Annotated in this window: 53 protein-coding genes, 2 tRNA genes and 2 pseudogenes (2 of these 57 running past the window's edge); 27 read left to right on the plus strand and 30 right to left on the minus strand. The window is 66.7% G+C overall.

What is annotated here, in order from left to right:
• Positions 1-1319, minus strand: the 5' portion of a protein-coding gene (locus AB0M74_RS14190; protein WP_364906347.1) for an FAD-linked oxidase C-terminal domain-containing protein. Its footprint begins 40 nt before the window's first position; the window shows 1319 of its 1359 coding nt (coding positions 1-1319); it begins with the start codon at positions 1317-1319; the stop codon falls past the left edge of the window.
• Positions 1320-1547: 228 nt separating this feature from the next.
• Here AB0M74_RS14190 and AB0M74_RS14195 point away from each other — a divergent pair, with 228 nt between their 5' ends.
• A complete protein-coding gene (locus tag AB0M74_RS14195; RefSeq protein ID WP_364906350.1) occupies positions 1548-1859 on the plus strand; it encodes a hypothetical protein in 312 nt (103 codons plus the stop codon).
• Positions 1860-1930: 71 nt separating this feature from the next.
• Positions 1931-2422, plus strand: coding sequence for a GtrA family protein (locus tag AB0M74_RS14200; RefSeq protein WP_364906353.1), 492 nt, complete (start codon positions 1931-1933; stop codon positions 2420-2422).
• Here AB0M74_RS14200 and AB0M74_RS14205 read toward each other — a convergent pair.
• Genes AB0M74_RS14205 through AB0M74_RS14215 form a run of 3 tightly spaced genes read right to left on the minus strand, consistent with a single transcriptional unit; the run spans position 2419 to position 4391 of the window.
• The gene (locus AB0M74_RS14205; RefSeq protein ID WP_364906563.1) at positions 2419-3057 is read right to left on the minus strand and encodes a Type 1 glutamine amidotransferase-like domain-containing protein; all 639 of its coding nucleotides are present in this window, start codon (positions 3055-3057) and stop codon (positions 2419-2421) included. The two genes, AB0M74_RS14200 and AB0M74_RS14205, sit on opposite strands and share 4 nt — an antisense overlap.
• Positions 3058-3063: 6 nt before the next feature.
• Complete coding sequence (locus AB0M74_RS14210) at positions 3064-3903, minus strand: maleylpyruvate isomerase family mycothiol-dependent enzyme (RefSeq protein ID WP_364906355.1); 840 nt, start codon at positions 3901-3903, stop codon at positions 3064-3066.
• The gene (locus AB0M74_RS14215; protein WP_364906566.1) at positions 3900-4391 is read right to left on the minus strand and encodes an HIT family protein; all 492 of its coding nucleotides are present in this window, start codon (positions 4389-4391) and stop codon (positions 3900-3902) included. The genes AB0M74_RS14210 and AB0M74_RS14215 overlap by 4 nt, the downstream gene beginning before the upstream one ends.
• Positions 4392-4797: 406 nt before the next feature.
• On the opposite strand from AB0M74_RS14215, the gene AB0M74_RS14220 reads away from it, so the two are divergent.
• The 3 genes and pseudogenes from AB0M74_RS14220 (at position 4798) to AB0M74_RS14230 (ending at position 7798) form a co-directional block, all read left to right on the plus strand.
• Positions 4798-5916 carry a Re/Si-specific NAD(P)(+) transhydrogenase subunit alpha gene (locus AB0M74_RS14220; protein ID WP_364906356.1) on the plus strand — a complete coding sequence of 373 codons (1119 nt, stop codon included), beginning with the start codon at positions 4798-4800 and terminating at the stop codon, positions 5914-5916.
• Positions 5916-6227: pseudogene (locus AB0M74_RS14225) on the plus strand (NAD(P) transhydrogenase subunit alpha); the annotation flags it as partial. The gene AB0M74_RS14220 and the pseudogene AB0M74_RS14225, both read left to right, overlap by 1 nt.
• 137 nt (positions 6228-6364) lie before the next feature.
• Positions 6365-7798 carry an NAD(P)(+) transhydrogenase (Re/Si-specific) subunit beta gene (locus tag AB0M74_RS14230; protein ID WP_364906571.1) on the plus strand — a complete coding sequence of 478 codons (1434 nt, stop codon included), beginning with the start codon at positions 6365-6367 and terminating at the stop codon, positions 7796-7798.
• Positions 7799-7932: 134 nt separating this feature from the next.
• Here AB0M74_RS14230 and AB0M74_RS14235 read toward each other — a convergent pair whose 3' ends face one another.
• The 4 genes from AB0M74_RS14235 to AB0M74_RS14250 all read right to left on the minus strand — a co-directional run bounded on the left by AB0M74_RS14235 (position 7933) and on the right by AB0M74_RS14250 (position 11054).
• Positions 7933-8178: a ribosomal protein L7/L12 gene (locus tag AB0M74_RS14235; RefSeq protein ID WP_364906358.1), complete on the minus strand. Its 246-nt coding sequence runs from the start codon at positions 8176-8178 to the stop codon at positions 7933-7935.
• A 42-nt stretch (positions 8179-8220) separates the two neighbouring features.
• On the minus strand, positions 8221-8820 hold the full coding sequence (locus AB0M74_RS14240; protein WP_364906361.1) for a TetR/AcrR family transcriptional regulator: 600 nt from the start codon (positions 8818-8820) through the stop codon (positions 8221-8223).
• Positions 8789-10054, minus strand: coding sequence for an MFS transporter (locus AB0M74_RS14245; RefSeq protein ID WP_364906573.1), 1266 nt, complete (start codon positions 10052-10054; stop codon positions 8789-8791). The genes AB0M74_RS14240 and AB0M74_RS14245 overlap by 32 nt, the downstream gene beginning before the upstream one ends.
• Before the next feature lie 124 nt (positions 10055-10178).
• Positions 10179-11054, minus strand: a complete 876-nt coding sequence (locus AB0M74_RS14250; protein WP_364906364.1) for an NAD(P)H-binding protein — start codon at positions 11052-11054, stop codon at positions 10179-10181.
• 80 nt (positions 11055-11134) lie between these two features.
• Here AB0M74_RS14250 and AB0M74_RS14255 point away from each other — a divergent pair, with 80 nt between their 5' ends.
• Together AB0M74_RS14255 and AB0M74_RS14260 are read left to right on the plus strand one after the other, a co-directional pair.
• Complete coding sequence (locus tag AB0M74_RS14255; protein ID WP_364906367.1) at positions 11135-12100, plus strand: AraC family transcriptional regulator; 966 nt, start codon at positions 11135-11137, stop codon at positions 12098-12100.
• Complete coding sequence (locus AB0M74_RS14260) at positions 12097-12519, plus strand: thioesterase family protein (protein WP_364906370.1); 423 nt, start codon at positions 12097-12099, stop codon at positions 12517-12519. Before AB0M74_RS14255 ends, AB0M74_RS14260 begins: the two co-directional genes overlap by 4 nt.
• 124 nt (positions 12520-12643) lie before the next feature.
• On the opposite strand, the gene AB0M74_RS14265 is transcribed toward AB0M74_RS14260, so the two are convergent.
• Both AB0M74_RS14265 and AB0M74_RS14270 read right to left on the minus strand, forming a co-directional pair.
• Complete coding sequence (locus AB0M74_RS14265) at positions 12644-13447, minus strand: SDR family oxidoreductase (RefSeq protein ID WP_364906373.1); 804 nt, start codon at positions 13445-13447, stop codon at positions 12644-12646.
• 240 nt (positions 13448-13687) lie between these two features.
• Positions 13688-14221, minus strand: a complete 534-nt coding sequence (locus AB0M74_RS14270; RefSeq protein ID WP_364906376.1) for an Lrp/AsnC family transcriptional regulator — start codon at positions 14219-14221, stop codon at positions 13688-13690.
• A 145-nt stretch (positions 14222-14366) separates the two neighbouring features.
• On the opposite strand from AB0M74_RS14270, the gene pdhA reads away from it, so the two are divergent.
• The 4 genes from pdhA (at position 14367) to AB0M74_RS14290 (ending at position 18490) form a co-directional block, all read left to right on the plus strand.
• Entirely contained in the window at positions 14367-15479 is a 1113-nt protein-coding gene (gene pdhA / locus AB0M74_RS14275; RefSeq protein WP_364906379.1) for a pyruvate dehydrogenase (acetyl-transferring) E1 component subunit alpha, read from the plus strand.
• Positions 15476-16450, plus strand: a complete 975-nt coding sequence (locus AB0M74_RS14280) for an alpha-ketoacid dehydrogenase subunit beta (protein WP_364906382.1) — start codon at positions 15476-15478, stop codon at positions 16448-16450. The genes pdhA and AB0M74_RS14280 overlap by 4 nt, the downstream gene beginning before the upstream one ends.
• Positions 16451-16478: 28 nt before the next feature.
• Positions 16479-17843 (plus strand): dihydrolipoamide acetyltransferase family protein, encoded by a 1365-nt coding sequence (locus AB0M74_RS14285; RefSeq protein WP_364906385.1) that lies wholly within the window; start codon positions 16479-16481, stop codon positions 17841-17843.
• A gap of 152 nt (positions 17844-17995) precedes the next feature.
• Complete coding sequence (locus AB0M74_RS14290) at positions 17996-18490, plus strand: nucleoside 2-deoxyribosyltransferase domain-containing protein (protein ID WP_364906387.1); 495 nt, start codon at positions 17996-17998, stop codon at positions 18488-18490.
• A 4-nt stretch (positions 18491-18494) separates the two neighbouring features.
• Here AB0M74_RS14290 and AB0M74_RS14295 read toward each other — a convergent pair whose 3' ends face one another.
• The gene (locus AB0M74_RS14295) at positions 18495-19892 is read right to left on the minus strand and encodes a benzoate/H(+) symporter BenE family transporter (RefSeq protein ID WP_364906390.1); all 1398 of its coding nucleotides are present in this window, start codon (positions 19890-19892) and stop codon (positions 18495-18497) included.
• Positions 19893-20106: 214 nt separating this feature from the next.
• Between AB0M74_RS14295 and AB0M74_RS14300 the strand changes: the two genes are divergently transcribed.
• Positions 20107-20925, plus strand: a complete 819-nt coding sequence (locus tag AB0M74_RS14300) for a sulfurtransferase (protein WP_364906393.1) — start codon at positions 20107-20109, stop codon at positions 20923-20925.
• A gap of 237 nt (positions 20926-21162) precedes the next feature.
• Here AB0M74_RS14300 and AB0M74_RS14305 read toward each other — a convergent pair whose 3' ends face one another.
• Positions 21163-21525, minus strand: coding sequence for a hypothetical protein (locus AB0M74_RS14305; RefSeq protein ID WP_364906396.1), 363 nt, complete (start codon positions 21523-21525; stop codon positions 21163-21165).
• Positions 21526-21717: 192 nt separating this feature from the next.
• Here AB0M74_RS14305 and AB0M74_RS14310 point away from each other — a divergent pair, with 192 nt between their 5' ends.
• Both AB0M74_RS14310 and AB0M74_RS14315 read left to right on the plus strand, forming a co-directional pair.
• On the plus strand, positions 21718-24645 hold the full coding sequence (locus AB0M74_RS14310) for a DEAD/DEAH box helicase (protein WP_364906399.1): 2928 nt from the start codon (positions 21718-21720) through the stop codon (positions 24643-24645).
• Positions 24642-25400 carry a hypothetical protein gene (locus tag AB0M74_RS14315; protein WP_364906402.1) on the plus strand — a complete coding sequence of 253 codons (759 nt, stop codon included), beginning with the start codon at positions 24642-24644 and terminating at the stop codon, positions 25398-25400. Before AB0M74_RS14310 ends, AB0M74_RS14315 begins: the two co-directional genes overlap by 4 nt.
• Positions 25401-25405: 5 nt before the next feature.
• On the opposite strand, the gene AB0M74_RS14320 is transcribed toward AB0M74_RS14315, so the two are convergent.
• Positions 25406-25894, minus strand: coding sequence for a hypothetical protein (locus AB0M74_RS14320; RefSeq protein ID WP_364906404.1), 489 nt, complete (start codon positions 25892-25894; stop codon positions 25406-25408).
• Between the two features lie 73 nt (positions 25895-25967).
• Here AB0M74_RS14320 and AB0M74_RS14325 point away from each other — a divergent pair, with 73 nt between their 5' ends.
• Together AB0M74_RS14325 and AB0M74_RS14330 are read left to right on the plus strand one after the other, a co-directional pair.
• The gene (locus AB0M74_RS14325; RefSeq protein ID WP_364906407.1) at positions 25968-26498 is read left to right on the plus strand and encodes a TetR/AcrR family transcriptional regulator; all 531 of its coding nucleotides are present in this window, start codon (positions 25968-25970) and stop codon (positions 26496-26498) included.
• A 169-nt stretch (positions 26499-26667) separates the two neighbouring features.
• Entirely contained in the window at positions 26668-27432 is a 765-nt protein-coding gene (locus tag AB0M74_RS14330) for a helical backbone metal receptor (protein ID WP_364906410.1), read from the plus strand.
• A 426-nt stretch (positions 27433-27858) separates the two neighbouring features.
• Here AB0M74_RS14330 and AB0M74_RS14335 read toward each other — a convergent pair whose 3' ends face one another.
• From AB0M74_RS14335 to AB0M74_RS14345, 3 genes are all read right to left on the minus strand, one after another.
• Complete coding sequence (locus AB0M74_RS14335; protein WP_364906413.1) at positions 27859-28266, minus strand: DUF3224 domain-containing protein; 408 nt, start codon at positions 28264-28266, stop codon at positions 27859-27861.
• Positions 28267-28385: 119 nt separating this feature from the next.
• On the minus strand, positions 28386-29882 hold the full coding sequence (locus AB0M74_RS14340; RefSeq protein ID WP_364906416.1) for an NAD(P)/FAD-dependent oxidoreductase: 1497 nt from the start codon (positions 29880-29882) through the stop codon (positions 28386-28388).
• A gap of 507 nt (positions 29883-30389) precedes the next feature.
• Positions 30390-31031 carry a TetR/AcrR family transcriptional regulator gene (locus AB0M74_RS14345; RefSeq protein WP_364906419.1) on the minus strand — a complete coding sequence of 214 codons (642 nt, stop codon included), beginning with the start codon at positions 31029-31031 and terminating at the stop codon, positions 30390-30392.
• A gap of 130 nt (positions 31032-31161) precedes the next feature.
• Here AB0M74_RS14345 and AB0M74_RS14350 point away from each other — a divergent pair, with 130 nt between their 5' ends.
• Positions 31162-31806 carry a DUF998 domain-containing protein gene (locus AB0M74_RS14350; protein WP_364906422.1) on the plus strand — a complete coding sequence of 215 codons (645 nt, stop codon included), beginning with the start codon at positions 31162-31164 and terminating at the stop codon, positions 31804-31806.
• A 72-nt stretch (positions 31807-31878) separates the two neighbouring features.
• Here AB0M74_RS14350 and AB0M74_RS14355 read toward each other — a convergent pair whose 3' ends face one another.
• Entirely contained in the window at positions 31879-32958 is a 1080-nt protein-coding gene (locus tag AB0M74_RS14355; RefSeq protein WP_364906425.1) for an amidohydrolase family protein, read from the minus strand.
• 80 nt (positions 32959-33038) lie between these two features.
• Between AB0M74_RS14355 and AB0M74_RS14360 the strand changes: the two genes are divergently transcribed.
• Positions 33039-34007, plus strand: a complete 969-nt coding sequence (locus AB0M74_RS14360) for a hypothetical protein (RefSeq protein WP_364906428.1) — start codon at positions 33039-33041, stop codon at positions 34005-34007.
• A 57-nt stretch (positions 34008-34064) separates the two neighbouring features.
• On the opposite strand, the gene icmF is transcribed toward AB0M74_RS14360, so the two are convergent.
• Positions 34065-37283, minus strand: a complete 3219-nt coding sequence (gene icmF / locus AB0M74_RS14365; protein ID WP_364906430.1) for a fused isobutyryl-CoA mutase/GTPase IcmF — start codon at positions 37281-37283, stop codon at positions 34065-34067.
• Between the two features lie 478 nt (positions 37284-37761).
• On the opposite strand from icmF, the gene AB0M74_RS14370 reads away from it, so the two are divergent.
• The 5 genes from AB0M74_RS14370 to AB0M74_RS14390 are packed head-to-tail and all read left to right on the plus strand — an operon-like array spanning position 37762 to position 43232.
• Positions 37762-39294 (plus strand): CoA-acylating methylmalonate-semialdehyde dehydrogenase, encoded by a 1533-nt coding sequence (locus AB0M74_RS14370; protein WP_364906432.1) that lies wholly within the window; start codon positions 37762-37764, stop codon positions 39292-39294.
• A gap of 4 nt (positions 39295-39298) precedes the next feature.
• Positions 39299-40438 (plus strand): acyl-CoA dehydrogenase family protein, encoded by a 1140-nt coding sequence (locus AB0M74_RS14375; protein ID WP_364906434.1) that lies wholly within the window; start codon positions 39299-39301, stop codon positions 40436-40438.
• Positions 40435-41508, plus strand: a complete 1074-nt coding sequence (locus tag AB0M74_RS14380; RefSeq protein ID WP_364906437.1) for an enoyl-CoA hydratase/isomerase family protein — start codon at positions 40435-40437, stop codon at positions 41506-41508. The genes AB0M74_RS14375 and AB0M74_RS14380 overlap by 4 nt, the downstream gene beginning before the upstream one ends.
• Positions 41505-42401 (plus strand): 3-hydroxyisobutyrate dehydrogenase, encoded by an 897-nt coding sequence (mmsB, locus tag AB0M74_RS14385; RefSeq protein WP_364906440.1) that lies wholly within the window; start codon positions 41505-41507, stop codon positions 42399-42401. Before AB0M74_RS14380 ends, mmsB begins: the two co-directional genes overlap by 4 nt.
• Before the next feature lie 3 nt (positions 42402-42404).
• Positions 42405-43232 carry an enoyl-CoA hydratase gene (locus tag AB0M74_RS14390; RefSeq protein WP_364906443.1) on the plus strand — a complete coding sequence of 276 codons (828 nt, stop codon included), beginning with the start codon at positions 42405-42407 and terminating at the stop codon, positions 43230-43232.
• Between the two features lie 284 nt (positions 43233-43516).
• Here AB0M74_RS14390 and AB0M74_RS14395 read toward each other — a convergent pair.
• Positions 43517-43702, minus strand: a pseudogene (locus AB0M74_RS14395) (hypothetical protein); the annotation flags it as partial.
• Between AB0M74_RS14395 and AB0M74_RS14400 the strand changes: the two are divergent.
• Positions 43617-43871, plus strand: coding sequence for a hypothetical protein (locus AB0M74_RS14400; RefSeq protein WP_364906445.1), 255 nt, complete (start codon positions 43617-43619; stop codon positions 43869-43871). The pseudogene AB0M74_RS14395 and the gene AB0M74_RS14400 overlap by 86 nt on opposite strands.
• A 63-nt stretch (positions 43872-43934) precedes the next feature.
• On the opposite strand, the gene AB0M74_RS14405 is transcribed toward AB0M74_RS14400, so the two are convergent.
• Together AB0M74_RS14405 and AB0M74_RS14410 are read right to left on the minus strand one after the other, a co-directional pair.
• Positions 43935-45002, minus strand: coding sequence for an Hsp70 family protein (locus tag AB0M74_RS14405; RefSeq protein ID WP_364906447.1), 1068 nt, complete (start codon positions 45000-45002; stop codon positions 43935-43937).
• Positions 45003-45121: 119 nt separating this feature from the next.
• Positions 45122-45670, minus strand: coding sequence for a MarR family transcriptional regulator (locus AB0M74_RS14410; protein WP_364906450.1), 549 nt, complete (start codon positions 45668-45670; stop codon positions 45122-45124).
• A gap of 144 nt (positions 45671-45814) precedes the next feature.
• Here AB0M74_RS14410 and AB0M74_RS14415 point away from each other — a divergent pair.
• Positions 45815-45886, plus strand: a tRNA-Cys gene (locus AB0M74_RS14415).
• A 73-nt stretch (positions 45887-45959) separates the two neighbouring features.
• On the opposite strand, the gene AB0M74_RS14420 is transcribed toward AB0M74_RS14415, so the two are convergent.
• From AB0M74_RS14420 to AB0M74_RS14445, 6 genes are all read right to left on the minus strand, one after another.
• On the minus strand, positions 45960-47006 hold the full coding sequence (locus AB0M74_RS14420; RefSeq protein ID WP_364906454.1) for an ABC transporter ATP-binding protein: 1047 nt from the start codon (positions 47004-47006) through the stop codon (positions 45960-45962).
• On the minus strand, positions 47003-48556 hold the full coding sequence (locus tag AB0M74_RS14425; RefSeq protein ID WP_364906455.1) for an iron ABC transporter permease: 1554 nt from the start codon (positions 48554-48556) through the stop codon (positions 47003-47005). The genes AB0M74_RS14420 and AB0M74_RS14425 overlap by 4 nt, the downstream gene beginning before the upstream one ends.
• 2 nt (positions 48557-48558) lie before the next feature.
• Positions 48559-49581, minus strand: a complete 1023-nt coding sequence (locus AB0M74_RS14430) for an iron ABC transporter substrate-binding protein (protein WP_364906457.1) — start codon at positions 49579-49581, stop codon at positions 48559-48561.
• A 205-nt stretch (positions 49582-49786) separates the two neighbouring features.
• Complete coding sequence (locus AB0M74_RS14435; protein WP_364906460.1) at positions 49787-50833, minus strand: metallophosphoesterase; 1047 nt, start codon at positions 50831-50833, stop codon at positions 49787-49789.
• A 384-nt stretch (positions 50834-51217) separates the two neighbouring features.
• Positions 51218-51853: a hypothetical protein gene (locus tag AB0M74_RS14440; RefSeq protein ID WP_364906462.1), complete on the minus strand. Its 636-nt coding sequence runs from the start codon at positions 51851-51853 to the stop codon at positions 51218-51220.
• A gap of 114 nt (positions 51854-51967) precedes the next feature.
• Complete coding sequence (locus tag AB0M74_RS14445; protein WP_364906465.1) at positions 51968-52471, minus strand: MarR family transcriptional regulator; 504 nt, start codon at positions 52469-52471, stop codon at positions 51968-51970.
• 62 nt (positions 52472-52533) lie between these two features.
• Between AB0M74_RS14445 and AB0M74_RS14450 the strand changes: the two genes are divergently transcribed.
• Positions 52534-53751, plus strand: coding sequence for an amidohydrolase family protein (locus AB0M74_RS14450; RefSeq protein ID WP_364906468.1), 1218 nt, complete (start codon positions 52534-52536; stop codon positions 53749-53751).
• Positions 53752-53932: 181 nt separating this feature from the next.
• Positions 53933-54295 carry a hypothetical protein gene (locus AB0M74_RS14455; RefSeq protein ID WP_364906470.1) on the plus strand — a complete coding sequence of 121 codons (363 nt, stop codon included), beginning with the start codon at positions 53933-53935 and terminating at the stop codon, positions 54293-54295.
• 68 nt (positions 54296-54363) lie between these two features.
• Here the strand turns inward: AB0M74_RS14455 and AB0M74_RS14460 are convergent.
• The 3 genes from AB0M74_RS14460 to AB0M74_RS14470 form a co-directional block, all read right to left on the minus strand.
• Positions 54364-54436 (minus strand) — tRNA-Arg (locus AB0M74_RS14460).
• A 131-nt stretch (positions 54437-54567) separates the two neighbouring features.
• Positions 54568-55458: a DUF305 domain-containing protein gene (locus tag AB0M74_RS14465; RefSeq protein ID WP_364906473.1), complete on the minus strand. Its 891-nt coding sequence runs from the start codon at positions 55456-55458 to the stop codon at positions 54568-54570.
• Positions 55459-56098 carry the 3' portion of a DUF3105 domain-containing protein gene (locus AB0M74_RS14470; RefSeq protein WP_364906476.1) on the minus strand. 329 nt of this gene lie beyond the right edge of the window, so the window shows 640 of its 969 coding nt (coding positions 330-969); the start codon falls outside the window, past its right edge; its stop codon occupies positions 55459-55461.

The following is a 56098-nucleotide window of genomic DNA, read 5'->3' on the forward strand; positions in this document are numbered from 1 at the left end:
AGCGCATCCTTGATGCGCCGGGTCAGCGCCATCACGTCGGAGCCGAGCTGATCGGGCAGCCACGCCTTCTTCAGCCTGCCGACTCCGTGCTCACCGGTGATGGTGCCGCCGAGCGCGATCGCCAGATCCATGATCTCGCCGAAGGCGCGGTGTGCGCGTTCGGTCATGGCGGCGTCGGTCGGGTCGTGCACGATCAGCGGGTGGGTGTTGCCGTCGCCCGCGTGTGCGATCACCGAGATGATCACGTCGTTGTGTGCCGCGATCGCCGCGACGCCGTTGATTAGGTCGCCGAGGCGCGGCAGCGGCACCCCGACGTCCTCCAACAGCAGCGGTCCGAGCTTCTCCACCGCCGGAATGGCGAAACGTCGCGCGGCGGTGAAGGCTTCGCCTTCCTCGGGGTCCTCGGTATGGAAGACCTCCGTGGACCCCGCGTGCTCACACACGGCCACCATGATTTCGGCCTCGTGGCGGGCGAATTCGCCCGGGGCATCCGAGCGCGCGACCAGCAGGCCCGCGGCGTTGCGGTCCAGCCCCATCCGCAGCTCGTCCTCGACCGCGTTGATCGCCACCGCGTCCATGAATTCGAGCATGGACGGGCGCAGCTTTGCGGTGATGCCGAGAATGGCATCGGTAGCGGCGGTCAGCGTCGCGAACGAGGCGACGACCGTGCTCTGCGGCGGTTGCGCGGGCAGCAGCCGCAGTGTCAGTTCGGTGATCACGCCGAGAGTGCCCTCGCTGCCGACGAACAGTTTGGTCAGCGACAGTCCGGCCGAGTCCTTGAGCCGGGGACCCCCCAGACGCACCACGGTGCCATCAGCGAGCACCACCTCCATGCCGAGGATGTAATCGGTTGTCACGCCGTACTTCACGCAGCACAGACCACCCGCGTTGGTGGCGGCGTTGCCGCCGATCGAACATATCTCGAATGATGAGGGGTCCGGTGGATACCACAGACCTTCCGCGGCGACCGCGCGCTTGACCTCGGCATTGAGCAACCCGGGCTGCGCCACCGCGGTGCGGGTGACCGGGTCGACGGCGATGGCGCGCATGCGCTCAGTGCTCAGCACGATGCCGCCCTCGACGGCTGTCGCGCCACCGGACAGTCCGGACCCGGCGCCGCGCGGGACCACCGCGATCTGGTGCTCGTGGGCGAAACGCAGCGTTGCGGCGACATCGTCGGTACTGGTGGCGCGCACAACGGCCAGCGGGACCCCGGCATCGGGGTCGCGCGCCCAGTCCTGTCGATAGCCTTCGAGCAGGTCGGCGTCGATCAGCACCGCACCGTCGGGCAGCCGCGCGATCAGGTCATCCAGTTCCACACAGGTCACGGTATCTGCTCGAGCGTGGCCGGACCCGGCGTCGGGTGCTCAGACAGCGGGCGGCACGTTCGGTCGGCCGGATAGATGTGGCCCGCGTCGCGTCGGGCAGACCTGCGCGTCGGCCGGGCCCGCTAGGAGTGGTGCCCTCGCTGGTGGGGAGTGGTACTCGGGCCCACTGGTGGTAAGAATTCCAGGCGAGGGGAGCGTTGGGCGTTGGAGGAGGCACTGATGCAGGTTGTTTCACCGGACTACCGCGAGCTGATCGCGGCGATGTTCTCACCCGAGTTCGTCGACGGTGGCAGCGATGCGAGCGTGCTGCGCCGAATCCATGCCGGCCAGTTCGGCGAATGGCTGACGGCGCTGGACCGTTCCGGGGTCTTCGACAAAGCGGCGTTGGCAACGGTCGCCGAACAATGGCGGCAAGACCCGCTCATCCTGCTCGACGCACTGCTGGAGGAGGCCGACGACGTGACCCGCAGGCGCTGTCTGGCCGCGTGGTCGGCGCTCGACCGCCGTCCTCCGCTCACCCAGATCGGTTGATTGCGGCGTTTCGACCTGCCGGTTTGTCCGGCGATCACTTCGTGGACACCTGTCGCTGCCATGCTGGCGGCGTGCCAGGCCTTGCGACGACCACCGACACCGTTGCCGACCGGTTCACCCGCTGGTGTGTGGCCGTTGTCGCGCGCCTGCCCTGGGGCCTGGACGGTCTTGTCGCCCCGACCTTCCTCGGCTTCGCACTGATCAACGGCGGCACCTTCGGCGTCGACCTGGTGTTGCTGACGGTGTTCCACGGGTGGTGGGGACTTCCGGTCTGGCTGTCGGTGACGGTGGCCTACCTCTGCGCCTTCGGATTGAGCTTCGTGCTCAATCGCACCGTCAATTTCCATTCGCACGCACCGGTCGGCAGGCAGGCGCTGGTGTACACGGGGGTTGTCGCGATCAACTATGTCGCGTTCATCCTGGGCGTCGGCAGTGGGCTGACCGCACTCGGCCTCGAGTACCACCTGTCGAGGCTGCTGGCAGGTGGTTGCGAAGCGGTCTATATGTACAGCGCGATGCGCTGGGTGGTGTTCGGCCGCACGGACGCCCGAACGTCCGGCTAGCGCAGCACCTCGGTCGTGTCGCCATCGATCACTACGACATCGTCATCGGTGAGCGCCCAGTGCGCAGTGCCCTCGGCCTGGTAGCGCGCGGCGAGCCGGTTGCCGTAACCGTCCGGGTCGGTCGCGGAGTCGATGTGCGGCACGATCCGGCGATCGACCAATCCCAAACCGTCCCATCGGGGTTCGACACCACAGCTCGGTGCGACTTCGGCGGGATCGTCCATCGCGTCGAGGCCGTGCAGATCCGGGCCCATGACGCATGCCCCCGCGCTATATCCCGCGTACACGAGCGCGTCGGCGGCCAGTAACTTTCGCAGCACCAGATCTGCTCCGCTGCGGGCGAATTGGGCGCGCAGCACAAAAGTATTGCCGCCGCGCACCCACACCAGTGGGTATTCGGCCAGCGTCCGCTCCAATTCCGTTGCGCGTCCGAGGTAATCGCGCAGGTCGAGCGTCTCCGGTGTATAGCCGAGCTTGCGTAGCGGCACCGAGTCGCTGGTGACCGCGCCCGCCCATGCCGCGGGCCAGGCATCACAGGCATTGGGAATCACCGCAACCCGGCCCGGCTTGCCGACGAGCGCGGCGAGTCGGTCGTAGTGCGCCCCGAATCGGTAGCTGGACAGGAACAGTCGCACCACGACTCAGAGCGTGAAGGCCAGGTTGTGCACCAGTTGCAGGCCGAGCTGTTCGTCGCCGCTGATGGCGATCGCGTCGAGGTGCTTCTCGGCGGCCGTCCTTCCACCGCCGAGGCGGACGAAAAGCCCGGAGTCCAAGCGGATCTCGACGTCGGCGGGAGTGTCGAACGCATCCACGTAGGCCGCCCGGCCTGCCACCTGTATGTGCAGCGTTCTGGCCAACGGGCCGGTCAGCTCGAAGGTGATCCGCGCGCCGTCGGGCGCCTTGCCGCGCTTGACGACCACTCGCGGGATCGCACCGGCGAACTCCGCGAACGCGAGCTCACCGCGCCTGCCGCCCTCCTCGACGGACACGCCGAGCGCGTCGGCGATATCGAATTCGTGCATCCAGCAATCGAACAGCCGCACCCGCATGAACCGGCCGTAACCGACCTGGCCGATCGGAGAGGGGGTCTCGGCCTGCCATTCGGCGTCGCCGAGCGCCGCGAGCGCCGCGCGCCTGCGGTCGATGACATCGTGGTAGAGCGCGAGCAGCCGCGGACCCGGCAGCGGGCGCAACCGATCGACCCAGATCTCATTGAGGACGGCGGTCTCGTTGCGCACGTGGGGGAGCGCGCGCACGTCGGTCTTCTCCCTGGTCGGATCGTGCGCCGGCGGGCGCTCGCCGAGCAGCCACGATTCGGTGCCGATGACATGGGCGACCACATCGAACACCGTCCAACCCGGCAGCGGAGACGGTGTGCGCCACCGGTCTTCGTCGAGCTCGACGACCAGCGTCGCGATGGCGTCCCACTGTTCGGACAGTGTGCCGATCAATTCGGTCCGGTCCAAGGTCGGGTCGGTCATCCTTGTGGTCCTTTCTCGGCGCGGCCGGTCGGCTCTGCCTCGTCGGTGCTCGACTCTTCTTCGCTGTCCAGTGCTGTGATGCCGCTCTTGATGGCTGCGGCGGTGGTCGCGGGGTCGTGCGGGCGGCGCAGGAGCAGTCCGGCCGCGAAGCTCAGCTTGTCGCCGTGTCTGCGCGGTATGACGTGCAGGTGCACGTGCGGCACGGTTTGGAAGGCCGCGGTGCCGTCGTTGAGGACGAGATTGGCGCCGTCGGCGGCCAGACTGCTGCGGCGAATCGCCAGGGCGAGCCGGTGCCCGGCCCGGAAGATGTGTGCGCCGAGCTCGGCGTCCAGATCCTCGAGCTCGGTGGCATGGCGCTTCGGGATCACCAGCGTGTGGCCGCGGGCGACCGGACGGATGTCGAGGAAGGCACACAGCGTGTCGTCCTCGTAGACCTTCGTCGCCGGGGCTTCGCCCGCAGCGATGCGGCAGAAGACGCAGTCGTTCACATCGCCGACCATACGGCGTACGACGAGCGCGGCATACCCCGAATGCGCCATTCGGCATGATGCACGTCACTGTCGGTCGGTGGTTCGAGCTGCTGACCAGTTCTCGAACCTCCGGGTAAGTAAGGGACTTCTACGTACGGTCTTGGCGCGCTCACCTGCGGCGACAACTATCGGAGCGCGGAAAGTCCCGATTAATCGCCGGTGCCGGAGGTGTCGACCGTGTCCGTCCCAACGCCCCGAAACCGGCATATCGGTGGAATCCGACAGCGATGTGTGATGGGCATCTCAGCTACGCTCACCGCGAGCCGGGTACAGTGGCGAGGATTTGGACGAACTTACTCTGAAGTAACATCGTCCGGCTGTCGTCCGGTTGCTTGAAGCTCAGCACGAGAAGGAAGTCTGACAAGTGGAGACAACGCAGAGCGTAGGCGATCAATCGTCACGTGGCGCGCGGGTCGGAGTCGTTCGCGAGTCCAACGCGGGCGAACGACGTGTCGCATTGGTGCCGAAGATCATCCCCAGCCTGCTGAAACACGGCGTGGACGTGGTGGTCGAGACGGGCGCCGGTCTCGGCGCGCTCATTCCCGACGCTGCCTATGTCGAGGCAGGCGCGACGATCGGCGACCCGTGGTCGGCCGAGGTGATCGTGAAGGTGGCTCCCCCGAGCGATGCCGAGGTGCGAAAGCTGTCCAGCGGACAGACCCTCATCGGCTTCCTCGCCCCGCGCAACGCCGAGAACCAGATCGGTGCGCTGAAGTCCGCTGGGGTGCAGGCCTTCGCGGTCGAGGCCATCCCGCGCATCTCGCGCGCCCAGGTGATGGACGCACTGTCCTCCCAGGCCAACGTCTCCGGCTATAAAGCCGTGCTGCTCGCGGCGTCGGAATCGACGCGCTTCTTCCCGATGCTCACCACCGCGGCGGGCACCGTGAAGCCCGCGACCGTGCTGGTGCTCGGCGTCGGTGTCGCCGGACTGCAGGCGCTGGCCACGGCCAAGCGCCTCGGCGGCCGCACCACCGGCTACGACGTGCGGCCCGAGGTCGCCGATCAGGTGCGCTCGGTCGGTGCGCAGTGGCTCGACCTCGGCATCGACGCCGCCGGTGAAGGCGGGTACGCCCGGGAGCTCACCGACACGGAAAAGGCCGCCCAGCAGCAAGCTTTGGAAGACGCCATCAAGGGCTTCGACGTGGTGATCACCACCGCGCTGGTGCCGGGCCGCCCGGCACCCCGCCTGGTCACCGCCGCAGCGGTCGAGGGCATGAAGCCCGGCAGCGTGATCGTCGACCTGGCCGGTGAAACCGGCGGCAACTGCGAGCTCACCGAGCCCGGCGAGGTCGTGGTCAAGCACGAGGTCACCATCGCTTCGCCGCTGAACCTGCCCGCCACCATGCCCGAGCACGCCAGCGAGCTGTACTCGAAGAACATTGCGGCACTGCTGGAACTGATGCTGGTCGATGGCAAGCTCGCGCCCGACTTCAGCGATCAGGTGCTCGCCGATTCCTGCGTGACACGTGAGGGTGATGCCTGATGTACACCGAACTGCTCGCGAACATCGCGATCCTGGTGCTGTCCGGGTTCGTCGGCTTCGCCGTCATCTCCAAGGTGCCCAACACGCTGCACACCCCACTCATGTCGGGCACCAACGCCATTCACGGCATCGTCGTGCTCGGTGCGCTGGTCACCCTCGGTAATGTGCAGGATCCCTCGATCCTGACGCAGATCATTCTGTTCGTCGCCGTCGTGTTCGGAACGCTGAACGTCATCGGCGGTTTCGTGGTCACCGACCGCATGCTCGGCATGTTCAAGGGCAAGAAGGCCGCGGGAGCGCAGCCAGCGCAGCGACCCGTGGACTCGGGAGCGCAGCCAGCGCAGCGACCCGTGGACTCGGGAGCGCAGCCAGCGCAGCGACCCGGGGACTCGGGAGCGCAGCCAGCGCAGCGACCAGCGGACTCTGCGGCGGTAAAGGCGGATAAGTGATGCACACCTTCGACAATGTGACCTATCTGGTCAACGGCCTCTACATCGTGGCCTTCGGCATGTTCATCTACGGCCTGATGGGTCTGACCGGCCCGAAGACCGCGGTGCGCGGCAACCTGATCGCCGCGGTCGGCATGTTCATCGCCGTTGTCGCGACCCTGATCTCGGTGCGCCACACCAGTAACTGGATCTTGATCATCGCCGGACTCGTGGTCGGTATCGCCCTCGGTGTGCCGCCCGCGAAGTTCACCAAGATGACCGCCATGCCACAGTTGGTCGCCGCGTTCAACGGTGTCGGCGGTGGCACGGTCGCGCTGATCGCGTGGTCGGAATTCATCAACAGCCAAGGCTTTTCGAGCTTCGATGAAGAGCCGACCGTGCACATCGTGGTCGGTTCACTGTTCGCGGCGATTATCGGCTCGGTGTCGTTCTGGGGCTCGCTGATCGCCTTCGGCAAGCTGCAGGAAATTCTGCCAGGCCGTCCGATCGGCCTCGGCAAGCTCCAGCAGCCGCTGAACCTGCTGCTGCTCATCGGCGCCATCGCGGCGGCCGTGGTGATCGGTATCGGCGCCACCGACGACGGTGTGTCGCAGTTGTGGATGATCGCGGTGCTCGTGCTCGCCGGTGTGCTCGGCCTCGCGGTCGTGCTGCCGATCGGTGGCGCCGACATGCCTGTGGTCATCTCGCTGCTCAACGCGCTCACCGGATTGTCGGCCGCCGCAGCGGGTCTCGCGCTGAACAACACCGCGATGATCGTGGCGGGCATGATCGTCGGCGCGTCCGGCACCATCCTCACCAACCTGATGGCCAAGGCGATGAACCGGTCCATCCCGGCTATCGTCGCCGGTGGATTCGGTGGCGGCGCAACGGCGCCCGGCGCGAGTGGCGACGGCGAGGCCAAGCAGGCCAAGGCCACCTCGGCCGCCGATGCCGCGATCCAGATGGCGTATGCCAACCAGGTCATCGTGGTGCCCGGCTACGGTATGGCCGTCGCGCAGGCGCAGCACGCGGTCAAGGAGATGGCGGAGCTGCTCGAGGCCAAGGGGGTCGAGGTCAAGTACGCCATCCATCCGGTCGCGGGACGCATGCCCGGGCATATGAACGTGCTGCTGGCCGAGGCCGAGGTCTCCTACGACGCGCTCAAGGAGATGGACGACATCAATGGCGAATTCGGCCGTACGGATGTTGCCTTGGTGATCGGCGCCAACGACGTCACCAATCCGGCGGCTCGGGAGGACACGTCCTCGCCGATCTACGGCATGCCGGTGCTGAACGTCGACCAGGCCAAGAGCGTCATCGTGCTCAAGCGCTCGATGAATTCCGGCTTCGCCGGTATCGATAACCCGCTGTTCTACGCCGACCACACTTCGATGCTGTTCGGTGACGCCAAGAAGTCCGTCGGTGCGGTGACCGAGGAACTGAAGGCGCTGTAAAGACGGAGAAAGCGCAGCATTCGCACTGTGCCGAACCTCTGGTGCGCAAGCCCTCTCAGGCCGCACCGAGATCGGGAAAGCCCGTTTTCATTCGTGGAGACGGGCTTTCCCCCGTCGTGGCCTCCGCTCGGGCGTCAGCGGTGCCGGAGCTGATGTTCACGAGCCTCGACCGCCTCCTTGGCTTCCTTCAACCCGGCGCCGGGGTCGAGTTCCCGATAGCGCTTGATGGCTTGGATCTTCTTGCCCTGCGCGATGAATTCGTCGATCTCGGTGTACCCGAGCACCGCGCCTGGTTCGGTGATGCCCAGGTGCTTCATGATCAGATCGAGCTTCCGTTCGAGCCGTTCGATCTTGCGCTCGAGTCTGCTGTTGTCGAACATCCCACGAACATACCGACGTGGCCGCGGACTGCGGGCGCAACGCTATTCGCTCGATTGCCGCAGCGCGTCCAGCACGAGTCGGAGCAGTCGATCGGGCTGGCCCGGGTCGGCGCTGTGCCGGGCCGCTAAGGCGATGCCCGCGATCAGCTGGATCACATCGTCGATGGTGACGTCCGTGCGAATTCCACCGGCTTCCTGGGCCTTGGTCAGCAACACCGCACCGGCCTGGTGGATGACTTGCCTGCAGTCGAAGTCCAGCTCGACCGGTCCGGCCAGGACCGCGCCGCCGAGGCCGTGATCGGTGCGGGCATGGGTCAGCAGGGCACACAGCCAGTTGGTGAGTGCCGAGGTCGGCTCGCTCGAACTCAGGTCCTCGGCGTATTCGCACCGCGTATCGATCCGCGCGCGCAGGACAGCTGCCTGCAGCGCTTGACGGCTGGGGAAGTGCCGGTAGAGGTCGCCGGGGCCGACTCCGGCGCGGCGTGCGATGTCATTGAGCGATGCCTCGGGGCCTCTTTGGTGAACGCGTGGCCCGGGGCAGGCTGAAGGTGTGCGACATGTGGTGGTGGTCGGCTCTCGGGGTGACCGGCCAGGTGGTCGAGGACAGCGCTCAGTTCCGTTGCGGAGAAACAACACCCGCATAACGGCAGCACAGGAGTGCGGCGATGAGCGGGACAGCCATCGCGGCAGTGAGGGGCATCAGGGCGGTGAGCCAGCCGATCACCGCAGGGCCGGCGAGCAGGCCGAAGTAACCGAGGCTGAAGACTCGGGACATGTCGGTTGCTGCGGTGTCGGTACCGAGATTGCCTGCTGCGGTGAAGATCTGGGGGACGATGCCGGACAGGCCGAGGCCTGCGATGGCCCAGCCCAGCAAGGAAAGCGGCACCCAGTCCGACACCATGATCAGCCCGATACCGAGGGCGGCGAGTGCGCTGCCGTTGCGGACCAACGCCGCGCGACCGAACGCGCCGCTGATGCGGTCCGCGGTGAATCGGCCCGCTGTCATGGTGATCGAGAAGGCGCTGTAGGCCAATGCCGCGGTGGCTTCGTCGACACCGAGGTGCTCACGCATTTGCAGGGTGCTCCAGTCATTGGCCACACCCTCGGCAAGCAGCACACCGAAGGCTATGGCTGCCAGCGCCAGTACCTTTCGGCGCTGATCTGCACGACTGGGCAGCTGCCTCGCCTGCGCCCCTGGGCTGTCGATCGGTTCCGTTGGACTGCCGCCATCGGGCGGCGCGGGGGACGGCTCGGGAATCCTCGATTCGGATCGGGTATCGCGCAGTAGCTGTGGCACCAGCGCCGCGGTGACGATCAAGCCGACGATCGCCGCTAGCGTCAAGGTCGGTCGAGCATCCCAACCTGCCCGCAGAGTCGCGGCGCCGATCAACGATCCGAGGAGTCCGCCGCCGGAGAACAGCGCGTGGAATGCGGACATGATCGGACGTCCATATCCGCGTTCAACGTGTACCGCTTGGGTATTCATCGACACGTCCAGCGCTCCGTTGCCGAAACCGAAGCAGGCCAGCGCAATAGCCAGCGTCACAGGCCCGGTGGCCAGGCCGGGGCCGAGCACCGCGACCGACGCGAGGGCGGCGGCCACGCCGACCAGCGTGCGACTGCCGAAGCGGTCCGCGAGCGGGCCCGCGATCCGCATGCCGACGATGCCCGCGCCCGCCATCAGCAGGATGAACATGCCCAGCGTCGACTTCGAAACACCGGTGTGATCGGTGACGGCGGGGATGTGGACCACCCACATGGCCAGCAGGAAACCGTTCAGCGCGAACACCACGAATACTGCGGCACGAGCGATACGGGTCGCGGGGTCGATCGTCGAGGTCGCCACCGATTCGACGGTACCGACGATCGTTCCGATGGGCGAGCGGTCTCCTCGCGGCCGTGGTCGCGGGCGGTTCGGGCTGCCGGTGCACCACCGACGCACGGGTGCTCGTCACCTGCCCCGATGGTCCGGGCGGGGTGATCGCGGCGTCGCGATACACCTACCGGGTAGCCGGTCTCCCAATTATCTTTCGGCCCAATGCGTTCCAGGCTGTGGAGTGTGCGGCATCCCGGACATACTCGGCGAAATCCTTCGGCTGCCTGCCGAGCGCCCGGTGCACGCCGTCCGTGGTCGCGGAGTTCCTGCCGTCCAACACCGTGCCGAACAGATAGTCGAGCAGGCTGACCGCATCGGAGGGGACCTGGTATTCGGTCAGTGCCGCAATGAAATCGGTACGGGAAAGCGGGACAAAGGCGATCTCGCGCTCGGTGGCCGCCGCGATCTCGGCGACAGCCTCGGCGAAGGTCAGCGCCCGCGGTCCGGTCAGCTCGTAGACCTCGCCTTTGTGCGTGTCCTCGGTGAGCGCGGCGACAGCCACATCGGCAATATCGTCAGCGTGCACGAACGGCTCGGGAACGTCACCGTTGGGCAGTGCGACCTCGCCGGCGAGCACATAGTCGGTGAAGGCGCCCTCGCTGAAGTTCTGGGCGAAGAAGCTGCAGCGCACGACGGTCCAGTCGAGGCCGGAATCCTGCACCATTCGCTCGCATTTCTGTGCCTGCGGCTCGCCGCGACCGGATAGCAGTACGAGCTTCCTGACGCCTGCGACCTTGGCCGCGGCGGCGAACCGGTGAATGGCGATCGGGGCGCCCGGCACGGCGAGGTCGGGCTGGTAGGCGATGTACACCGCGTAGACGCCGTTCAGCGCGGGAGCCCACGTACCGCGATCGTCCCAGTCGAACGGGACGGTCGCGGTGCGAGAGCCGATCCGGACCGGATGCCATGATTGCCGCAGTCGGGTCACGATGCGGCTGCCGGTCTTGCCGGTGCCGCCGGTGACCAGGATGCGGGGCCGGCAAGCAGTGCTGTTTGTCATGGTTCAAGTACATCGGCGCGGGCCGAGCGCAGACATGGTTCAGCGGCTCTTGATCATGCGCCATCGTCTACTGTTGTCGTGTGGATGCGCTCGCCAGTCTGCTCGAAGGTCCACGCGCCAGAGGTGCGTTCGTGATGTGTTCGCTGCTGGCACCGCCGTGGTCGCTGCGTATTCAGGACCAGGCTCCGCTGACGGTCGTTTCGATGATCCGAGGCTCTGCATGGGTGATGGCCGAGCCGGGCGCAAAGCCCGCCCCGCCCCGGCACATCAGTGCGGGCGACATCGCGATCTTTCGCGGGCCCGACCACTACACAATCGCCGACGACCCCGCCACCGAACCACAGATCTATATCGATCCCGGCAATGTCACCAAGACTCCTGACGGTGAAATTCTTTGTGAGACATTGAGTCTCGGCACACGTCAGTGGGGCACCGACGCGGACGGCGCCACCGTGATGGTGACAGGTACTTACGAGTCCGCAGGCGCGGCAAGTCAACGACTGCTGCGCGCGTTGCCGCCGGTCGTCGTACTGTCGCGCGGCGACCTCGACAGCCGGCTGCTGGACCTGCTCGTCGACGAGGCCACCAAGGACGAGCCCGCCCAGAACGTGGTCCTGGACCGGCTGCTCGATCTGGTGCTGATCGCGGCGCTGCGCGCCTGGTTCGCCCGCAACGACGCACCGGCCTGGTACCACGCCTACAGCGACCCACTGGTCGGCAAGGCACTGCGGCTCTTGCAGCACAACCCGGCGCACGGCTGGACGGTCGCCAGCCTGGCCGAGGCGGTCGGCGTGTCACGAGCCGCACTGGCCCGCCGCTTCACCGACCTGGTCGGCGAGCCGCCGATGGCATTCCTCACCGAATGGCGTCTCGCACTCGCCGCCGACCACCTCCAGGAGTCCGACGCCACCATCGAATCGATCGCCCGCCAGGTGGGTTACGGCAGCGCCTTCGCGCTGAGCACCGCGTTCAAACGCCACTTCGGCGTCAGCCCGCGCGACCACCGTCAGGGCGTGACCTCGGCTGAGCTATCGTCGGCCGGGTGACGCAGCAGTATCCAGTCCTCTGGCCGGTGCCGACCCGGTGGGCCGATAACGACCACTACGGGCACGTGAACAACGTGACGTACTACTCGTATTTCGACACCGCGGTCAACGCGTGGCTGATTCAGGCCACCGGCACCGACATTCGGGAGCTGCCCGCGCTCGGTGTGGTCGCGCAGACTTCCTGCCAGTACCTCGGTTCACTGAGCTTTCCCGACCAACTCCAGGTCGGTTTGCGCATTTCCCGGCTCGGCCGCTCCAGCATCACCTATGACCTCGCGATCTTCCGTGAAGACGGCGACGCTCTCGAGCTTGCCGCCACAGGCAGTTTCGTGCATGTCTACGTAGACGCCGAGACCCGTAAACCGGTAGAGATTCCGGAGATCATCCGAACCGCTGCCGCCACGCTCGTCACCGAGTAGGCCGCCGAACCTATCGCGCGTTATCGGACCGACCGACAGGTGTGGCCCGTCCAGCGATCGGCGGTAGTGACACGGTGGTCGGGGCGGGCATCCAGGGCCACCATTCGACTGTCCTCGGTATCGGCTAGCTCTTCAGGGCGGATTGGAAGCGGCGCATGCCGTCGAGCCAGCGGTCGTAGTCGGCGCCCTTGTGACGGTACATTTTCAGGACCTCGGGGTGGGGGAGGATCAGGAAGTGTTCGGCGTCTACGCCCGCGAGGATTGCCTCGGCGACCTGTTCGGGTGTGAGCACAGCGCCTGCGGTGGTGACGGCTTTGACGGCGAGTTCGCCTGCGGCGGTGTCTTCGGGGATGAGCCCGCCGCGGAGTAGTCGGGTGTCGACGCCCATCGGGCATACGCAGCTGACACGGATCCCTTTGTCTCCGTAGGTGACCGACAACCATTCGGCGAAGCCGACGGCGGCGTGCTTGGTCACCGAATAGGGTGCGGAGCCGATTTGGGTGAGCAGTCCGGCCGCCGACGCGGTGCTGACGAAATAGCCGCTGCCGCGCTCGAGCCAGTCGGGCATCAGCAGTCGCGCGGCCCGCACATGGGCGAGCACATTGACTTCCAGCGCGGCCGACCACTGCGCGTCGGTGCTGTCGAGTCCTGGTCCGCCGCCGATTCCGGCGTTGGCGAAATACAGGTCCACCGGACCGAATTCGGCGGCGGCGCGATCGATCAACCCCTGAATCACCTTCTCCTCGGCGACATCGCCGCCGACCGACACCGCGCCCGCGCCGATCGAATCGGCGACGCCCGCGACAGCGTCCGTGTCCAGGTCGGCAAGCACTACCCGCGCACCGCTCGCGGCCAGCCGTCGCGCCAGCGCAGCTCCGATGCCCGCACCTGCTCCGGTGACGATCGCGACTTTGCCCGAAATCTCCATGCCCGCACCCTAGAACTCGGCGACCACCTCGTACAGCGCAGGATTGGCGATCGCGTAGGTCGGCGCTGTCCGCACCACACGACCAGCTGGAAGCAGACATCGTGTCGATGGCCCGATGCAGCCGGTTGCCCCGGAAGCCGGGAGCTTCCGATATCAGGGCGGCCCGCCCGAGCCAGTGCGCGGCGAATTCCTCGCCGCGATCGGCGGGCAGCACGAAGGCGTCGAGCGGGCGCGTCGTCGTTACGGACGGATGCCGGGTTCCAGCGCCGATCGCGGGTAGGACCCCGACCTGGCCAGCCGGTCGAGCAGCGGAGCGGTGCGCGGCCCGACCAATTCCCGCATCACCAGCGCCATATTGGTCCGTTCCACACCGGGGATCTTCAGGATTTGCCCGGCGATCCGGTACAGGTCGTCCGCGTCCTGGGCGACCACCCGGACGGTCAGGTCGGTCGGCCCGGTCATGCCGCACACTTCGGTCACCTCCGGCACCTCGGCGAGTTCGTCGACCACCGAATCCAGCTGATGCTGATCGACGACGACCGCGACGAAGGCCGACAACGGATAGCCGAGGGCTCGTGCGTGGACTCGCCGCTCGAAGCTGCCGAGCACGCCGCTGGCCTCCCAGCGCGACAGCCTCGCCTGCACGGTATTGCGTGAGAGCCCGAGCCGGGTGGCCAACTCCACGCCGGTCGCGCGCGGATTGGCGACGAGTTCCAACAGCAGCCGTGCATCGGTGGCGTCCAAGGTGGTGTCGACGGGTTCTCTACTGGACATACAACGCAGTATGACATTGGTCGCCGGTCTGGAATTGGGCATTCTGCTCACTCTGGTGTCCAACACTTGCGCAGATCGACATCTGGGGCATGCTGTGTGATATACGACACATTCACTCGGCGCCCGTGGTGAGGAGGCGATCACGATGCCAGACAAGTCTGTGTATCCCATTCAGTTGATCCAGCCCGACGGCCGTCGCGTCTTCGACCGGGAGCATGCCGCGCTGATTGCCGACATCGGGCCCGAGCAGCTGCGCGACCTCTACGAAGATCTGGTCGTTACCCGCAGGATCGATATCGAGGCCACCGCACTGCAACGCCAGGGCCAACTCGGACTGTGGGCCCCGATGCTCGGCCAGGAGGCCGCGCAGGTCGGTTCCGCGCGGGCATTGCACCCCGACGACTACGTGTTCTGCAGCTACCGCGAGCATGCGGTCGCCTACTGCCGCGGCGTCCAGCCCACCGAACTGACCAGGCTGTGGCGCGGCGTCGCGCACTCGGGCTGGGATCCGAACGCGGTGAACATGACCAACCCGAACATCATCGTCGGCTCACAGGGTCTGCACGCGACCGGCTATGCCTACGCCGCCCACCTCGAGGGCGCGGAAATCGCGACCATCGCCTATTTCGGCGATGGCGCGACCAGCCAGGGCGATCTCGCCGAGGCGCTCGGCTTCGCCGCGAGCTGGAGTGCGGCGGTGGTGTTTTTCTGCCAGAACAACCACTGGGCGATCAGCTCCCCGGTACGCATCCAGAGCGCGACGCCGATCGCGCGCCGCGCCTACGGTTACGGCATTCCCGGCCTCCAAGTCGACGGCAACGATGTGCTCGCGGTCCTGGCGGTGTCCAGGCAGGCCATCGCACGGGCCAGGTCGGGCGGCGGCCCGTCGTTCATCGAGGCCATCACCTATCGAATCGGCCCGCACACCACCGCCGACGATCCCACCCGCTACCGCTCCGCCGCCGAGACCGAGGAGTGGAAGCGTCGCGACCCGATCGACCGGCTGCGCAAGCTGCTGGAACGAGAGTCGCTGTGGGACGAGGCGTTCGAGCGGCGAGTCGCCGCCCAGGCCGACGAGATCGCGCATCAGGTGCGATCCGCGACGATCGATATGCCCGATCCGGCGCCGATGGCACTGTTCGAGCACGTCTATGCCACCCCGCATCCGCTGATCACCCAGGAGCGCAGCGAGTACGCGCAGTATCTGGCCGGCGATCCCGGCGGGGCTGCGGTGCATCAGGAAGGAGTCCACTCATGATCACCACCTTCGCGGCCGCCCTCAACGCCGGGTTGCGGCGGGCGCTGGAAGACGACCCGAAGGTCGTGCTGATGGGCGAGGACATCGGCCACCTCGGGGGTGTGTTCCGGGTGACCGACACCTTGCAGAAGGACTTCGGCAACCACCGCGTCGTCGACACTCCGCTCGCCGAATCCGGCATCATCGGGACGGCTTTCGGCATGGCTCTGCGCGGCTTTCGGCCGGTCTGCGAGATCCAGTTCGACGGCTTCGTGTATCCAGCGTTCGACCAGATCGTCTCGCATGTCGCCAAGATTCACTTTCGGACACAGGGCACGGTGGTCGCGCCCCTCACGATTCGCATTCCGTTCGGCGGCGGGATCGGTTCGGTGGAACACCATTCGGAGTCGCCAGAGGCCTATTTCGCGCACACCGCCGGACTGCGGGTGGTGACACCGAGCAACCCGGCCGACGCGTATCTCATGATCCGCCAGGCGATCGCGCTGGACGACCCGGTGATCTTCTTCGAACCCAAGCGGCGCTACTGGGACAAGGCCGACGTCGACTTCGCCGCGATCGAGGGCACCCCGCTGGACCAGGCGCGAGTGTGCCTACCCGGCACCGACGCGACCGTCGTCGCCTACGGCGGCACCGTGGCGACCGCGCTGACCGCGGCGAAAATCGCTGCCGAGGAAGGTCATTCGCTCGAGGTGATCGATCTGCGCAGCCTCTCGCCGATCGACTTCGACACCATCGAGGCGTCGGTCACCAAGACCGGCAGGCTGGTCGTGGTGCACGAGGCACCGGTTTTCGCGGGGCTCGGCGCCGAAATCGCCGCGCGCATCACCGAACGCTGCTTCTACCACCTGGAGGCGCCGGTGTTGCGCGTCGGTGGGTTCGATATCCCCTACCCCCCGGCTAAGCTCGAAAAGCACCACCTGCCCGACCCCGACCGCATCCTGGCGGCGGTCGATCGCTCGCTCGCCGCCTGACCTCGCCCGCTCAGTGAGAGGTGCCTCCGTGGCAGATCTGGAATTCCGGCTACCCGACCTCGGCGAAGGGCTCGCGGACGCTGAACTGGTGTCCTGGTCGGTGGGCATCGGCGACACGGTGGAGTTGAATCAGACGATCGCGGAGGTCGAGACGGCCAAGGCCGTCGTCGCGTTGCCGTCGCCGTTCGCGGGGACGATTGTCGAGTTGCTCGCCCAGCCGGGCGACACGGTGCTGGTGGGCGCGCCGCTGATCCGGGTGCGGACCGAGGCGGATGTCCCCGCGCCGGCCGCCGCGGAGCAGGACAACTCGAGGCAGGACAGTTCGGCGAACGGCACCGGGCGCACCGCCGTGCTCGTCGGCTACGGTCCCGAAGGGGACACGGTCTCCCGTCGTCACAGGCCTGCTCCCGCTGGGGTGGAACCCGATGCGCCGCAGGATAATACGACGGCCTCGGTGCCGCAGACCCAGCGAGCCGCGGCGACGCCCGCGGCCCGCAGGCTCGCCCGCGAACTCGGGATAGATCTCTGGTACGTCGCAGGCTCCGGACCTGGCGGCGCGGTGACCGTCGAGGATGTCCGCGACGCCGTCCCGGTCTCTCGGCCGCGCACGGCGGCCACTCACGCCCCGGCTCGGGCCACAGCGGCCCCGCGGTCGGACAGCGACCAGGACGGCGGCCTGATCCGGCCCACCGGCCGCGAGGAACGCACCCCGATCAGCGGTATTCGCAAACGCACCGCGGCGGCCATGGTCGCGAGCGCTCGCACCATCCCGCAGGCGAGCACTTTCGTCACCCTCGACTTCACCGCATCGATGGAGCTGCTCGACCACCTGCGCACCACGAAGTCGTTCCAGGGATTGACGCTGACTCCGCTCGCGCTGATCGCCAAGTCCGTTCTCGCCGCCCTCGCGGAATTCCCCGATATCAACGCATTCTGGGACGAGGCGAAGCAGGAGATCGTCACCAAGCACTACGTGAATCTCGGCATCGCGGTAGCCACCGATCGCGGTTTGCTGGTGCCCAATCTCAAGGAAGCTCAGACGCTGAGTCTGCGCGAGCTGTGCCAGGAGATCGGCTGGCTGGCCGAGACGGCCCGGTCCGGTAGCGCGACGCCCACCGATCTGCGTGGCGGCACCCTCACCATCACCAATGTCGGAGTGTTCGGTGTCGATATCGGGGTTCCGCTGGTCAATCCGGGTGAGGCGGCGATCCTGTGCCTCGGCTCGATCCGCGAGCGGCCCTGGGTGTTCCGCGACGAGGTGGCGATCCGCTTGATCACCACCCTCGGCATCAGCTTCGATCACCGCATGATCGACGGAGAGCTCGCCTCCCGATTCCTCGCGACCGTCGCAGGTCTCCTCGAGGACCCACTGACTCTCCTCGGCCGCGTGTAAGCACCTGCGTCGATTCCTAGGCGCGCGGCTACTCGTCACCGCGACGAGCGGGCGGCCGACCCCGCCTGAGCCGCAACCGCTTACCCGCTTGCCGATAGATCTGTGATCTCATAGGAACGGTCCCCGACGGCAGGCATGAAGGCGGAACGCGCATGAACGACCGAGTCACGGTGATCTGGGCGCGCGAGCCCATCCCGGCCGGGCCGAGTGTGTTCCTCGCAGGCCCGACGCCACGGGACGCCGACACACCGTCCTGGCGCCCGGCTGCGATAGCCGCCATCGAATCACACTGGCAAGGTCAAGGACCGCTGCTGGTGCTCGCTCCGGAAACCGCAGGTGGACTGCGGGAATCGGACTACGACAATCAGGTCGACTGGGAGGTTGACGGACTCGACAGCGCCGGCGCCATCCTGTTCTGGATCCCGCGGGATATCCGGCGGCTGCCGGGCTTCACGACCAACGTGGAGTTCGGGTTGTATGCCCGCTCGGGTCGGGTCGTTCTCGGGTGTCCGCCGGATTGCCCGAACCCGGAGCGCAATCGCTACCTGGTGTCGACCGCGCGACGTTACGGGGTACCGGTGCTCGAAACACTAACGGACACTGTCACTTCGGCGCTCGCAGTCATCGGCGCCGAACCCGCACGCTGAGGGTTCATCGCCGAGCCGCGCGATGGGTGAGGACCTGCCGGACCACCAGTCCGGCGATCAGCGCCCAGAACGCCGCGCCGATGCCGAGGAAGCCGACGCCGGACGCGGCGATCAAGAAGGTGACGATGCCCGCTTCGCGGTGCTGCTCCGACTTCAGTGCGCCTGCCAATGCCGTGGCAAGGGTGGCGAGGAGAGCAAGGCCCGCAACGGTTTCCAGGGTGCCCTTCGGTGCGGTGGCGATCAGGGTGACCAGTGCGGCGGAGCCCAGCGCGAGGACCAGGTAGGTGGCACCCGCGGTGAAGGCCACGATCCAGCGTCGTTTGGGGTCCGGGTGCGCCGCGGGCGCGGCCGAGAGGGCGGCGCTGATCGCGGCCAGGTTGATCGCGTGGCCGCCTGCGGGAGCGCCGAGGATGGTGCCGATGCCGGTGACGCTCATGGCCGCGCGCCATGGCACTTGGTAGCCGAAGGAACTCATCACGGCGATGCCGGGAAGGTTCTGCGAGGCCATAGTGACGATGTAGAGCGGGATCGCGACGCCGATCATTGCCTGCCAGTTCCAGTGCGGCAGTGTCAGTTCGATCGAGGGCGCCATCGCGGCGAGATCGAGGTCCTTGTGCTGCACCGTGATGCTGATCCCCGCACCAACGGCCGCGGTGGCGAACGCCGCGATCACCGCCCACCGCTTGGCCACGCGGTGGAGGACCAGCCAGACGACGATCACCGGAACCACCACCGCCGGACTGGTCTGCACCGCTTTCACGGGAGCCAGGCACAGTGGCAGGAGCACGCCTGCCAGCATGGCCTGTGCGATCTCCACCGGAATCGCGGCAACCAGCCGGCCGAGCCGCTGCCACAACCCCGTGATCACGATCAGCACGCCGGCGAGGGCGAACGCGCCGACCGCCGCGGCCCAGCCCCCCGACACCGCGCCGGTGCTCGCGAGCAACGCGGCCCCTGGCGTCGACCACGCCAGCGTGATCGGCATTCGATAGCGATAGCTCAGCAACATCATGCCGACGGCTTGGGTGACACAGATCGCCAGCAGTCCCGACGCCGCCTGCGCCGAGGTGGCCCCGACCGCGGTCAAACCACCGAGCACGACCGCGAACGAACTGGTGAAGCCGACCAGAGCAGTGACCACCCCGGCCCCGAGCGGGTGTGCGAGCCCTGTTTCGGTGGACTCCGCCTCGGCCTCGGACAACCCGATCGGCTCGGGTGACCTGCTCGAATCGGTTGGCGTTGTCGGATCCGGCGGCACGCTCGAACTGATCGGTGCCGTGTGCTCATATGAGTCGGTCGGCCGCGACGGAGCCGTCGATCCGGGCAAGGCCGTCGGCGCGTGCGGCATCGTCGACTCCGGCTTCGGATCGGTCGCTTCGGACGCCGGGGAAACCTGGGACATCTCCGGGATACTGCCGCCATCCGCCACCGCATGTCACCAGCCAGTGGTCCGGAACTGGACTGAATTCCGGCGCGATGCGGACCGGACCGCGGACGTGGGGCAGATCGGTACTACCGGCGAGTACTTGCGATCCGCGCCGACACCGCCGCCCCCAACTGCGTAGGGTGGGGAAAGTCGGTGCTCGGAGGGTACGGATTCTGAACGAGGAGCTGTGGTGAGCGCGGTACTTATCTCGGCAGGGGAGTTGCGGGAAGCTCTGGCGGACAAGCGGGTTCGCCTGCTCGATGTGCGCTGGGCATTGGGCGACCCGGACGGTCCTCAGCATTATCTCGACGGCCATATTCCCGGCGCGGTGTTCGTCGACCTGGAGACCGAACTGGCCGCGCCGCCTTCACCGGCGCGTGGACGTCATCCGCTCCCCGAGGTCACGCAGTTGGAGAAGTGCGCGCGCAGCTGGGGTGTGCGGACCGGTGAATCCGTCGTCGTCTACGACGCGACCGGCGGCATGGCGGCGGCGCGGGCGTGGTGGCTGCTGCGCTGGGCCGGCATTGCCGATGTGCGGATCCTCGACGGCGGACTGCCCGCGTGGACGAGTGCGGGCGGCGCGGTCGCCTCCGGCAGCGAGCCGGATCCCGAGCCCGGCGATGTGCAGCTCAGCCCGGGGCACCTGCCGACCATCGACGCCGACGCGGCGGCCAAATGGGACGGTGTGCTGCTCGATGCGCGCGCAGGCGAGCGCTTCCGCGGCGAGGTGGAGCCGATCGATCCGCAGGCGGGACATATCCCCGGCGCGCACAGCGCGCCCACCTCCGCGAACCTGGATGCCGCCGGACACTTCCGCGCGGCGGACGAATTGCGCAGCCGCTTCGCCCAATTCGGCTCCGGTCCGGTCGCCGTGTATTGCGGTTCCGGCGTCACCGCGGCCCATCAGGTTGCCGCACTGGCGGTCGCCGGTGTACAGGCCGCCCTGTATCCGGGTTCGTGGTCGCAGTGGTCGAACGACCCCAAGCGTCCGGTCGCCACCGGTAGCTGAGGTTCGATCACAGGCCGCCGCGGGCGCCGCCGTTCACCGCGCGTTGTCGGCGGCGGTTACCGGCGGGATGGCGACGATGTCGTATTCGGCCGCGTAGGCAGTTGCCTGTATGAGAGCCCTGCGTCAAAGACAGCAACCATCGCCGAATGTCGGCCGGGCGTCGGATCACACCGTAGGAACCGACATTCGTAGAACCTGGAGATCGTGCGGCGGCAGAGAAATTGCCGCTGGCCGACCTCACAACCAGGCGCGAGCCAGTAACTCGTCGTCGGTGACCTCGCTCGAGCGTGGTGGGAACCTGGTGGCCGCGATGGATTCGACGCAGATGCCGTCGTGCCCGATCAGCCACGATCCTCCGCGTTCCTCGCACTCCGCGATCTTGGCGAAGACGGTGAGCAGGAAGGTGATCGCGTCACGCGGATCCAGGGTGCGGGCCAAGCGCTGTGATTCACCGGGGCGCGACAGGTCGAGCCACACGCCACACTGTCCGTCCAGTCGCATACCGACGATCTTGGCGGTGTTCACAAAGGTGAATTTGCGTCGTTCCCACGGCGTCGTAGGCGTGAAGCTCTGCTCGAGTGCCTGGAGCAGAATCGTCATGCTGCTGCCCTCCGCATTTCATAGATACCTAAAACTTTGTGGTAGATACCTAAGCTTCCCGCTGGCACCCAGCTCCGATTCAGCCGCCATGACCAGGGGATATCCCAGTATGTTCCGACCGCGCTCAGAAATCCAGGAATCCGGCGCCACGGCCCGCGCGGGAGTGTCGGACCTGCCTGCTTGGATGGATTGATGCTGCACGGTCTGTGGTCGCCGGGATCGGGGTTGCTGCTGTGGCAGCGCCCACCGGTCGTCGCGCTACCCGATCCGCTGGGCAGTGTGCTGAGGACATCCCGATTCCGGCATCGAGCCGAGGTACTGGTCATCGGGTCGGAGGCGGAGCAAACGCCGGTGTCCGTGGTGCCGGCCGAACGAGCGCACGGGGAGGCGACCGAGCGAACACGGGGACACGCGGCGCACCTGCGTGCGCACGAGGCGGCGACCCAGCAGGTGCGCGCGCACGCCATGGCACCGGCCGCGGCAGCGGGCGCCTTGCGGCAGCGGTTGCCCGCCGAGGCGGTCGCGGGGGATTTGCGCTTCCTCGCCCACGTCGCGCACGGCATCGAACGCTGGGTGCGGGCCGGTCGAATCGTGCCGGAGCTGCGCCGCGACGATGGCCAATGGTGGGTGCGCTGGCGGCTGGTCGGCGGTGAGCGGCAGCGCGCCTGGCTCGCCGAACTTGCGGTGGCCATGCCCGCCGCGCTTCGCGTTGCCGGTCGACCCGGCGCAGTGCTCGACGACATGGTTGCCGAACTCACCGATCCTATTGCCAGAGAACTGCTCGAACTCGGGGCCTCGACGCATCCGCTGGTCGCCGCGCTGCTCGGTGATGTGGCACTGGACGGCGGAAGTCACCAGCTGGCCGAGGCGCTCGAGCGCTGGCGCTCGAGCCTGACCGGGGATGAGCCGAACCTGGTGTTGCGGCTACTGGAGCCGGACGGTGAACTCGGCACCGAGGACGAGTCGGTGGCCCTGTGGCGCTTGGAGGTGTGTCTGCACACCGAGGGTGAGGCGCCGAGTCCCGTACCGCTGCATGGTGATCCGAGTCTCATCCGCACCGCGGTGGAAAAGCTCGGCGTCGCGCAACGCGCCTATCCGCGGCTGCGCGACCTGCCCAGTGACCCGCGCACGCTGGATCTGCTACTGCCGACCGAGGTGGTCGTCGATCTGGTTGCCCACGGTGCGCACGCGCTGCAGGCGGACGGCATTCGACTGATGCTGCCGCGGGCCTGGAACATCTCGTCCCCGACCCTGCGCATGCGGGTGGACAGTGCCGTGCCCGCCGCCGAGAGCACCGTCGGTATGCGCGGACTCGTCTCCTACCGTTGGGAACTCGCGCTCGGCGACACGGTGCTGACCACGGCCGAGATGCGTCGACTGATCACCGCCAAATCCGACCTGGTGCAGCTGCGCGGCGAGTGGGTGCAGGCCGACCACAAGGTGCTCGCCGCCGCGGCCCGCTACGTCGCTGCCCACACCGACGACACCGAACTCACCTTTGCCGATCTGATCGGCGAACTCGGCGCGGGCCATGTCGCGAAGGTGCCGATCACCGAGGTCACCGCGACCGGCTGGGCCGCCGAATTGCTCGACCAGGCCCGCGAACCCGAACCGGTGCCGACACCGATCGGGCTGAAGGCACAACTGCGGCCTTACCAGGAGCGCGGCCTGTCCTGGCTGGCCACCATGAGCCGATTGGGTTGCGGCGCAATCCTTGCCGACGACATGGGGCTCGGCAAAACGGTGCAGGTACTCGCCCTGCTGGTGTATGAGCGCGAAGCGGCGGGCGGGTGGCATGGCGATGGTGGACAGTCGGACGCTGATTCGTTCGGTCCGACCCTGCTGGTGTGCCCGATGTCGGTGGTGGGTAACTGGCAGCGCGAGACCGAGCGGTTCGCGCCGGATCTGCGGGTGTGGGTGCATCACGGGGTCGGGCGGTTGGCGGGCGAGGAGTTGGACGCCGCGGTGGCGGACGCGGATCTGGTGATCACGACCTACGCGCTGCTTGCTCGGGATGCCACGGAGCTGGGTCGCAGGCAGTGGGGTCGGATCGTGCTCGACGAGGCGCAGCACATCAAGAACGCGGCGACCAGGCAGGCGCGGGCGGCACGGTCGTTGCGGGCGCGGCATCGGCTGGCGCTCACCGGAACTCCGGTGGAAAACCGGCTGGAGGAGCTGCGTTCGATCATGGACTATGCGAACCCGAAGCTGCTGGGCACACCGCAATCCTTCCGTGCGCGTTTCGCCGTGCCCATCGAGCGGGAGCGCGACGAGAACGCGGTCAGCCGCCTGCGCATGATCACCCAGCCGTTCGTGCTGCGCCGGGTGAAGACCGATCCCACCGTGATCAGTGACCTGCCGGAGAAGCTGGAAATGACGGTGCGGGCCAACCTGACGGTGGAGCAGGCGGCGCTGTATCAAGCGGTGGTCGACGACATGATCGACAAGATCAGGGACGCGAAGGGTATGGCGCGCAAAGGCGCTGTGCTCGGGGCACTGACCCGCCTCAAGCAGGTGTGCAACCATCCGGCGCACTTTCTCGGCGACGGTTCCGGTGTGCTGCATCGTGGCAGCCATCGTTCAGGCAAGCTGGCCCTGGTGGAGGATGTGCTCGACGCTGTGCTCGCCGATGGCGAGAAGGCGTTGCTGTTCACCCAGTTCCGCGAATTCGGTGACCTCGTCGCACCTTACCTCGTCGAGCGTTTCGGCACCGAGATCCCGTTCTTGCACGGCGGTGTGCCGAAGAAACGTCGCGACAGCATGGTGACCCGGTTCCAGGAGCCCGGCGGTCCGCCGTTGATGTTGTTGTCGCTCAAAGCAGGCGGCACCGGACTGAACCTCACCGCGGCCAATCACGTGGTGCACTTGGATCGCTGGTGGAATCCGGCGGTGGAGAACCAGGCCACCGACCGTGCGTTCCGCATCGGTCAGCAGCGCAATGTGCAGGTGCGCAAGCTGATCTGTGTCGACACCATCGAGGAGCGGATCGACGAAATGATCAGCGGCAAGCGGCAACTCGCCGATCTGGCTATCGAGGCGGGAGAGAACTGGATCACCGAGCTGAGCACCGACGAACTGCGTGATCTGTTCGCCCTCGGAGCGGAGGCGGTGGGCGATTGAGTCCCTACTCCGATTACGGCAAGCGCCGCCCGGTATCAGGCGGGGTCGAAGCGCGCAGTCGCCGTGGCGCGTTCGGGCACACGTGGTGGGGGAAGGCGCTGATCGAGGCGGTGGAGGCGATGTCGGAGCCGGGTCGGCTGGCTCGCGGCCGCACCTACGCCAGATCCGGGCAGGTGGTGAGCTATCGGATCGAGCCGGGCGCGGTGACTGCCGAAGTGCAGGGCAGCCAGCCCCGTCCGTTCACGGCGGTGTTCACCGTCCGACCACTGCGGGACGAGGAACTCGTGTTACTCATCGAGACCATCCGCACCGCACCCGGCATGCTCGCCGAGATCGCTTCCGGCGCCTTGCCGACGGGACTGGGCCCGCATCTCTTGCCGACCACGGCCGCCGATCTGGATTTCGCCTGCACCTGCCCGGATCCCGGCTGGCCGTGCAAGCACGTCGCTGCGACCTGCTACCTGCTCGCCGAACGGCTCGACGAGCGTCCACGCGAGATTCTGACGTTGCGCGGGCTCGATCTGGACACACTCATCGCGGGCATCGAACGGGATCCGAATCCATCGCAGTCCGATGATCCCTATGGTGACCGGACCGAGCTGCCGAAGCTTCCCAAGATCGAATTCCATTCGGCCATGGATGATTTGGATGCGATGCTGTTGCGGCGAGCGTTGCGCATGACCGCCGAGGACGAACAGATCGCCGCCGCCGGGCTGCGTGATCTGCGCACGCTCTACGACGAGCTCGGTCGCTGAGGACCTCACTGTGATCGAACCCTGCGGCGCCCGGCCATGAACACCGCGGCGAAGCACAGCGTGGCGAGGCCGGATAGCGCGATCACCGGTTCAGGAAAATACAGCAGGGCGATCCAGAAGACGCCTCCTGCCGCGCCGACGCAGGCGCCGTTGAACAGCGACCAGCGGGCGATCAGTTGCGGGGCGGCGCGCACGGCGGCGATCGCCACTAGCCCGAAAAGCATCCCGAGCAGCCCCATTCCGACGCTGTAGCCGGTATTCAGGTCGAACACGCTGAGCTGTCGGCCACCCTCGACCATGGTCGTCGTTGTCCGTGCCGACAGCTCGTTGATTGCTTCTTCTGCCGGCGTATCCGTGCCGCCGAAGGCGTGCACCACGAGCAGGTGCGCGAGGCCGATCGCGCCGAGCAGTGCGGCGCCGGTGAAATGGACGGGTGCGGCCCATCGTGCGGAAGTGGTGCCGCTCGATGCGGACGAGGTTGTTATCGCGGTCATCGCGACCTCCATAAACACGGAACTCGGGTTGCCCCCAGAAGCAGAACAAAAATTATGTTATAGGCTGGAAGATGTGGCAGGCAAGAGTTCATGGTTGGAATCAGGGTTGGCGATCCTCGGCACCGCAGGGCCGACCGGCCTCACCATCGACAAGTTGGTCGCGGCGACCGGGCTCAGCACCGGGTCCTTCTACCACCACTTTTCGGGCATGTCCGGCTATAAGACCGCGCTACTCGCCTACTTCGAGGAAATGCACACCACCCGCTACCTTCGCGAGGTGGGTGCGGCCGCGGAGCGGCTCGATGGGCGCGGCCGGCTCGAGCTGCTGATCGACTTGGTGCTCGAAGACGATGAGCCGGCCAACATAGAGATGGCGGTGCGGGCGTGGGCGCTCAACGACCCGATCGCCGCCGCGGCCAAGGAACGCGTAGACAACGCCCGGCTCGGTTACCTTCGCACTCTTCTGTTGGAGTCCGGATACGCGGACAACGATGCCCACGACATCGCCCAGATCCTCTACCTGCTCGTGCTCGGCGCGGGAAGTGTGCTCCCCACAGTGCCACCGGAGCAGCTTCGCGAGCTCTGTCGTCGGATAGTGGGATGAGCATCGACCGGCGGACCGGTAGCGAATTGTGCTGTGTCGCAACCTGTTCGGACTCGGTGATCTCGGGCGTGGGCAACCCGGGCGTGATCGGTCGGCGGCCGGTGGTGCTTCGACGGCCTCGGGCGTGGAAAGCCCGGGCCGTGCTTCGGTGGCAGCGGGCGGTGCTGCGATGATGTCGGTCGCCGACGACCTCGGGGTCGAAATCGTGCTCGCCGGACGGGTACGGCGGGTCGTGTCCCTGGTGCCCTCGCTGACCGAGGCGGTGGCAGTCACCTGCCCGGAAACCCTGGTCGCGGCGACCGATTGGTGCAGTCATCCCGCCGATCTGGAGGTCGAGCGTGTCCGAGGAACCAAGAACCCGAACGTCCGCCGCATTGTCGAGTTGGCCCCCGACTTGGTGCTGTGCAATCAGGAAGAGAACCGCCGCATCGATGTCGAACGCCTGCGCAGCGCCGGAATCCCGGTGTGGGTCACCAGGATCGAGACGATACCCGAGGCCATCACCTCGCTGACCAGGCTGTTCACCGTCGCTTTCGACGCCACGGTGCCGACATGGCTCACCGAGGCCGAAACTTCTTGGGCCGCAACACCACCCGCGCCCACATGCAACGCCGTGATTCCCATCTGGCGCAACCCGTGGATGGTAGTCGGCCGCAACACCTTCACCGGCGACGTTGCCCGCCGTCTCGGTCTGAACCTGGTGCACGCCGGCCACCCCGACCGCTATCCACGCCTCACCGACGACGAACTGACCGCGGATATCGACCTGGCCGTCCTCCCTGACGAGCCCTACGTCTTCACCGAAACCGACGGCCCCGAAGCCTTCCCCGGCATCCCCGTGGCCTTGGTCGAGGGTCGCGCACTCACCTGGTACGGCCCCTCTCTCGCCACGGCCCGCGCTGTGCTCACCGAGCGAATAGACCACGCGAGTTGACCGCTACGCGGGCGTGCCGCCGCCTGAGGCGCCCGTCGGGGGCGACGACTCCACATCAGTGGACCGCGCCTGGGCAGCCCACCGTCCGCTGGGCACTATCTCGGCAGACCAATGCGCAGGATGACAGCCGGGTGGTGCGATGGCTGTGGGCCGGGTGCTGCGGCGTGATCTCCACGCGGCTGACTGTCATGTCCTGGGTACCGCGAGAGGTGATCCCTACATGGCTGACTGTCGTGTGCTGGGTACTGCGAGGTTGATCCCCCTACACCGGGTGGGCTTCCGCGGGCTGGGCACCGCAGCCGCCGGGTGCGGCGTGGGTCGCGTGCAATGCAAGGTGATCGTCGGGTGGCTGACGGCGGTGGGCTGGGTGCCGCGCGGTCGACGCCGCGTGCGGTGAACGTCGAGCGGTGACCGCACGGCGGTGTCTCAATCGAGCTCGTAGTCGAACCAGAGGTGGTGGGTGCCGTCTTCGTCCACGGTCAGGCCGCCGGTGCCCTTGATTCCTGCGAGGTCGCCGGTGCCGCTGGTGGGGACGATGATGAAGAACTCGGCTCCGCGGTCGGTCCCGAGTGTGGTTGCCGAGTGGGCGAAGTTGAATGCCCCCGCCGTGCCGTTCAGGGTGCCTTCGAACGACTCCATCGCAACATAGGTACCGGCACCGGTGGCCTGGTCGAACGCGGCGGTGAACAACGTCGCCGAGCGCCCCTTGATCTCACCCTCGAATTCCTTCTGGATGTGCGCGACGCCGACCGGGAGCGCGGTGGTGATGGCAGGGTCGGGTACGACATCGGTCGGGACGAAGGACGCGACGGAAAAAGTGCCGGTTGCTTTCATGCGGCAGATGCTAACGACCGGCACCGACAAGTACCGGGCCGCTCGGGCGGTCCGCGCTCTGGGGTGCGCGCCGGAGCCCCGGCTCGCCGCGACACCGAAACCGCACCCAGCTGCCGGGCCTATCGGCCACTCGTGGCAAATCGATAGTCGGAGAGGTCGAAGTGTCCACTGCGCCAAGCGGCTTCAGCGGTGGTGGACGGACGCAGCGGGACATCGCCGTGCGCGTCGAAGTAATAGCTGTTGGCCAGCGCGCAGCTGTCCTGCCAGAAGACCTGGCCGTCGCGGCGAGCCAGCATTTCCTGGAAGAACCGGTCGTTGGCCGCCTCGGTGACCTCGACCAGCGTGGCGTCGGCCGCACGGGCCTGTCGCAGGCAGCGCAGGATGTGCCTGACCTGATACTCGATCAGTGCGAAATACGACGAGCCGTTGTAGCCGTAGGGTCCGATGATGGAGAAGAAGTTCGGAAAGCCGGGCACGCTGACGCCCTCGTAGGCCTGCAACCTGTTGTCGTCCCACCACTTTTCGAGATCGCGTCCGCCGACGCCGCGCAGATCGTAAGTCGGCATATTGCCGGATTCCATCACCTTGAAGCCGGTCGCCAGGATGAGCACGTCCGCCGGGTGCTCGATGCCGCTCGAGGCGCGGATGCCGGTGGCGGTGATCTCCTGGATCGGGTCGGTTTCCAGCACCACGTTGTCGCGGTTGAAGGTGGCCAGGTAGTCGTTGGAGAAGCCGGGCCGCTTGCAGCCGAGACCGTAACGAGGCGTGAGCTTTTCACGGATTGCGGGATCGGCGACCTGGCGCCGCAGGTGCGCGAGCCCCGCCCGCTCGGCGAGTTTGGCTATCGGCAGCGTGCCGTAATAGTGCGCCGAGATCGGGAAGGTGAACTCCACGTAGGTATGGCTGATCAGCCGGGTCAGCGTCCGCCCACCCGGCACGCGTAGTGCCAATCGGACCGGTTTGGGCAGCGGCAGATCCGGTCTGGGCAAACACCAGATCGGGGTGCGCTGAAATACCGTCAGCCGCTCGACCATCGGTGCGATCTCGGGAATCACCTGGACCGCGGACGCGCCGGTCCCGATAATCGCGACGTGCTTGCCGCGCAGATCCTGCCCGTGATCCCAGCGTGAGGTGTGCATGGTGACACCGCCGAAATCGGCGATACCGGGGATATCGGGCAGCTTCGGCCTGGTCAGCACGCCGGTCGCGCTGATGAGGAAGCGCGCGGTGAGCTCGGCGCCGTCCCCGGTGTGTAATCGCCAGCAATGCAGGTCTTCGTCGAACTCGGCATCGGTAATCGTGGTGCCGAACCGGATCCGGGACCACAGCTCGTATTTGTCCACGCACGATTCGGCGTACGCCTTCAGTTCCCGCCCCGGCGCGTACACCCGCGACCAGCTCGCCCGCTGATCGAAGGAGAACTGGTAGCTGAACGACGGTATGTCGACGGCGACACCGGGGTAGGTGTTCCAATGCCACGTCCCGCCGACCCCATCGGCTTCATCCACGATGAGGAAGTCGTCGAACCCCGCCTTCCGTAGCTTTATCGCCGCGCCGATCCCGGAGAACCCGGCCCCGACGACGATCACCTGGTGATCGATCGCGTCGCTGCTCATGTGACCTCCTTCGGCCTGCGAACTCACCATGCCCACGTCACAGGATCCGCACTCTCGGCGCTGTCGGCGCGGTGCTCGATGCCATCCACGGTACGACCTCCACCCGGTGTCAACCAGGCAAATCGGTCAGTTGGCCACTCGACGAGCGGGATATCAGCGTGCGGTTTCGCTGTGTGTCGCCGCAGCCATACCCCCTCGACTGCCAGTCCCGCCGGCCACTCGAGTCGAGAATCGAGTCTCCGATATCGCCACCACGACCTGGCCCTGCGCTGTCGACTCCATGAGGACAAGTCTGCGGAGCCGCCGGATGTCCACAAGGCCGCGTTGCCCACAGATCCGGCCGCCCTCGGGTCGGCCACGAGTGCCCGGAGCTGTGTGGGAGCACGTCCTGATGATCTCAGGAAAGGTTGCCGGCGCGATCCCCGCCCGCGACGCCGAATATCTTGGCGCAGTGTGAGTGCGACGTCCGCTGTGGCCGCCCTGGTGCGGTGTCGCCCGGTCGAGGTCTCATCGGCCGTAGGCGGCCAGGAACGCGGTAACTCCCACCTCGGTGAGGTGGTCGATCGCGGCGTCGTCCGGCAAATCGTCCGTGCCGCAGAACATTGCCTGGTTGATCGGCATCCACAGCAATAGCCCGGCGAAATGGTGCGCAGCGATACCCGGTTCCGCGGTGTCGAGTAGTCCACGCTCTGTCAATTGGGTGAAACCTTTGGCCACGGCATCAATTCCGCGTTGGAAGGCCAGGTTCCAATAGCTGCGGCCGAGTTCGGGGAAGCGTTCGGCCTCACCGATCACCACTCGGCGCAATTGCAGCACCCGCGGCTTGCGCAGCGATTCCAGCAGCACCCGCGCGAGGGTGCGCAGGTCGCGCGGTAGGTCCGCGGAGTCGCCGAGGGCGGCCGACGCGTTCCCGATTGCCTCGTCCGCGCTGGTCATCATCCCCTGGATGATGTGGACGAACAGCGTCTCTTTATCACGGAAGTGCTTGTAGACAGTCTGTTTCGATACCGCGGCCAGCTTGGCGACCTCATCCATGCTCGCGGCGGCGTAGCCCTGGCGTAGGAACACCGTCGTCGCGGCGTCGACGATGGCCGCACGCCGCTGCGCGGACCTCGTTCCCTCGTTCGGTGCCGGTGAAATTTCCTGCATTCGCCCTGGTCTCCTTCCGTTTCCTTCATAGTACTAGACGATCCAGTTCCGTTTGTAGTACTGTACCGTCCAGTTCCAAGGCGACGCAGGGCGTTGCCCGAAACACACCGAACAGTGAGGACCTGACGAGATGACCGACAACCGAACCGGGCTGCTGCTGGCCTGCGGCGTACTCGCCACCCCTTTGTTTTTCGTCGTCGCTTTCGCGCAAGCGACCGCTCGCGCCGGGTTCGACCTCGGCCCGCACATGATCAGCCAGTTGGGGTCCGATGATCTCGGCTGGATTCAGATCGCCAACTTCCTGGTCACCGGAACCCTGTTCATCCTGGCCGCGGCCGGGCTCCGGCGTTCCTTCACCGAGGGCCCTGGCCGAGTGTGGGCGCCCCGGCTGGTCGCGGTGTTCGGTGCGGGCCTGATCGCCGCGGGCGCGTTTGTGGCGGATCCGGCCAACGGCTACCCGGTCGGGGCCGTCGAACACACGACATGGCACGGCATCCTGCACGGCGTCGCGGCGATTGCCGCCGGAGTGGCATTGATCGCGGCGCTCGGTGTTTTCGCGCGGCGCTTCTTCGCGGCGAATCAGCGTGGCTGGGCGATCACCTGCATCATCGTCGCGGTCGTGTACCTGATCCTGCCCTTCGTCGACCCCGACCAGGGCGGACTGCTTCTCGCGGTGGCCTCGGTCATCAGCTGGGGCTGGTTATCGGTGCTCGCACTGCGCCAAATGCCTACCTTCGCAACGCAAGTCAGTTGGGGCGCACCCCACCCCGCCTGACCCCGGCACACACCCAGTCGGCTGTCACGAAGATTCTCGTGACAGCCGATTGCCGCGTTGGGGTCGCCGAACTCAGGTCGTGGTATCGATTCGGTACAGCTGTAGCGCGGTGGTTCGGAAGATCTGTTCGAGCTCGGGTCTGCCGCCGCCGTGGCCGGTGATTGCGGCGGCGATCACCTCCACGCTGTTGCCGATACTCGTAATCGGTTTGTCTACTGGGAAATTGGAGCCCCACAGGAGTCGGTCGGCGCCGAAGACGTCGAGCGCGTGTTCGACGAGTGGGCCGATCCGGTCCAGGAGTACCGGGACCGGTGTCGGGTGACCGCGACGGGGGACCGGATGGCCGAGGACGGGCATCATCAGGCCGCTGACCTTCGCGAACACGTTCGGATTCGCGGCAAGCGCGGTGAGATCGTCGCGCCAGCGGATGAACAGTTCGCGGCGCAGGCTCGGATTAGTGCCGGTGTGCTTGCCAACGGGGCCGAAAATGCCCGCGGGAGTGCCGAGATGGTTCAGCACGATGGGTACCTCGGGATATCGTGTGGCCAACGCGGTGACATCCGGCAGCGCGTGCGAATACACCCACGCCTCGAAGACGAGACCACGCTCTGCCAGTGCCACGAAGCCGTCCAGGAATGCCTTCGTGGTGAGGGCACTTTCGGTCTTGGCGAACGACCGCACCTCGCGGTCGGGGTGGTGGGCGACCATGGCGCGGATACCGCGCAGCAGGGCAGACGCGGCGCGATGCGCGTCGAGCAGCGCGGCGAAATTCGGTGCCGCGGGATTCGCGTGGCCGAGGATCGCGCCGAGCACGGGATTCGCGCCGCCGAAGGGTAGTGCTGCGACCCAACGCGTTTCGTCGACTTCGGCCAGCGGTCCTGAACCCGACCATCCGACTTCGATGTGCACGATCGCCTCGACCGGAGTCGCCTCCGTATCGGCGCGGTAGTCCGTCGGCAGGTAGGAATGGGCGAAAAATGTTGGATCACCGACGAATTCGCGGTCGCGCCGCGGTGCGAGCCGGATCGCGATCTCGATCGGCAGCGGCAAGTACTTGAACAGCCGCGCCATGGCGCTGAAGTCGCGCGGCGTCGCCAACGGATCCCACTGGTGGATGTGCGCATCGATGATACGAATGCCCGTGAGGTCCATGCTGCCCGTCCCGTCGACGTCGACCGTCCGCTCCGGCGATTGTCACATGTCACCGGGCGAGGCGGGGCGATAATCATCTGGTGCAAGCAGAGCATCCGACGTCCGCCGCTTTGCAGCGGCTAGTCGACGAGGGCGTGTTGACCGCGGCTCAGCTCGAGGCGGTCGCGGCGGCGTTGGTTGCCGAGAAATCCGGCAATCGGCCGTCGCCGGGCAAGCTGCTCGCCGAGATCGCCGCGTATGTCGGTGCGGGCTTGCTCTTCGGCGGCGGCGGACTCGTGCTCGCCGGATCGTGGGAGGACATGGCGCGTGCCGCACGGATTGTCACCTTCGCAGTGGTGACAATCGGGCTCACGGCCGGTGGGATCGCCGTGGCCGGTGGATTTTCTGTGCTGTTCGGCCGTGCGGTCGACGGAAGCACCGCACGGCTCCGGCTCGCGACAGTGCTGTTCGCCCTTGCCGCGGGGGCAGTGACCGTGACAGTGGGCACCGCGATCGGTACCGGCGACAATGCTGCGGGCTGGGTCGGTGCGACCGTCGCGGGCGCGCTGGCTGCCATCCTCGGCTACCTTGCGCTTGCTTCCCTGACCGGCTTGCTCACCTGCGCTGTTTTCAGTGCCTGCATGGTCCCCGCGGTGCTCGATGTGACTTTCGGGATCGACGAGCCGTGGATCGGCGTCGGCTTGTTCGGGCTCGGCGGAATCTGGTTCGCGCTCACCCGAATCGGCGCATTCGCCGAGGTCTGGGCCGGTTACTCGGTGGCGATCCTGATCTCCCTGCTCGGCGCTCAACTGACCGGCGACCACAATCTGACCCCGGCCTACTCGCTTACCGCCGTGTTGGCCGTCGCCTGTTTCGCGCTCTATGCCGCGCAGCGCTCGGCCGTTCTGGTCATCGGTGGCGGCATCGCGGTTGCCGTATCCGCCGCGGAGGCGGTCTGGCAGTGGACCGACGCAGCAGTCGGTGCGGCGGGTTCGGTATTGGCCATCGGCGCAATAGTTCTCATCACCGGCGCGGTACTGCTGGCGCGCGCGTCGAAGACTTCCCCGTAGGCCGTATGGGCGCGACTCATCGAGTCGGTCCCCGAGGTGCGGATCCTCCGAACGGTCCTAGACGTTGCGGCGATATTGGCCGCCGACAGTGAAGAAGGTGTCGGTGATCTGCTGCAATGTGCAGACTCGGGCCGCGTCCATCAGGACCTCGAAGATGTTGTCATCGGTGCGAGCCACGGCGTCCAGGCGCGCAAGGGCGTCGTGGGCCTCATCGCGATGACGCTGCTGGAATTCGCGGACCCGATCGAGTTGCGACTTCTTCTCCGTTTCGGTGCCACGGGCGAGTTCGAGTTCACGGTGCGGTTCGCCGTTCGGATTGCGGAAGGTGTTGACCCCGACGATCGGCAGCGAGCCGTCGTGCTTACGGCGCTCGTAGAGCATGGATTCGTCCTGGATACGGCCGCGCTGGTAGCCGGTCTCCATCGCACCGAGCACGCCGCCGCGCTCGCTGATCCGCTCGAACTCGGTGAGCACCGCCTCCTCGACCAGGTCGGTGAGTTCATCGATGATGAAGCTGCCCTGCAGCGGGTTTTCATTCATCGCGAGGCCCCACTCGCGGTTGATGATCAGCTGGATGGCCAGCGCGCGGCGCACCGATTCCTCGGTGGGGGTGGTGACCGCTTCGTCGTAGGCGTTGGTGTGCAGGCTGTTGCAGTTGTCGTAGATGGCGATGAGGGCCTGCAACGTGGTGCGGATGTCGTTGAAGTTCATCTCCTGCGCGTGCAGTGAGCGGCCCGAGGTTTGAATGTGATATTTCAGCTTCTGTGAGCGATCGTCGGCGCCGTACTTCTCGCGCATGGCCACGGCCCAGATGCGACGTGCGACACGGCCGATCACCGAGTACTCCGGGTCCATGCCATTGGAGAAGAAGAAGGACAGATTCGGTGCGAACTCATCGATCCGCATGCCGCGCGCGAGATAGGCCTCCACGTAGGTGAAGCCGTTGGCCAGCGTGAAGGCCAGCTGGCTGATCGGGTTCGCGCCCGCCTCGGCGATGTGATAGCCGGAGATCGAGACCGAGTAGAAGTTGCGAACTCCGTTGCGCACGAACCACTCCTGAATATCGGCCATCATGCGCAGGCTGAATTCGGTGGAGAAGATGCAGGTGTTCTGGCCCTGGTCCTCCTTGAGGATGTCGGCCTGCACTGTCCCGCGCACGGTGGCAAGGGTCCTCGCTCGGATATCGGCGGCCTCGTCGACGGTGGGCCGGCGGCCCTCGGCGGCCGAGAATCGTGCCAGCGCTTGGTCGATGGCGGTGTTGAGGAAGTAAGCGAGGATCGTCGGCGCGGGTCCGTTGATGGTCATCGACACCGAGGTGGTCGGCGCGGTGAGATCGAATCCGTCGTAGAGGGCCTGCATATCCTCGACCGAGGCGATCGACACCCCTGAGGTGCCGACCTTGCCATAGACGTCGGGGCGCTCGTCGGGATCGCGGCCGTAGAGGGTCACCGAGTCGAAGGCCGTGGAAAGCCGGGTCGCCTCGGCATGTTCGGAGAGCACCTTGAAGCGCCGGTTGGTGCGGAATGGATCGCCCTCGCCCGCGAACATGCGCGCCGGATCCTCGTTGTCGCGCTTGAACGGGAACACGCCCGCGGTAAACGGGAAGCGGCCGGGCAGATTCTCCGAGCGCAGGAAGCGAAGCAGCTCACCGTGATCGGTGTAGCGTGGCAACGCAACTCGCGCAATGCTGCTGCCCGACAGCGATGCCCGACGCAATGGCGTCCGAATCTCTCGATCGCGCACCCGTACCACCTGCTCCGCGCCGCGGTAGCTTTCGGCGACGGCGGGCCAGTCGCCGAGCAGAGTCGCGTTCTCGGTGGACAGTTCCGAACGGGCATGGTCGAGCAATGCGGCGACCGCGGTGTCGTCGGGGAGTTCCGCCAGCACCTGTTCGAAGCGCTGGACCCGTTGTGCGGCACGTGCCTGCTGCTCGGTGTCGGCGTGATAAGCGCGCACTGTCTCGGCGATCTCGGCGAGGTAGCGCACTCGGGCAGGCGGAATGATCTGGGCGAAGCGGGTAGATGCGCGGGTCTCGACCCTCGGCAGCGTCCCAGGTTCCAGCCGCAGGCCGTGTTCGCCCAGACGCGCGGTCAGGTGCTGGTAGAGCGCGGTCACTCCGTCGTCGTTGAATGTCGCTGCGCTGGTCCCGAATACTGGCATATCGTCCGGGCTCGCCCCGAACGCCTCACGATTGCGTAGCAGCTGGCGCGAGACATCGCGCAGTGCGTCGGCGCCGCCGCGGCGTTCGAACTTGTTGATCGCCACCACGTCCGCGTAATCCAGCATGTCGATCTTCTCCAGCTGGGAGGCGGCGCCGAATTCCGGTGTCATCACATACATCGACACGTCCACGTGGTCGACGATCGCGGCGTCGCCTTGGCCGATGCCCGGTGTCTCCAGAATCACCAGGTCGTATCCGGCGGCTCGGCAGGCCGCGATGATCACGTCGATGTTCTGTGGCAGTTCGTGATTGCCGCGTGTGGCCAGTGACCGGAAGAAGATGTGGTCGCCGTCCAAGGCGTTCATCCGAATGCGGTCGCCGAGCAACGCGCCCCCGCCACGGCGTCGAGTCGGATCGACCGCGAGGATCGCGACACGGACCTTGTCTTGCTGATCCGAGCGCAGTCGGCGCACCAATTCGTCGGTGAGAGATGACTTTCCGGAACCGCCCGTGCCGGTGATGCCCAGCACCGGTACGGTCCGCGCGGCCGCTGCCGCGGTCAGCGCGTCGCGCTCGGCAGCAGTGAGTCTGTCCTGCTGCAGGCAGGTGATGGCCCTGGCCAGCGCAGTGCGTTCGCCCGCGAGCACCGCATCGATCGAAGGCCGGTCGGTCGACAGATCGACATCGCACTGTCGGACCAGTTCGTTGATCATGCCGGGTAGGCCGAGCCGCTGTCCGTCCTCGGGCGAGAAGATCGTCACGCCGGATTCGGCGAGCCGCGCGATCTCCTCGGCGACGATCACACCGCCGCCGCCGCCGAAGATCCGCACATGTCCCGCCCCGGCCTCGCGTAGCGCGGTGGCCAGGTATTCGAAGTACTCGATGTGGCCACCCTGATACGAGCTGACCGCTACGCCCTGCACGTCTTCCTCGACCACCGCGGCGACGACTTCGTGCACCGCCCGGTTGTGGCCGAGATGAATCACCTCGGCGCCCTGCGATTGGAGGATGCGCCGCATGATGTTGATCGCCGCGTCGTGCCCGTCGAACAAGGCTGCGGACGTCACGAGTCGGACGGGGTTGGCGGGCGAGTGAAGCGCGCTGCTATCGGCCACGATGGTCCTCCGGCGAGTCCTTTTGGCGCCCGATACTAGGACGTCAAACTAATCGTACGGTGATGGCAGTCACAATGCCATGTAACTCGCATCGTGGCCCGTGTCGGTTGCGCAGATGCTCGAGGATGGAAGCGCTGCAGTGGCTTATCGACCGGGGGCGTCTTTCCCGCGGGTCGGCGCCGTGGGCGACCGCTCGGTGCGCAACGGCGACTCCCGGGCGATCGGGTGGTCGAAACGCCTTCGCTGCCCGCGGCGCCGCGAAGGGTAGCGCGTCCTCGAAGCCTGTTCGCGCTCACGGGTCCAGCGCTCGCTCCGAGGCTCCTGAGCTGGCCATTCTTTGTTTGACCTGCGCTTTTGGGGAGTGTTATATCCCACATCCGCACCCCGATGTTGGATTTACTTGGACATCCAACTATAGGATGACCGTAAATCTGGCGTGGGGCTCCACGCCGCCGCTGTCGACACCTTGAGGACTGGCATGGTTCGCGAACTCACACACTTCATCGGCGGGCAGCACGTTGCCGGCACGTCCGGCAGGTTCGGCGATGTTTTCGATCCGAACATCGGGGCGGTGCAGGCGCGGGTGCCGCTGGCGAGCAAGTCGGAGGTCGAGGCGGTCATCGCCGACGCCGCCGAGGCGCAGCAGGTGTGGGCCGCGTTCAATCCGCAGAAGCGGGCGCGGGTGTTGATGAAGTTCCTGACCCTGGTGCAGGACGAGCTGGATTCGCTGGCCGCGCTGCTGTCGAGCGAGCACGGCAAGACCATCCCGGACGCCAAAGGTGACATTCAGCGCGGCCTGGAGGTGATCGAATTCGCCACCGGCATACCGCACCTACTCAAGGGCGAGTACACCGAGAGCGCGGGCACCGGTATCGACGTCTACTCGATGCGCCAGCCGCTCGGTGTCGTCGCGGGCATCACGCCGTTCAACTTCCCGGCCATGATCCCGCTGTGGAAGGCCGGTCCGGCGCTGGCATGTGGAAACGCTTTCGTGCTCAAGCCTTCCGAGCGCGACCCCTCGGTGCCGCTGCGTCTGGCCGAGTTGTTCCTGGAGGCGGGCCTGCCTGCGGGTGTATTCAACGTGGTCAACGGTGACAAAGAGGCCGTCGACACACTGCTGCACGACCCGAGGATCAAGGCCGTCGGGTTCGTCGGTTCTACGCCGATCGCGCAGTACATCTACGAGACCGCGACCGCGAACGGCAAGCGCGCGCAGTGCTTCGGCGGCGCGAAGAACCATGCGATCGTGATGCCCGACGCCGACCTCGACGACGTCGCAGACCAATTGATCGGGGCCGGTTACGGTTCCGCGGGCGAGCGCTGCATGGCCATATCGGTCGCGGTGCCGGTCGGCGAGGAGACCGCCGATCGCCTGGTCGCCAAGCTCACCGAGCGGGTACACAAGCTCAATATCGGTCGCTCCGACGATCCCGGCGCCGACCTCGGTCCGCTGGTCGGTCAGGACGGCGTGAACCGCGTGAACAATTACGTCCAGATCGGCATCGACGAGGGCGCGGAACTGGTCGTCGACGGCCGCGGGCTGAGCGTGGAAGGCGGCGAGAACGGCTACTTCGTCGGCGCCACCCTGTTCGACAAGGTCACCCCGCAGATGCGGATCTACCAGGAAGAGATCTTCGGTCCGGTGGTCAGCGTGGTGCGCGCCAAGGATTACGAAGAGGGCCTGCGTCTGGCCAACGAGCACGAATACGGCAATGGCGTAGCGATTTTCACCCGAGACGGCGACACCGCCCGCGATTTCGCCGCCCGCGTCCAGGTGGGCATGGTCGGCATCAATGTCCCGATCCCGGTTCCGATCGCCTACTACACCTTCGGCGGCTGGAAGCGTTCCGGCTTCGGCGACCTGAACCAGCACGGCCCCGATTCGATCCGTTTCTACACCAAGACCAAGACGGTGACACAGCGCTGGCCTTCCGGCCTCAAGGAGCTCGGGCCTGTGGGCCGTTCCACAGGCTCCACGCCCAACGCCTTCGTCATCCCGACGATGGACTGAGGTCATGTTCGTACTCGACGAAGACGAGAAGGCGATCTCCGATACTGCCCGCTCCTTTGCCGACGAGCTACTCGCCCCGAATGCCCTCGAATGGGATGAGCAGAAACACTTCCCGATCGATGTGGTGCGCAAGGCCGGCTCGCTGGGCATGGGCGGCATCTACGTGGGTGAGGATGTCGGCGGCTCCGGGCTGCGCAGGCTCGATGCCGTCCGTGTCTTCGAGCAGCTCGCCACCGGCTGCCCGGCCATCGCCGCCTATATCTCCATCCACAACATGGTGTCGTGGATGATCGACAATTACGGCACCGAGCAGCAGCGCCACCGCTGGCTACCCCGGCTCGCCTCGATGGAATGGCTCGGCAGCTATGCGCTGACCGAGCCCGGCGCCGGATCCGACGCGGCGGCCTTGAGTACCAAGGCCGTTCGCGACGGTGACGACTATCTGCTCACCGGGGTGAAGCAATTCATCTCCGGCGCGGGCAGCACCGACGTGTACGTCGTGATGGCGCGCACCGGCGATGCGGGTGCGCGAGGCATCTCGGCGTTCATCGTTCCCGCGGACACCCCCGGGATCTCGTTCGGCGCCAACGAGAAGAAGATGGGCTGGCACGCACAACCCACCCGTCAGGTGATCCTCGACGCGGCAAGGGTGCCCGCCGCGAATCGACTCGGCCCGGAGGGCAACGGTTTTCGGATCGCCATGAATGGGCTCAACGGCGGGCGATTGAACATCGCCGCCTGCTCGCTCGGCGGAGGTCGAGCGGCACTGGACAAGGCGGTCGCCTACCTGGGCGAGCGCAAAGCCTTCGGTGCCCGACTGCTGGACAACACCGCACTGCAATTCCAGCTGGCGGATATGCGCACCTCGTTGGAAGCGGCCCGTACTCTCCTGTGGCGTGCCGCGGCGGCCCTGGATGCCGATGCCGACGACAAGGTCGAGTTGTGCGCCATGGCAAAGCGATTCGCGACCGACGCCGGTTTCGAGGTCGCAAACAAGGCGCTTCAGCTGCACGGTGGCTACGGCTACCTGGCCGAATACGGCGTCGAGAAGATCGTCCGAGATCTGCGGGTGCACCAGATTCTCGAAGGCACGAACGAAATCATGCGGGTGGTTGTCGCCCGCTCGGTGGTAGGAGCGGCATGACCGAAACGGAACCCGACATCCTGATCGACAAGCGTGACGGCCTCGGCCTGATCACACTGAACCGGCCCAAGGCCATCAACGCGCTGAATCACCATATGGCACTTGCCATGTCGCGCGCGTTGCGCGAGTGGGCCGAGGACGAAGAGGTGCGCACCGTCGTCGTCACCGGCGCGGGGGAGCGCGGGCTGTGCGCGGGCGGCGACATCGTCGCCATTCACCACGACGCGAAGGCCGGCGGCGAAGCCGCCACCAGCGCGACGGCCGCCTTCTGGCGCGACGAGTACATTCTCAACGCGCTGATCGGCCGCTACACCAAGCCCTACGTGGTGGTCATGGACGGCATCGTGATGGGCGGCGGCGTCGGTATTTCCGGCCACGGTAGCCATCGCATCGTCACCGAACGCTCCAAGATCGGCATGCCGGAGGTCGGTATCGGTTTCATCCCCGATGTGGGCGGCACCTACCTCTTGGCGCGCACCCCCGGCGAGATCGGCACGCACGTCGCGCTGACCACCGCACGGATGAGCGCGGGCGATGCCATCGCCACCGGCTTCGCCGACTACTACGTGCCGTCGGAAAACATTCCGGCACTATTGGAAACGCTGCGCTCGGAGACGGCCGAGATCGCGATCGCCAAGTTCGCCACGGACGCACCGGAATCGGAGTTGGTCGCCCAGCAGGACTGGATCGATGCCTGCTACAGCGCGAACTCCGTCGAGGAGATCGTTGCCCGACTACAGGCGAGTGATACACCTGCCGCGGTCCAGGCGGCGGCCGATGTGCTCGGCAAATCGCCTGTCGCGCTGAAGGTTACGCTGCGCTCACTGCGTGCGGCCCGCGCCGCGTCGAGCTTGGAGGCAGTGCTGAACGAGGAGTATCGCGTTTCGGTCGCCTCGTTGGCCTCGCATGATCTGGTCGAGGGCATCCGCGCGCAGGTCATCGACAAAGACCGAAACCCGCAGTGGTCGCCCGCGACGCTCGCCGATGTCACGGCGGCGCAGGTCGAGGCGTACTTCGCCGAATTGGGCGAGTACGAACTGGGTTCGACGATTCCGGAGGGACAGCAGTGAGCAAGAAGATCGGCTTCCTCGGCCTCGGCCACATGGGCGGCCCTATGGCCGCCAACCTGGTGCGGGCGGGCTACGACGTCAGTGCCTTCGACCCGGTCCCCGCCGCGCAGGAGCAGGCGCGCAAGGACGGCGCCACCGTGGTGCACACCGCGGCCGCGGCCGCCGCCGACCGTGATGTCGTGATCACCATGCTGCCCAACGGCAAACTGGTTCTCGACGTCTACGCGGATCTACTCCCCGCCGCCGCACCGGGCACACTGTTCATCGACTCCTCGACCATCGATGTCGCCGACGCCAAGGCCGCGGCCGTGCTCGCCGTCGGCGCAGGTCATCGTGCACTGGATGCCCCGGTGTCCGGCGGTGTCGCAGGCGCTGCCGCGGGCACGCTGACCTTCATGGTCGGCGGCGGTGCCGCGGACTTCGCCGACGCACTGCCGGTGCTCGAGGTCATGGGCGGCAAGGTCGTGCACTGTGGTGGTCCCGGCGTCGGCCAGGCCGCGAAGATCTGCAACAACATGCTGCTCGGCATCTCGATGATCGGTTTGTCCGAGGCGCTGGTGCTCGGTGAGAAGCTGGGTCTGAGCCACCAGTCGTTCTTCGACGTCGTCTCCACCGCGTCGGGCCAGAGCTGGGCGCTGACAAACTACTGCCCGGTCCCCGGCCCGGTGCCGACCAGCCCGGCCAACAACGACTACCAGCCCGGTTTTGCCACCGCGTTGATGACCAAGGACCTCGGTCTCGCCGCGAATGCCCTGCGTGACAACGGCATCGACGGCAGGCTCGGCATGCTCGCCGCCGAGATCTACACCCGGTTCAACCAGGCCGAGGCCGGAAAGGACTTCTCGGCTATCGTCACCGATATCCGTAACCGTTCCGACCGAGAAGGTGTCTAAAAGATGGATGCATCGCGAAGCGATTCCGTGGGGGACGGCGGTCGGGTGACGGGAGGGCCGGACTTCGAGACAATTCTGCTGGAGCGCAAGGGCCGGGTCGGCTGGATCACGCTGAACCGCCCGAAGGCGCTCAATGCGCTGAACGCGCAGGTCCTCGACGATGTCATCGCCGCGCTCGACGAACTGGAGCACGACGACGCTATCGGCGCCATTGTCATCACCGGCTCGGAGCGTGCCTTCGCGGCGGGCGCCGACATCAAAGAGATGCAGCCCAAGTCGTACATGGACATGTTCATGAACGACTACTTCGCGCGCTGGGATCGCCTTGCCGCGTTTCGTAAGCCCACCATCGCCGCGGTCGCGGGGTACGCGCTCGGTGGTGGCTGTGAGCTGGCCATGATCTGCGACATCCTGCTCGCCGCCGACAACGCCAAGTTCGGCCAGCCGGAGATCAAGCTCGGTGTCATCCCCGGCATCGGCGGCTCGCAGCGCCTGACTCGCGCCGTCGGCAAGGCCAAGGCCATGGATCTGGTGCTCACGGGCCGCAATATGGACGCCGAGGAAGCCGAGCGTGCGGGCCTGGTTTCCCGCATCGTGCCCGCCGCCGATCTGCTCGACACCGCGCTCGAAGTCGCCGAGACCATCGCCTCGATGTCGCTGCCGGTCACCATGATCGCGAAGGAAGCCGTCAACCGTTCCTTCGAAACCACCCTCGCCGAGGGCCTGCGCTTCGAACGCCGAGTCTTCCACTCGCTCTTCGCGATCGAGGACCAGAAGGAAGGCATGTCCGCCTTCGTCGAGAAGCGCCCCGCGAAATTCACCAACCGCTGACCACAGCCGATGAGGGAAGCCCGGCCGAGCACTTCGGCCGGGCCTTCTGGTTTCAGACCTCGCGGAAAGATCGCGACAGGGCGGTGTCGGCAAAGGCCGATGGGGCCCGGCCGTCGATGGCGAGGCGGTAGAGAGCGGTTCGGTAGATTCCCGAGACCGCGGTGTGAGGCGGCGATCGCCATCATGGCGTTCGCCTTTCCGGTTCGGCTCGGACCGCGGCCGCGCCCGACCCGCAGCAGCTGTGACCATGTCGCACCACCGATCGCCCACAGCAGCACGTGCTTCCACTTGGCCACGGCCACCCGTAACCCGGCTGCCACGCGTGGATCTCCGCCTTGCAGCGCAACGTCGGCCTGCGAGACCAGCGCCGCTTTGAGGAAGATCATGGCGCTGCCCGCTAGCACGGCGTACGCGACCGAGCATCCGAAAAGGACCACCATGGACAACGGGCTCTGCGACAAGGGGGCCATCGTGAACGGCACCACCGCCACAGCGAGCCCGACAATGGCGTACGTCACCCCGGTCAACACTGGAAACAGCGCCAACTCCTGGTGCGACTTCAACACGGTGGCGGCGGTCTTGAACATCTGCCAAGAATGCGCGAATCCCACCCACGACCCCCTCAGCTTCGGGTGCTGACGTGCTTATCGTAGCGAGGGTCTCGTGCTGTGTCCGACTTCGTCAGTGCGGCACGGCGGGCGCTCATCCGAAAGGCGCGGCGGGGATACCTACTACCTCGACCGAAGTCGGCGCGATCCCCCCACCGGGCGACTGTGCCGAATTCTTGCCCATGGCAAGCAATCCGGCGATGGTTGCGCCGAGTGCCAGGGTGACCGCCACGGCGGCGATGAGTTTTCTTCGGCCGACGGTGCTCGAGGCGAGAGTGGGCTGGGTTGCGCTGGTCCGGATTCGGGCCATGCGGACGTCGCCGGTGGGACGTTCGGCGGCGAGCAGGACAGCGCCGCGGGCGGAGACGTATTCGGGCTCGGAGTCGTAGATGATCGGCAGGTCGGTCATTTCGCCGAGCGCCTCGCGGATGCTCGGGCTGCGGGTGCAGCCGCCGAGTAAGACCATCGCCTCGGGGTGCACACCGGTTTCTTCGATGAGCTGACGGACGAACGACGCCGAATGATGGATGCTCGCCGCGCACAGTTCGGCGAGGTCGCTGCGGGTGACAACGGCCCGGCCGCCGGTGGTGGGATCCATGGCTGTGACAACCCTGGCGCTGCTCAGGGCTTCGCGGTGTCTGCGGCTTGTCAGTTTGTCGGTCAGCACGCTGCCGCGGGCCAGTTGCCAACGCAGCAGCCCGTCGTAGCCGTCGCCGCCGAGCACGGTGCTGCGTGTGCTGGACAGGATGGTTTCGGTCCGGCAGTCGGCGTGGGTGATGGTCAGGCCGGAGCTGCCGAGGTCGTAGAGGATCACCGAACCGGTGTCGGGAAGCAGGCCGGTGAAGCGGAGATACCGCAGCTGAGCGAGCGGTTCGTCGACGATGGTGAGCCGGGTGCGGCCCGCCGCGGCTCGGATGGACTCGGCATGCAGTGGGCAGCGGCAGGTCACGGCGGTGCCGGTGATCAGCTCGTCGCGGCGTTCGGCGGATCCGCTCATTTGGCGAATCGCTTCGAAAACCGGCTCCTCGATGCCGCCGCCCGCGCGTCGCGGCACCTGGCAGCGATCGATCGGGGGGAGATGCGGCTGATCGGAATGCGTCAGCATCGCGCGCGCGCCGCCAGCGCCCGCCGATACCCCCAAGACCAGCACCATGGAGTCCATGGTGAACCTTTTCCGCGCCGCTGCCAAGACGACAGGGCTGGGAATTCGCTAGTTGGATGCCGGACCGTTACAGGGCGGTCGTTCAGTTCGGCTAGTACCCACCAGTTCTCGTGCAGAAGTCAGCGATCGGTCGCCGTCCAGCGAGCCGGTTCGTCTTCGGTGTCGAAGTCGCCTGCGGCATGCCGGAATTCTGCGAGCAACTGCAATAACGTGTGCAGCCGATCCGGTGCCAGCCCGGGTACCGCGAACACTTTCGCATTGAGTTCCTCGGTCGCTTCGGCAACCAATTCCCTTCCAGCGTGAGTGATTTCGATCAATGTTGCCCGGCGATCGCTGGGGTGCGGCACCCGCTCGACGAGCCGTGCGGCTTCGAGTCGGTCGACGGTATTCGTCACGCTGGTCGGGTGCACTTGAAGCCGGGCGCTCGCCTTGGCCATCGGCAGCGCGCCGGACTTGCTGAAGTTCAGCAGCATCAGAAGTTCGTAGCGCGAGAAGGTCAGACCGGTCGGTTTCAGTGCCTCGTCGACCCGGGCCATGACGATTTGCTGGGCCCGTACCAGAGACGTCACGGCAGCCATTCCGTCGGCGACATCACCCCAGCCGTGGTCGACCCACTGGCGATGGGCCTCCTCGATCGGGTCGAGCGGTAGTGGGCGTGGCCGAGACATGACCCCGATCATTCCATGTGAACGGCCGCCGTTCCGTCATCCCGCCACATCCGGTTCTGCTCGGCGCACGGGCGAACCCACTTCGAATCAGCGTGAGCGCAAGGGTGGGCGGGCGCGGCTCGAAACGGCACTATTCATTGCGAGGCGGGCGTGGCTGAGTGGTTGAGGCAACGGTCTGCAAAGCCGTTTACGCGGGTTCAATTCCCGCCGCTCGCTCTATGCGGTCAGGTGTGCCGCCCTGGGTGCTCGGCTCGGTGAAACACCATTACCGAGCCGAGCACTCGCTGATTCAGGATTCGTAGGCGACTGCGGCGCCGAGCACGTCCAGGCGCACGCGCTGGCCGGTGGTCGGGGCCGCGGCGCTGGCACGGCGCACGCGCACCGGGTCGGTGTCGCCGTTCAAGGCGATGGTCAGCATGACATCGGCGCCGCGGAATTCCACCGCGTGCACCACGCCGCTGCTCTGGTCGGCATCCGGAACCGCATGGGCCACCAGCTGTTCCGGGCGGATCATGATGGTCACCGGGCCCGAAGGCGCCGACTTCTGCACCGGGATTCGCCCGAGCGCGCACTTGGCGACATCCGCCTCGACGATCGCGTCGAGCAGTACACAGTCACCGAGGAAGTGGGCGGTGAACAGATCGGTGGGGGCGGCGTAGACCTGCTCAGGCGCACCGACCTGGGTGAACCGGCCCTGCCGCATCACCGCGACCTGCTCGGCGAAGCAGAGCGCCTCTTCCTGATCGTGGGTGACCAGGATGCTGGTCATGCCTGCCGCGCGCAATGTCTCGGCGACGGCCTGCCTGGTGGTGGTGCGCAGACCCGCGTCCAAGGCGCTGAACGGTTCGTCGAGCAGCATCAAGCGGGGTTTGCGTGCCAGCGCGCGGGCCAGCGCGACGCGCTGCTGCTGCCCGCCGGAGAGTTGGTGTGGGCGGCGGTCGGCATAGGACGGGTCCAGCGACACCATCTCCAGCAATTCGCCGACCCGGTGCTTGCCGCTGCGCATCCCGAAGATTCCGCTGCGCAGACCGTAGGCGATGTTCTGGCCGACGGTCAGGTGCGGGAACAGCGCGCCGTCCTGTGCGACGTATCCGATGTTGCGTCGTTGCGGTGGCATCGAGAATTGATCCCGCACAACGGTTTCCGTGCCGATGGAGACCGTTCCGGCATCCGGCGACTCGAAGCCCGCTATCACCCGGAGCAGAGTTGTCTTGCCGCAGCCGGACGAGCCGACCACCGCGGTGGAACTCCCATCGGGAACCTCCAGCGTGATCCCACCGAGAACCTGGGTGTGCCCGAACGTTTTCGCGACGTCGGCCACGACAAGTCGGCTCATACTCCCGCTGCCTTCCTGGATTGGGTGAACAGCAGATACGTCACCGGCACCGCCGCGACGATCATGATCAGCGCGTAGGGCGCCGCGGCCGCGTAGTCCAGTTCGCCCGACAGCGACCAGAAGCGCATGGCCAGCGTGCGAGTTCCACTGGGCGCCAAGAGCAATGTCGCGGTGAGTTCGGTCGCGACCGCAACGAAGACCAGCGCGCCCGCGGACGCCGCGGCGGGTGCGGTGAGGCGCAATGTCACCCGGAAGAAGGTGGCCACCCCGGACTGCCCGAGCGAGCGCGACACCTCCTCCAACCCGATCGGCACCTGCGCGAGCCCGGCTCGCACACTGACCAGCGCCCGCGGTAGGAACATCAGCACATACGCGGCCACCACCATGGTCACCGTCTGGTAGAGCGGCGGCGCCCATCGGATGGTGACCGTCACCATGGCCAAGGCGATCACGATGCCGGGCAACGAGCTGGTGATGTAGTTGGCGCCCTCCACAATTCGGGCGAACGCCGAGGTGGAGCGCACCGCGATCCAGGCCACGGGGAAGGCGCAGAGGGTGGTGATCAGGGCGGCCATGGCGGCCAGCGCGACGGTCTGCCCGAGCGCCTGGCCGATTTCGCCGAGATCCCACACCTTCGCACCACCCGACCGCAGCCAGCGCGCGATCGTCCACAGCGGTACCCCGAGCGCGCCTACGGTCACCGCTGTCAGTGCGGCGAGCACCGGAATTGTGCCGAGGCCGAGTCGAACCCGAGTCGCGGCGCGTGGCGCGCCGCTGCCGATCCTGGCGTAGCGCGCGCCACCGCGGGCCGCCGCCTCGCCTGCGAGCAACACCAGGCAGCACAGCACGAGCACTCCGGCGAGCATGCTGCCGGCGGGACCGGCGAAACTGGATTGATACTGCTCGAAAATCGCGGTGGTGAAGGTGTCGAACCTGACCATCACGAACGCGCCGTATTCGGCGAGCAGGTGCAGCGAAATCAGCAGCCCACCACCGAGAATCGCCAACCTCAATTGTGGAAGCACAATGCGCAGGAATACCGCGACCGGTCCGGAACCCAGGGCCCGCGCGGATTCCTCCACCGAGGGATCGAGGCGACGCAGTGTCGCCGCCGCGGGCAGGTACACCAGCGGAAAATAGGACATGGTCGAGATGGCGACACCGGCCGACAGTCCATGCATGGTCGGGAAAGCGCTCACCCAGCCGTAGCTGTTCACAAAGGCGGGCACGGCGAGCGGAGCCGCGAACACCGGACCCCACCAGGCCGCGCCGGGGACCGCCGTGCGCTCGACCACCCAGGCGAGTCCGACCCCGAGCACCACGCAGATCGGCACTGTGAACACCACCAGTCCGGCCGTATTGCGCAGCAGTTCACCGACCCTGGGCCGGAACACCAGATCGGCGGCCTGATCGAGTCCGGTCGAGAAGATCGTGGACACGATGTAGCCGAGCGGGACGAACGTCGCCGCGACAAGCAGCAAGGCGACGGTCGTGACGAGAGGCCCGGGTCTGCCGACCCGGGAGGAAACGACGGCGGTCCGAACGGCCACGGTTAGAGCAGACCTGCCTCGGTCATCAGCGCCGTCACCTTCTTGGCGTCGAGCTTGCTGGGATCGACGGACGGCGCTTGCAGATCGGCGAGCGGCGGCAACGCCGGGTTGGCCGCGACGGCGCTGGCCACCGGGTACTCCATGGAGTCGCCGTCGCGCAGGATCTGCTGCCCGGCCTCGGCGGTGATGAACGCCAGGAACTTCTGCGCCGATTCCTGCTTCTTGCTCGACTTCAGCACGCCGCCGCCCGACACACTGACGAAGGCGCCGGGGTCCTGGTTCTTGAAGTAGTGCAGTGCCGTGCTTGCGCTGCTCTCCTTGGTGTTGGCCTGGTCGCGGTACCAGTAGTAGTGGTAGATCACGCCGCCGTCGGGCTGACCGGAATTGACGGCCTTCATGGTGGCGACGTTGTTCGGGAACGCGGTGGCGTTCTCCTTCATGCCCTTCAGCCAGGCGCGTGTGGTGTCCTCACCCTTCAGCGCGAGCAAGCCGGCCACGATGGCCTGGAAGTCGGCGCCGGAGACCCCCGCGCCCCAGCGGCCCTTCCACTGCGGCTGCGCGAGGTCCAGCAGCGAAGCCGGCAGCTGATCGGCGGCCACCTTATCCTTGTTGTAGACGAAAACCGTTGAGCGGGCTGCGATTCCGGTCCACTTGCCGGTGGAGGGCCGGAACTGCGCAGGCACCTGATCGAGAGTCTGCCTGTCGAGGTCGGCGAACAAGCCCGCGTTCTCGACCAGCGCCATGGCGGGAGAGTTCTCGGTCAGGAAGACGTCGGCGGGGGAGGCGGCGCCCTCGGCGACGAGCTGGTTGCCCAGCGCCGTGTCGCCACCTTGACGCACAGTGACCTTGATGCCGGTCTGCCTGGTGAACGCGTCCACCCACTCTTTGGTGAGCGATTCGTGCTGTGCGTTGTAGACCGTGATTTCGTTGGTGTCGTCCGAGGAATTGGAGCAGGCTGTCATGCCTAGTGCCGCGACCGCGACCGCGAGCGTCGCGGAAACCGATTTCCATCTGACCGACACCATTATCTGTCCTTCCGACGCGTACTAGGCCCGCCTACCTATGATGAGGCTTACCTAAGCAACATACCGCGTTCGACGTGCGCGGATGATATCGGTCCTGCCGCGGCTGTCACGCGCGACGGCCGCTGGTGACGGCATGCAGGTCGGGCGAGCAACACCGCCCGTGACCGCTTTCGGGTCACTGGAGCGACGCCCTTTTTCCGGTCTGTTATCCGAGTCCCGAGAAATCACGCAGAACAACGTGATTGCGATCAGCACAGGTGCCGAGTGTGTAATCCGGCAGCAGGCCGAAGTATTCGGCTCTGGTCGTCGCGCTCCATTGCTTGGCGGCGGGGGTGCGAGTTTTGTAGAAATTCACCATGTACCCGCCCTCGTAGAGTCGAAGCAGGCTGTAGCCGCCCGGGTATTCCTTCACCGCAGCCACTTCCAGGAATTCGACCGCGCACGCCGCGTCCGGGCGGGTGCGTCTGTTGCGGTGAGTGTGGCCGCTGTGCTGCAGGAACACGCCGGGGGCCCGCTCGTAGAGCGACTGCAGCTCGGCGCTGTCGGGGCGGTTCAGCACGAAACCAGGTCCCGCGGTGTTGGTGAGTCCGGACTCGATAGTCACCGGATGGTGGCCGAACACCAGCGTCGGACGGTCCGGGTCGCCGCCGAGGAGCTCGGTAAGGTGCTCGAACTGCGGGCGCTCGATGCTGCCGCCCGCGCCGTCGAGCTCGCTGGTGTCCAGGCCGATCACCCGCAGCCCACCGACCTCGTGCTCGATCAGCTGCTGGCGTGGGGTGAATGCGTCGGCCCAGCAGTCGTGATGGTCGGCGGCCGCGGGTGTACAGGCTTGATAAGCCGCACCGAGATGAGGCCGGTCGTGGTTGCCGCGCGCTACGAGGTAGTCACGCCCCAGTGTGCCCCACCGATCCAGGTGGGCACGGACGGCGCGGGACTCCGCAGCCGTCGCCTCGCTGGTGAGGTCGCCCGCGATGATCAGTCGATCGGCGTTTCGGTCGGGACGGCGCACGTCGTCGAGCAATGCCGCGAGCATCACCTCCGGATACGGCGGCAGGTCGGGTTCCTGCCGGAATCCGGGCGGCAGGTCGCCGATGACGAGACCGCTGACCTGCTCGCCGTAGTGCACGTCGTTGGCCAGTGCGAGGGTGCGCAGCGGGCGGCCCGGTGGCGGCACCAATGTGGTGAATTCGCCGGCGGATTCGGGACTGCCGGGGGTCAGCGTCGTCAACGAGAGCGCGGGGCTCGCGCGCACGCCGTTCGACACTGCCTCGAATCGATAGCGGCGACCAGGTTCGAGGCCGTCGATTTCCGCGTAGTGGAACGGGGGGGCTCGGCGTCGGCGTAGACCGGTGTCACGGCGCGGGGCGAGTCGGCCGGGCCGAGGCGGACTTCGGTGTCCGACTCCGCAGGCACCAGCCGCCCCGTGGGATCCGGCGTCACCGTGGTCCACGTCAGAATCACCGATCTGTCGGTGATCGTGACGACTTCCAGGTCGATGGCGACCAGCGAATTCGGTTGTGCCCGAGCGGAACTCGACCGGGCGGTACCGGTGACGGGCAGTAGCGCGGCAAGGCCGACGGCGGCGAGCAGGTTTTGGCGCGAGGGGCCGCAGCAACTCATAAACGACTGTGCGCGTTCAGTTTTTGTCCGCTTCCGCCGAGCAGACCCGCCACTTCCCGTCTTCCTTCCGCAGATGTTCGCTGGTGCTGTCATCGGTGTCGGGCGCCTCGCCGGGGAGGGTGAGTGTGAGGTGTCCGACGATGTGCGCGGTCGCTGTATCTCCGGTGACCACAATGTTCTCGATTCTATCGATGGTCACCGACACCTGGGCCCCATCGAAGGCTCGCTTCTGCTCCTCGCTCAGCGAGTCGAAATCGGCTCGATCCGACGCGCATGCCTTCGCGGCCGCCGCCCGGAAGCCGTCTTTGCCGAGGGCGTTATAGAAGTCGTGGATCGCGACCTCGATCTTCTTCTCGTCGGAGGCGAGCGGCGTCTTGCCCTGCACCGTCAGCACCACGCCGGCGGCAATCCCGCCCGCGATGATCAACGCCAGTACCAGCAAGCCGATGAACAGCCCCGGCCGCTGTTTCTTCGGCGGTGGTGGGTACCCCTGTGGCGGATACCCGGGCGGTGGATAGCCAGTGCCGCCCTGCGGCGGGTACTCGTAGGGCTGGTGCGGCGGGTACGGCCCCTGTGGTGGATACCCGTGCTGACCTGACTGTTCCGGGTACTGCGATCCGTACGGCGGCTGCCCGCTCGGCGGATATGTCATCGTCCCATCCCTCCGCTCACCCCCGGTTGCCACGAAGATTACGGCACCGCGAGACGTGGCGAACGGAACCGGGACGACGCAGACGATGACCGCCCCAAGACGGGTAGGTGCTGGTCAGCGGGGGCGTCGTCGGCCGACAATCGCGTTGATGTCGCGTAGCGCGTCCGCGGCTCGGCGTATCGCGTCGTCGGGTACGCCCGCCATCACCTGCTCGTGCACGCGGCCCGCGGTCGCCACCGCCGCCTCGGCGATGCGCAGGCCCTCGGGCGTCAGCTGGACCCATCGGCTGCGTCCGTCACCGGGGTTGTCGGCGCGTTCGATGCGGCCTGCGGAGGTGAGGCGCTGCAGCACGTTGCTGGTGCCACCCGAGGTCAGAAACAGCGCTCGACTGAGCTCGCTCGGCTTGAGTCTATGTGGGGCTCCCGCGCGCAATAGTGCTGCCAGCACATCGAATTCGGCATAGGTGAGCCCGAATTCGGCGATCTCCATCCGGATTGCCTGCTGCATAACTCCGTCGAGTCGCGCGATCCGTTTGCTCAGCTCCAGCGTCGCGATCAACGAGTCGGACAGGCCGTTGGCCTGCCATCCCGGCACCAGTTCGTCGACGTCATCCTGCACAGCGGGGAGTTTACTAGCTTTCATTATTGCTTTCTTAAAAGCTTTTGATCTAGTCTTTGGCCATGAGTTCGACACTTCTTCTCCGCGGCGGCATCGTGCTGGACACCGAGCCACAGCCGCGGGTCACCGAGCACACCGACGTTTTGATCGAGAACGGTCGAATCGCTACTCTCGGAACGGGATTGAGCGCAACAGAGGTGCTCGACGTCAGTGGTCACATCGTGATGCCGGGGTTCGTCGACACGCATCGGCACACCTGGCAAGCCGCCATCGGCGCGACCATGGCCGACGCCACCCTCGCCGGTTACCTCGCTCGTGTTCTCGGTGGTTTCGCGCCGCGGTATCGACCCGCCGACGCGCGCATCGGCAACCTCGCGGGGGCCTTGGACGCGCTCGGTGCCGGCACGACGACCCTGCTCGACTGGTCGCAGCTCAACGCGACTCCGGAGCACACCGATGCCGCGATCCAGGGACTTCGAGAATCGGGCATCCGTGGCGTATTCGCCTATGGCGGTGCCGCTCCCGCGGGAGTCTCGCCTCGACTGACGTTCGCCTACGCCGCGATGGGGCCCGAAATCGCCGGAGCGGAAGAGGGGATTCGAGAATGGCGCGAAGCCAGAGAGCTCGGCCTACCGATCACGGTGCACATGGGTGGCAATGGAAGAGAAAGCGCCGCACGCGGATTGGCGGTGCTGGCAGCAAGCGACCTGCTCGGATCGCACACCACCTACATCCACCCCAATTATTTCTCCGACGACGAACTGCGCCGTATCGCCGACACCGGCGGCACCGCGTCGATCGCGCCGATCAGCGAAGCCGGCTTGTATATCGGCTATCCCGCCACCGGCCGGTTGCGCGCAGCCGGAATTCCAACCTCGCTCAGCTCGGACTCCGTCACCAGTGGTCCCGGTGACATGTTCAGCGTGATGCGAGCCGCCTACCTACTCGAAAGGGCCCGTCCTGGAATGGAATTCACCACCCGCGACGTCCTGCGCATGGCCACTCTCGAAGGAGCCGAAGTGCTCGGGCTCGGCGATGTCACCGGCTCGCTGCGCCCTGGCAAGCAGGCCGATCTCCTCGTGCTGCGCACCGACGGCCTCGGCATGGGCGCTCTGCTGGACCCGATCGCCGCCGTGGTCCTCGCTGCCGGACCAGCCGATATCGACACCGTGGTGGTCGGCGGTGAGATCGTCAAACGCGGTGGGCGACTCGTCCATCACCGAATCGATGCGGTGCGCGCGGAGCTACTGGAGTCGGCCCGCCACGTGGCGACGGTGTGAATTGGGTGCTGCCCGAGCAGACCACCGCGGCGTCCTTGGTTGTCTCGCTCGAGGGTTGGATAGGAGAGCAGCCGATGAGCCCCCGCGATGGCAGCCCGGTTGCGGGCCGTTGGCTGCACATATTCATGCAGCCGAATTCTGTGACGTCGCTCGGCGATTCGATGTCGGCGCGGAGTTGTGGATGTCAGCGAGCGGCGCGCGTGCCATCGACGACATGCTCGGCGAGGCCACTGTTGCGGGCGAGCCATTCCAGCAGCGCCGTCATAACGTCGAGGGCACGGCTCGGCCGACCTGGGATCCGTTGATCTCGGCGCAGTCTCCGTTATCCGATGACCCGAATGATCTCGTCGTCGAATATCTCTTGCGTTTCGAAGGAAACCTCGGAGTCGAGGAGCCTGGTGCGCAGTGGGGATCGCCAGGGCTGCGGGTCGCCCCACGTTCCGTAGAGCTTCCACGGCGAGAGGGCGATGATTCGCAGACCATCCTGGGCGGCGTTCCACGCGGCAGCCGCGACGCCGGGTGTGTCGTCATCCGGTGTTACTGATGCGTGCGGAGACAGTGAATAGAAAAGGCTCCTGACCAGGAACTGCCTGGTCAGGAGCCTTCCTTCTGTGCCCTCGGCAGGAATCGAACCTGCGGCCTTCTGCTCCGGAGGCAGACGCTCTATCCCCTGAGCTACGAGGGCGGGATAGATCTCGGTCGAACGCCGGGTGGGGCGGCCGATCGGGCGGGGAAAGCGTATCGCATCGGCAGCCGTCCGCCAAAAAAGGCGCCGGGTCGGGCGGTTTCGCGAGTTCGACCCGGCGCGGACGGGGGTCAGGTCAGCGGTAGGGGTGATGCGCCTCTGGAGGTGAGCATGGTGGTCATCAGTTGGGCTTCACCGCGTTGGGTTGTCTCCATGGTGCTGGCCAGGCTGCGCACGGCGGTGGTTTCGGCGTGCTCGGCCGCGTACCGGATCATCGACATGCCGCCCTGGTGGTGGCGCAGCATGAGCTGCAGGAACATCGTGTCCAGCGCCGGGCCGGTGGCCTGGCGCAGCGCTGTCATCTCCGCGTTGGTCGCCATGCCGGGCATGGTCGGCATCGGGCCGGACATCGGGCGGCCCGCCGGGCCGCCGACGTGGTCGTGACCGCCGCCCGCCGGTTCGGTCATCCAGCCCATGTAGCCGTCGACGTCCTGCATCGACTTGCCCCACAGTTGTAGCCAGCCCTGCAGCCTGCCCAGCTGGGCCTGCTGGGTGGTCAGAATGTCGTAGGCGAGCCTGCGTACGTCGTTGTCGGTGGAGCCGATGAGCGCGACGCCGGCCATGTCGACCGCCTGGGCGTGGTGGGCCGACATGTCCTGGCTGAATCCGGTGTCCACGGCGCTCGGGTCGGGTTCGGCATTGCGGTCCAGCGGAATCCGAGCGAGGACGCCGACGGCGAAACCGATCAGCAGGATGCCGATCGCGCCGATAACCAGTAGCGCGGTGCGCTGACGGCGGAACTGTGCGCCGAAATCGGCGCCGTCGTCTCCGGAGGCAGGCAGGTCCTGTTCGGTCGACTCCGCACCGGCGTCGACTCCGGCTGCCGCGGGCGGGTCCTGTTCGGTCGACTCGGCACCGGCGGCACTGCTCGAGACAGTGGTCAGGTCCTGTCCGGTTGGACTGCCGATGGCGTCACTGCCGGAAGTGGCGGTCGAGTCCGGCTCGGTTCCGGTGTCGGTCATCTACTGGCCCGTCGTCGGTTGACCGGGCGCGGGTTGCGTCGGGACCTGCGCACCAGGCAGGCCGGGAGCACCAGGCAGGCCGGGAGCACCGGGCATACCGGGCAGGCCAGGCGCGCCGGGCAGGCCGGGGACACCGGGGACGCCCGGAATACCGCCGGGCAGGCCCGACAGGCCGCCGCCGAGCTCGGTCGGGTCGGGTTCGAGGCCCTTGCCGTCCATCGGCACCGCATTCGGTCCGGGCGGGCTGGGGTCGAACGGCAGTGGGTTGTTCGCGTCGAAGGACGGGTTGGAGCAGCTCGCGCCCACCTCGGGGTATGCCCAAGGGTTGGCACGCAACGCTGTGAGGAACTGGTTGACCCGCTTGTCGTCGGGGCTGTCCACGGTCAGCCGATGACCCCAGGACTGCAGTGACACCGCCGAGGCCAGGCCGGGGTACGGCGACATCAGGGTCTGCTGCTTGCCCTCGACCTTCTTCTTCAGAGTGTCTACGCCCGCGGCGTCAACCTTGTCCGGGTTATAGGTGATCCACACCGCGCCGTGCTCGAGCGAATGCACCGCGTTCTCCACCCGGATCGGCTTGCTGTACACCACGCCGGTGCAGTTCGCCCACGCCTGATCGTGCGGGCCGCCGAATGGTGGG

The sequence above is a fragment of the Nocardia sp. NPDC051463 genome, assembly GCF_040681975.1.
Lineage (GTDB): Bacteria > Actinomycetota > Actinomycetes > Mycobacteriales > Mycobacteriaceae > Nocardia.

What these genes read in the sequence shown, in the direction of transcription:
- AB0M74_RS14440 (WP_364906462.1), bottom strand. Translation starts at nt 51,853, where the DNA reads ATGACATATCCGCCGAGCGGGCAGCCGCCGTACGGATCGCAGTACCCG.
- AB0M74_RS14405 (WP_364906447.1), bottom strand. Translation starts at nt 45,002, where the DNA reads ATGGACTCCATGGTGCTGGTCTTGGGGGTATCGGCGGGCGCTGGCGGC.
- AB0M74_RS14345 (WP_364906419.1), bottom strand. Translation starts at nt 31,031, where the DNA reads ATGCAGGAAATTTCACCGGCACCGAACGAGGGAACGAGGTCCGCGCAG.
- AB0M74_RS14280 (WP_364906382.1), top strand. Translation starts at nt 15,476, where the DNA reads ATGATCACCACCTTCGCGGCCGCCCTCAACGCCGGGTTGCGGCGGGCG.
- AB0M74_RS14320 (WP_364906404.1), bottom strand. Translation starts at nt 25,894, where the DNA reads ATGACCGCGATAACAACCTCGTCCGCATCGAGCGGCACCACTTCCGCA.
- AB0M74_RS14270 (WP_364906376.1), bottom strand. Translation starts at nt 14,221, where the DNA reads ATGTCCAGTAGAGAACCCGTCGACACCACCTTGGACGCCACCGATGCA.
- AB0M74_RS14455 (WP_364906470.1), top strand. Translation starts at nt 53,933, where the DNA reads ATGTCAGCGAGCGGCGCGCGTGCCATCGACGACATGCTCGGCGAGGCC.
- AB0M74_RS14390 (WP_364906443.1), top strand. Translation starts at nt 42,405, where the DNA reads ATGGATGCATCGCGAAGCGATTCCGTGGGGGACGGCGGTCGGGTGACG.
- AB0M74_RS14235 (WP_364906358.1), bottom strand. Translation starts at nt 8,178, where the DNA reads ATGTTCGACAACAGCAGACTCGAGCGCAAGATCGAACGGCTCGAACGG.
- AB0M74_RS14350 (WP_364906422.1), top strand. Translation starts at nt 31,162, where the DNA reads ATGACCGACAACCGAACCGGGCTGCTGCTGGCCTGCGGCGTACTCGCC.
- AB0M74_RS14410 (WP_364906450.1), bottom strand. Translation starts at nt 45,670, where the DNA reads ATGTCTCGGCCACGCCCACTACCGCTCGACCCGATCGAGGAGGCCCAT.
- AB0M74_RS14370 (WP_364906432.1), top strand. Translation starts at nt 37,762, where the DNA reads ATGGTTCGCGAACTCACACACTTCATCGGCGGGCAGCACGTTGCCGGC.
- AB0M74_RS14240 (WP_364906361.1), bottom strand. Translation starts at nt 8,820, where the DNA reads ATGCGGGTGTTGTTTCTCCGCAACGGAACTGAGCGCTGTCCTCGACCA.
- AB0M74_RS14250 (WP_364906364.1), bottom strand. Translation starts at nt 11,054, where the DNA reads ATGACAAACAGCACTGCTTGCCGGCCCCGCATCCTGGTCACCGGCGGC.
- AB0M74_RS14210 (WP_364906355.1), bottom strand. Translation starts at nt 3,903, where the DNA reads ATGACCGACCCGACCTTGGACCGGACCGAATTGATCGGCACACTGTCC.
- AB0M74_RS14465 (WP_364906473.1), bottom strand. Translation starts at nt 55,458, where the DNA reads ATGACCGACACCGGAACCGAGCCGGACTCGACCGCCACTTCCGGCAGT.
- AB0M74_RS14340 (WP_364906416.1), bottom strand. Translation starts at nt 29,882, where the DNA reads ATGAGCAGCGACGCGATCGATCACCAGGTGATCGTCGTCGGGGCCGGG.
- AB0M74_RS14295 (WP_364906390.1), bottom strand. Translation starts at nt 19,892, where the DNA reads ATGTCCCAGGTTTCCCCGGCGTCCGAAGCGACCGATCCGAAGCCGGAG.
- AB0M74_RS14305 (WP_364906396.1), bottom strand. Translation starts at nt 21,525, where the DNA reads ATGACGATTCTGCTCCAGGCACTCGAGCAGAGCTTCACGCCTACGACG.
- AB0M74_RS14450 (WP_364906468.1), top strand. Translation starts at nt 52,534, where the DNA reads ATGAGTTCGACACTTCTTCTCCGCGGCGGCATCGTGCTGGACACCGAG.
- AB0M74_RS14290 (WP_364906387.1), top strand. Translation starts at nt 17,996, where the DNA reads ATGAACGACCGAGTCACGGTGATCTGGGCGCGCGAGCCCATCCCGGCC.
- AB0M74_RS14230 (WP_364906571.1), top strand. Translation starts at nt 6,365, where the DNA reads ATGCACACCTTCGACAATGTGACCTATCTGGTCAACGGCCTCTACATC.
- AB0M74_RS14310 (WP_364906399.1), top strand. Translation starts at nt 21,718, where the DNA reads ATGCTGCACGGTCTGTGGTCGCCGGGATCGGGGTTGCTGCTGTGGCAG.
- AB0M74_RS14380 (WP_364906437.1), top strand. Translation starts at nt 40,435, where the DNA reads ATGACCGAAACGGAACCCGACATCCTGATCGACAAGCGTGACGGCCTC.
- AB0M74_RS14420 (WP_364906454.1), bottom strand. Translation starts at nt 47,006, where the DNA reads ATGAGCCGACTTGTCGTGGCCGACGTCGCGAAAACGTTCGGGCACACC.
- pdhA (WP_364906379.1), top strand. Translation starts at nt 14,367, where the DNA reads ATGCCAGACAAGTCTGTGTATCCCATTCAGTTGATCCAGCCCGACGGC.
- AB0M74_RS14400 (WP_364906445.1), top strand. Translation starts at nt 43,617, where the DNA reads ATGGCGCTGCCCGCTAGCACGGCGTACGCGACCGAGCATCCGAAAAGG.
- AB0M74_RS14430 (WP_364906457.1), bottom strand. Translation starts at nt 49,581, where the DNA reads ATGGTGTCGGTCAGATGGAAATCGGTTTCCGCGACGCTCGCGGTCGCG.
- AB0M74_RS14375 (WP_364906434.1), top strand. Translation starts at nt 39,299, where the DNA reads ATGTTCGTACTCGACGAAGACGAGAAGGCGATCTCCGATACTGCCCGC.
- AB0M74_RS14335 (WP_364906413.1), bottom strand. Translation starts at nt 28,266, where the DNA reads ATGAAAGCAACCGGCACTTTTTCCGTCGCGTCCTTCGTCCCGACCGAT.
- AB0M74_RS14195 (WP_364906350.1), top strand. Translation starts at nt 1,548, where the DNA reads ATGCAGGTTGTTTCACCGGACTACCGCGAGCTGATCGCGGCGATGTTC.
- AB0M74_RS14355 (WP_364906425.1), bottom strand. Translation starts at nt 32,958, where the DNA reads ATGGACCTCACGGGCATTCGTATCATCGATGCGCACATCCACCAGTGG.
- AB0M74_RS14265 (WP_364906373.1), bottom strand. Translation starts at nt 13,447, where the DNA reads ATGGAGATTTCGGGCAAAGTCGCGATCGTCACCGGAGCAGGTGCGGGC.
- AB0M74_RS14330 (WP_364906410.1), top strand. Translation starts at nt 26,668, where the DNA reads ATGATGTCGGTCGCCGACGACCTCGGGGTCGAAATCGTGCTCGCCGGA.